Origin of the sequence: Burkholderia sp. AU31652 (assembly GCF_002223155.1) — a bacterium.
Lineage (GTDB): Bacteria > Pseudomonadota > Gammaproteobacteria > Burkholderiales > Burkholderiaceae > Burkholderia.
On the sequence record NZ_NKFG01000004.1, the window covers coordinates 902,617 to 958,387 of the forward strand.

A 55,771-nucleotide genomic window follows, 5' to 3' on the forward strand; every position below is an offset into this window, starting at 1 on the left:
GTTGAACTGCGCGGCGATCTTGGTCGTCGCGGTCGGCGCGATGTTGGTCGTCGGCGCCTGCAGCGGCACGGTCTGCGCGGTGTTGATCACGCCGCCCCCGTTGGCTGCGTAGCCCATCAGGTTACGGCCCTGCGAGTCGACGATGAAGCCGTTCTTGTCGCGCTGGAACGTGCCGTCGCGCGAGTAGGTCGTCACGCCGTTGTTCGACATCTGGAAGAAGCCGTTGCCGTTGATCGCGACGTCGAGCGACGAGCTCGTCGTGTTGATCGTGCCCTGGCCGAAGTTCTGCTGCACCGCGTTCAGCGACGTGCCGATACCGATCTGCGTGTTGGTCGACGTCGCGACCGAGTTCGCATACATGTCGGCGAACTGCGCGGTGCTCGACTTGAAGCCGACCGTGTTCGCGTTCGCGATGTTGTTGCCGATCACGTCGAGCGCGTTCGATGCACCCGCGAGGCCGCTCAGACCCTGTTGATAACCCATTTCGGTCTCCGTTTCGAGATTGCTCGATCAGTATCAGTTGGAGGTGGTGCCGCTGCCGGATGGCGACGACGCGGTGTTCGGGAAAATCGACGCGACCTGGGTCAGCCCCACGGTCGTGCCGTTCGACAGCACGAGCCCCGCCGTGCCGTCCGCCTGCTTGATCACGCTCTGCACGGTCGACGCCGCGAGCGTCGTGGCCGGCTGCGGCGTGCCGTTGCTGTCGGTGTACGACGCGCTGACGGTGTACTTGCCGTCCGGCAGGGCGTTGCCCGCCGCGTCGGTCGGCGTCCAGTTGAACGGCACGGTGCCGGCCGACTGCGCGCCCGCGTTGATCGTGTTCACCACGGTGCCCGCCGCGTTCTTCACGGTGATCGTCAGGTTCGACACCGAATTCGCGAGCGACACGCCGAACGGCGACGCCGCGCCGCTCTTCACCGCGACCGCGTTGCCCGGCGCGAGCACGTTCGTGCCGATCAGCAGCGCGGCCTGCGTCTGCTGGCCGGCCGTGAGCTGCGAAGACAGCGACGTGAGCGACGTGTTCAGCTGCGCGATGCCGCTCACCGTGTTGATCTGCGCGAGCTGCGACGTCATCTGCGAGCTGTCGACCGGGCTGGTCGGATCCTGGTTCTGCAGCTGCGTGACGAGCAGCTTCAGGAACGTCGCCTGCAGGTCGCTCGCCGACGTGCCGTTGGTCGACGACACTTTGTTGGTGTTCATCGTGTCGGTCGGCAGGTTCGACACGTTGGTGCCGTTGCTGCCGATCGTCGTGTTGGAGGAAGTCATCCTGGGTGGCCTTCTGTCGGAACTGTCGGAACTGTCGGGTCGGTAAGGTCGGTCGGCGCGGCTTACGAGCCGATCGTCAGCGTCTTGAGCATCAGCGTCTTCGCGGTGTTCAGCGTCTCGACGTTGGCCTGGTACGAGCGCGATGCCGAGATCATGTTCACCATCTCCTGCACCGGATCGACGTTCGGCATCTGCACGTAGCCGTTCGAATCGGCGGCCGGGTTCGACGGGTCGTAGGTCGACTTCATCGGCGACGGGTCGTCCATCACCTTCGTCACGCGCACGCCGCCCACGCCCTGGCCGGACGCGGTGCGCGCGCCGCCGATCGGGTCGGTCGCGAACACGACCTGCTTGGCCTTGTACGGCTTGCCGTCGGGGCCGGTCGCGCTGTCGGCGTTCGCGAGGTTCGACGCGGTGACGTTCAGGCGCTGCGACTGCGCGGACAGCGCCGAGCCGGCGACGCCGAAGATGTTCATCAACGAAGGCATGGAAGCTCCTTTTGCTCGGATTCGGCGGCGGTGCGCGCCATCACTGGTTCGACGTGATCGCGGCGATCATCGCCTTGATCTGCTGGGTCATCACGGTCATCCCGGTCTGGTAGTGCAGCGCGTTGTTCGCGAACTGCACGCGCTCGACGTCGAGATCGACCGTGTTGCCGTCGAGCGCCGGCTGCAGCGGCATCCGGTACTGCGCACGGCCGTAGTCGTCCGACGGGCCGCCCGTCGGGATCAGCTTCGCGGTGCCGGCCATGTGGCCCGCCGCCGTCGACACCATCGACATCCCGTTCGTCACGCCGGCCGGTTGCGCCATCGGCAGTTGCGCCGCGTTGCTCGGCGCGAGGCCGCCGCCCGCCTGCTTCAGCGAGCGTGCGAGCGTCGACGCGAAATCGACGTCGCGGGCCTGGTAGCCGGGCGTGTCGGAGTTCGCGATGTTCGACGACAGCAGCTCCTGCCGGTAGGCGCGCACGTCCAGCGCCTGTCGGCCGAACGCGAATTCCGCATCGAGTTTGTCCAGCATGTGTGCGTCTCTCCGTATGAAGCGCTGCACGCCCCTCGCGCCGGATGGCGACTCGAGAGGCTTTTTTCCATGACAGCGATGGTAGGCGTCGGACGCAACCGGCAATCGGGCGAATAACGCGGCAAAGGCCCCCTCTATTCATCGTTTGCGCGACCGCCCCGCTCCCTAGAATGCGAAGCGGAGCAACGGATCGGGGATACGGCGATGACTGGCAGCGCACTTCGCGGAAGGAACGGGCGGCTCACGCACGTCCGGCGTGCGTTTGCGCTCGCCGCGGCGCTGTGGATCGCCGCCCCGGCCGCGCACGCGGACGACGCGATGATCGTGATTCCGGGGCGCGGCGAGACGGCCGAAACCGCGCTCGCGCACGCCAATGCGGCGAGCGGCGGGCAGTTCGGCGGGAATGCGGCGACGGCGCCGGGTTCGGGCCTGGCGCCGGACACGGGTCGTGCCGCGAGCGGCGCGGGTGCGGGTGCCGCCGGCGCGTCCGGCGCCGGCTACGCGGCGCAACCGGCCGGCACGATGGTCGTGACGACCGTCCCGCCGCCGGCTCCTGCGCCAGCCGCAGCGCCGCGCCCTGTCTATGCAGCCGCCCGCATGAATGCCGGAACCGGATATGGCGCGCGGCGCGCCGCCGATCCGAACGCGATCGCGACGGTCGTCGCCGGCACGGCCGAACCCGCATCGAATCCCGTACGGCCGGCCCCGCAGCCGGCGATGACCGCGCGCCTGGCGGCGGCTCGCGCCGCGTCCGCCGCGCCGGCGCCGCGCGCCGTCCCGGTTTCCGCGAACCCCACCCCGGCGGCCAATGCCGCCACCGCGGCCCAGCCCGCGACACCGCCCAGCCAGCAGGATCCCGAGTCGATCCGCCGCACGGCCCTCGCCTTCCTGCAGCAGCAGGTCGCGGGCCTGCCCGGCAAGACCACCACGACGGTCACGACCGCGTTTCCGCGCGGGCTCGCCGCGTGCACGACGCTCGAGCCGTTCATGCCGACCGGCGCGCGCCTGTGGGGCCGCACGACGGTCGGCGTGCGCTGCGCGGGTGAGCGGCCGTGGACCGTCTACCTGCAGGCGAAAGTCACCGTGCAGGCCACCTACTACGTCGCCGCGCGCCAGATCGCGCCCGGCGAGCCGCTTTCCGCGGCCGACCTGGTCGCCCGCGACGGCGACCTGACGGTGCTGCCGCTCGCGGTGATCACCGATCCGGCGCAGGCGATCGGCGCGACCGCGCTCGCGCGCATCTCGGCCGGGCTGCCGCTGCGGCAGGACCTGCTGAAGAGCGCGGCGTCGGTGTCGGCCGGCCAGACGGTGCGGGTGGTCGCGGCCGGGCCCGGTTTCACGATTTCGGCCGAGGGCAGCGCGCTGGCGAATGCGGCGCCCGGCCAGTCGGTGCGGGTACGGATGGCGGCGGGGCAGATCGTCACGGCGATCGTCAAGGACGCCGGCACCGTGGAAATTCCGCTATAGGGACGGATCTCACGGCAAGAATGTAAAGAATTGTTTATTCGGAGCATTTCGGGCTCGCGATGCTAAAGTTCGGGCCGACCCGGCCGTTATCTGGGTCAAACCGAACAGGAAACCCATCGTGAAGATCGATTCCACTCCGAACCCGAGCCCCCTGGCGCCGACCGGCAACGGCGCGACCCGTGCGCAATCCGGCACGGCCTCGTCTTCGTCCGCGCAGGCGGCCGATGCGGGGTCGACCGGCGGCGACCGGAGCGTGAACCTGTCGGGTCTGTCCGGCCAGTTGCGCTCGGTATCCGCGTCCGGCAACGGCGATATCGACACGGGCCTGGTCCAGTCGATCAAGGACGCGCTGAACAACGGCACGCTGACGATCGACGCGAACAAGATCGCCGACGGCGTATTGAATACCGCCCGAGAGCTGCTGCAGCAGCAGCGCCCGGGCAACTGAAGCGGGCCTCGCGAGGCGCGCCCCCCCCGGTTTGCCGGCGCTACCCGCGCCGGCGCGACGAGCATGACGCGATGAGAGAAGAGCTGCTGGCCACGGTCAACGACGAACACGCGACGGTCGAAGCGTTCGCGTCCCTGCTTGCGTACGAGGAAAAGGCGCTGACGATGGCGCAGCCGCTCGAGATGCTGCCCGGGATCGTCGAGAAGAAAAGCGAGCTGATCGACCGGCTCGCGCAGCTCGAACGCACGCGCGACACCCAGCTTTCCGCACTCGGCTTTCCGGCCGGCAAGAAGGGGATGGACCAGGCCGCCGAGCGCGATGCCCGCCTCGCCGGCCGCTGGCAGTTGCTGCAGCAGTCCGCCGAACGCGCGCGCCAGGCCAATGCGAACAACGGGATGCTGATCCGGATCCGGATGGACTACAACGAGCGCGCGCTCGCGGTACTGCGCTCGGCGCCCGCGCCGGCCGGCATCTACGGCGCCGACGGCCGTGTGTCGGCCCTCACGCGCTGAAGCACTGACTGACTGATCGGCGGCAGCGCCGCCACCGTACTCTCCCCGCCGTTCGCGGCACGCCACGTTTCGACAGACCGGGCCCGAGCCCGGCACCCACGGTCCCTTCCGATACACGGTCGCGCAGCCGCGCGCCGTCCCGTCACAACAATCAGAAGAGGGCCGCATGCCATATTTCCGCATTCCGTTTTCATCCCGCGTCGCCGCCGTGTCCGCTGTCGCCACGCTGGGCGCCGCCTTGACGCTCCCCGTCGCACAGGCCGCCGGCCCCGCGCCGCTGCCCACGCCGACGGGCGACATGTCGCTGTCGCCGGCCGGCCCCGACGTCGTGCCGCCGTCCGCATCGAGCCCGCCAGGCGCCACGCCGCGCGCGTCCCGCCGCGGCTCCGACACCTACACGTACCTGCGCTGCTGGTACCGGATCGACGCGGACCCGCTGAAGCCGGCCGCGACCTACGAATGGGCGCGCAACCCGGCCGGCGGCGACTGGTATCGCGTGTCCGGCTACTGGTGGGCGGACGGCATCACGCAGTGGAAGAACATGTTCTACAGCACGACGCCGCAGGACACGCTCGCCGACGTGTGCCGCAAGACGCTGGCCGCGAAAGGCATCAAGACCGACCTCGTGCAGGCGGTCGCGGCGAACAACGCGCTGTCGTTCAACTACACGGTGTGGACCATCGACGCCGCGCAGCAGGACGCGCGCGTCAACAAGCTGATCGTGTTCGGCGACAGCCTGTCCGACACCCAGAACATGTTCAACGCGAGCCAGTGGAAGCTGCCGAACGGCACGAGCTGGAATGCGGGGCGCTTCAGCAACGGCCCGGTGTGGGCCGAATATCTCGCGAACGCGTTGCGGCTGCCGTTCTACAACTGGGCGATCGGTGGCGCGGCGACCGACCAGTACCTCGTCGTGCCGGGCCTCGTGCAGCAGATCGATTCGTGGCGCGAATACATGGATCGCGCGCCGGAGTACCGGCCCGCCAACACGCTGTTCGCGGTGTTCGCGGGCGGCAACGACCTGGTGAACTACGGGCGCTCGCCCGAACAGGCGGCGAATGCGGTGCGCGACAGCCTCGAGCGGCTCGCCGCGGCCGGCGCGACGCGGATCATGCTCGTCACGCTGCCGGACGTGTCGCGCGCGCCGGTGTTCGCGACCCGCACCGACACCGCGAGCGTTGCCGCGCAGGTGAAGGACTACAACCAGCGCCTCGCGGACGCGGCCGCCGCGCTGCGCGCCCGCTACGGCGCGACGTTGCGGCTCGAGGTGTTCGATGCGTATGCGTTGTTCGACGACCTGCTGAGCCACCCGGCCCAGTATGGCTTCGACGATGCGAAGCGTTCGTGCCTCGACATCCCGAAACCGTCGTCGCTCACCTACCTGGGCGCGCAGACGCCGCGTGCGGACTGCCGTGACCCGGCGCGCTTCGTGTTCTGGGACACGCTGCACCCGACCACGCGCACGCACGCGTGGCTCGCCGAGCGGATCGCGCCGTTCGTGCGGGCACGCCTGCTGAACTGACCGGCGCGGGCGGCCGTGCCTACAGCAGCGGACACGCGGTGACCTGCGTGCCGCGCTCCACGCACAGCCGCTCGTAGTCGCGCAGGTACGCGCGCTCGTCGTCGTCCAGCAGGTCGAGATCGATCAGGTCCCAGTCGTAGCCGACCGTCACGATGTTCTCGAACGTGACGGTGTCCGGCTGCGCGTCGTCTTGGCGGATGATCACGATGTTCTCGATCCGCACGCCGCCCTTGCCCGGCACATAGATGCCCGGCTCGACCGAGATCACCGCATTCGGCACGAGCCCGTACTTGGCGCCCGGCGCGAACCGCACGCCGCCCTCGTGCACGTGGATCCCGACGCCGTGCCCGGTGCCGTGGCCGAAATCGTGGCCGTGGTCGCGGCACACCTGCCGCACGAGCGCATCGACGTCGCCGCCCGTCGCGTCGCTCGGAAAGCGCGTGACGAGCCCCTTGATGCAGGCCTTCAGCGCGACCGTGTAGATCTCGCGCTGCCACGGCTGCGCGACCGTTTCCGGCCGGGTCCGGCGCAGCACCACACGGGTGCAGTCCGTCGCGAAGCCGGCTTCGTAGTACGCGCCGCTGTCGAGCAGCACGAGTTCGCCTTCCGTCAGCTCGACGTCCGCGCTCGCCGCGGTGTAATGCGCGAACGCGCTGTTCGCGCCGTTCGCCGCGATCGACGGAAACGTCAGCGCCACCGCCGAGCGTGCGCCGTACGCGTCGTTGATCGTGCGAGCCAGATCGTATTCGGTGTGGCGGGTGCCCGGCTCGCCGGCCTTCGCCCAGCGCATCGTCTCGGCGATCGCCGCGGAGCTGCGCGCGAACGCGTCGCGGAACTGGTCGAGCACCGCCGGCGTCTTGCTGGCCCGCATCGCCTCGACCGGGTTGAAGTCGGCCTGCCGCGCGTGCGGCCACACCCGCTTCACTGCGTCGACGAGCGCGCAGTTCACCGACTCGAAGCCGTAGCACACGTGCTCGACGTCGAACTGCGCGAGAAAGCGCTCGAGCGCCGCGACATCGCGCCGGATCACGTGCAGCGCCGGATACGACGCGAGCGTGACCTCGCAGCGGTCGCAGCCTTCCGGCAGGAACAACGCCACCTGGCCGCCGACCGCGAACAGGAAGCCGAGGTGCGACGACGCATTCGGGATGTGATAGCCGCGGCTGTTCAGCAGGTACGCGAGATCGTCCGACGCGCAGGTGAAGAACGCGGTCTTGCCGTCCGGCGCGCCGGTATGCGCGGCGAGCCGGCGGTTCAGCGTGTCGAGGTTCTGCGCAACGCTCAGGCCGGTCGCCGATTCCGGCACTTCGAAGATCGGCCGCTCGACGCCCCAGCCCGGCAGCGCGATCGCGCGATCGATCTCCCGGTCGACGAGGCTCGTCCAGTCGAGCGACGCGGCCTGCGTCTGTTCGAACAGACGATCGCGCTGCGCGACGCTGACCCGCCGCGCGTCGTAGCCGACCCGCGCGAGCCGGCTGCCGTGCGCGACCAGCCAGTCGGCCATCGCCTGCCAGATCGTCACGTTCATCCCGAGCTTCTCGATGCGCACGCGCGCCGGATCGCACTGCTGCTCGGCCTGCAGGTGATAGCGGCCGTCGACGAACAGCACGAACGGGGGCAGATCGAGTGCCTGCGCGGTCGCCGCGCTCAGGAAGATCCCGCAGCCGGCCGAGCCGTCGAAACCCGACACCGCATAGCGCGGATTGTTGGCGAGCGGCAGGTACTCGGTCACGTATTCGTCCTGCGACGTGACCAGCACCGCGTCGAGCCGCGCCGCATCGAGCAGGCGCGACAGGCCCGCCTGCGTGTCGACGACGGATGCGTCGTACGGGGGAAGGCCGGAGAAGCTGTATTTCAGTCGATCGATCATCGGAAGCCCGTTATGCATTGTTGTCGGCGGCCGGCGGTGACGCGGCGGGGTGCAGGCCCGAGGCAGGCCTGATGCGGCACGGCGCCGCTGCAGGTGGACGTTCGGCCCGGCGCGGCACGGCGCCGGACCGCCGTGCCGTTCCGGCAGCAGTCCTTGAAAAAATTTTCGTCCCACTTAACTTTTTTTGATACGCGCGACAGAATCTAGAGCACGCCGAAATTGAGGTCAAGCTAAAATTTTCGTAGGGCTAAAATCGGCGCGGCGCCTGCGCATCCCGGCACAACGCCACATGAATTCGCCCGGCGACACGGCGCGGTACAATGCGCCGGCATCGCCGTCCCGACGGCCGTGCTTCGTGCGAGGCGCGGAAATCACCGTCCGGCGACTGCACCGCCCGTCCGCTCGCCTCCCGACTCGTTGTCACGAAAGAGATTCATGGATTCAGACATCATGCGTATCGGCCAGCGCATTCGCCGCCTGCGCCGGGAAGCGAAGAAGACGCTGCTGGAAGTCGCGACCGAGGCGAAGCTGTCGGTCGGGTTCCTGTCCCAGGTCGAGCGCCACCTCACGGGCATCTCGCTGTCGTCGCTCGTCAACGTCGCGAAGGCACTCGGCGTGCCGCTCGGCGCGCTGATCGACCAGCCGCGTCAGGCCCAGCCCGATTCGTACGAGGGTCGCCGCAAGCCGTACGCGCTCGACGCCAGGTCGCAGTGGTACGAACGCCTCTCCACCACGTTCGACGGCAGCCAGATCAACGCGCTCAAGGTGCAGATGATGGAAGGCTACCGCTCGGAATGGGTCGCGCACGGCGGCGACGAATTCGTGTACGTGCTGGCCGGCCGGATCTGCTACACGGTCGGCAAGAAGGATTACCCGCTGTCGCCCGGCGACTCGCTGCACTTCGACGCGCGCAAGCGGCATCGGGTCGCCAACGTGGGCGACGGGCCGGCCGAGGTGATCGCGGTCGGCACGCTGCCGCTGTTCGACGACCGTGGCGCCGGGTTCGTGTCGGCGACGATGGACGTCGGTAAGCCGGCGCCCGCCGCAAGTGCGACGCCGGGCGAGCCGCGCGTGAGCCGCCGTGGGCCGGCGCCCAAGCGGGCGGAACGCGAGCGCGACGCCGGCGCGGCGGGAAAGGAAAAGAAGGCCGTGGCCAAGCCGCGCGCATCCGCCGGCAAACGCCCGGCGGCCGCGAAGCCGGCGCGCAAGAAGAAGTCGTAACGGTTGCCGGGGAGGCAGACGCAAGGCGCGCGCCCTTCCCGCCGGCCCTATTCGCCGACCCTATTCGCCGCCCCTATTCGCCGCCCCTATTCGCCGGCCCTATTCGCCGGCCCTATTCGCCGATCTCGAGCGCGTGCGCGACGGCCTCGATCCGTGCGCGATGCACGGCGTCCTTGATCTTCTCCGTATCGTTGCCGATGCCGCGCGCGATTGCGCCGGCGTCGACGCTGCGCGCGGCCGCGAGCGCAACGCGCAGCCGCTCGGCCTGCGGATACGGCTGGGTGTCGAGCCCGAGCCGCCCGCGCGCATCCGATTCGCACGCCTGCAGCATCTCGGCGAACCGCGCCGGCTTGCGCAGCGCGTCGCTGCGCTCGAACAGCCGCACCAGCGCGGCCGCGCCCATCTCCATCACGCGATGCAGGTTGCCGTGCTCGCGCGCGACGACCAGCGCGAGATCGCGGCATTCGTTCGGCACGCGCAGCCGCTCGCACAACGGCTTGAGCAGGTCGACGCTGCGCCCCTCGTGGCCGACGTGGCGCGGCAGCACGTCGGCGGGCGTCGTCGCCTTGCCGAGATCGTGCGTGAGCGCCGCGAAGCGCACCGGCAGCGAATAGCCCTGCTTCGCCGCATAGTCGACGACCATCATCACGTGCACGCCCGTGTCGACTTCCGGGTGGTAGTCGGCGCGCTGCGGCACGCCCCACAACGCATCGACCTCGGGCAGGATGCGCGCGAGCGCGCCGCACTCACGCAGCACCGCGAACATCCGCGACGGCTTCGCCTCCATCAGCCCGCGCGCGATTTCCTGCCACACGCGCTCGGGCACGAGCGCGTCGACCTCGCCCGCCTCGACCATCCGCCGCATCAGCGCGAGCGTTTCGTCCGCGACCGTGAAATCCGCGAACCGCGCGGCGAAGCGCGCGATCCGCAGGATCCGCACCGGATCCTCGACGAACGCGTCGCTCACGTGCCGGAACACGCGCGCGCGCAGGTCGGCCTGCCCGTCGAACGGATCGATCACGGGCCCGACGAGCTCGCCCTCCGGGCTCACCTCGCGCGCCATCGCGTTGATCGTCAGGTCACGCCGCGCGAGATCCTCGTCGAGCGTCACGTCCGGCGCGTAATGGAACTGGAAGCCGTGATAGCCGGCGGCCGTCTTGCGCTCGGTGCGCGCGAGCGCGTACTCCTCCTGCGTGCGCGGATGCAGGAATACCGGGAAATCCTTGCCGACCGGCCGGAACCCCTGCGCGGCCATCTGCTCGGGGGTCGCGCCCACCACCACGTAGTCGCGGTCCTGCACGGGCACGCCGAGCAGTTCGTCGCGGATGGCGCCGCCTACTGCGTAGATGTTCATGGCTGAGGCTCGTATTCGGCGATCACGTTCGTTTCGCGGCGCGCGGCATCGATCCAGCGCTGCACGGCCGGCAGCGCCGTCACGCGCGCCGCATAGCCGGCCGCTTCCGGCGACAGGCCCGGCGCGTACGTGTTGAAGCGCATCACGACGGGCGCGTACATCGCATCGGCAATGCCGAATTCGCCGAACAGGAACGGCCCGCCCGACGCCTCGAGACACGCGCTCCACAGCGCATCGATGCGCGCGACATCGGCGAGCGCGTCGGGGGTCGCGCCGCGCCCCGGCATCGACGCGCGCACGTTCATGCCCATCTGCGTGCGCAGCGCCGCGAAGCCCGAATGCATCTCGGCCGCGACGCAGCGCGCATGCGCGCGCTCGAGCGGATCGGCCGGCCACATCGGAAACTGCGGATAGCGTTCGGCGAGCGTCTCGGCGATCGCGAGCGAATCCCAGATCGCGACGCCGTGGTCGTCGACCAGGCACGGCACCTTGCCGGACGGCGAATACTCGCGAATGCGCGCGGCCGTGTCATCGTGGCGCAGCTCGATCGCGATCTCGTCGAACGGGATGCCGAAATGCGCGAGCAGCAGCCACGGGCGCATCGACCACGACGAGTAGTTCTTGTCTCCAATGACGAGTTTCATGACGGTGTTCCGGAAAACGCGAAGGTGGAAAGGAGGACGTTGCCGGCCTAGCGGCGCGAGCGGAACCAGTCGAACCGGGAGCGCTGCGCGGCCTGGCCGAGATACGCGGGCGCGATGCTTTCGAGACTCGCGGGCGAGATCCCGAGCTCCGGCGCGAGCGGCCCCGACAGCACGTTCGGCACCGACATCGTCGCGAGATTGTCGCGCGTGAGCACGGGCTCGCCGGGCAGGCATTCGAACACGCTCGCCTGCAGCCGCGCAAGCGCGTCGGGCAGCCGCACGATGCGGGCCTGGCGGCCGACCAGCGTGCCGCAATAGCGCACCAGCTGCTCGAGCGTGTAGACGGTCGGGCCGCCGAGTTCGTAGGTCTTGCCGTGTGCGGCTGCGAGATCGAGCGTGTTGACGAACGCGCGCACGACATCGCCGACGAACACCGGCTGGAAGCGCGCGTCGGGCATCGCGAGCGGCAGCACGGGCACCGAGCGCTGCAGGTTCGCGAACGTGTTGAGGAACGCATCGCCGGGGCCGAACACGACCGACGGGCGGAAGATCGTCAGCGCGAGCGAATCGGTCGCCGCGATCGCATGCAGCGCGGCCTCGCCGTCGCCCTTCGAGCGCTGGTACATGCTCGCGCCCTGCGAATCGGCGCCGAGCGCGCTCATGTGCAGCACGCGCTGCACGCCCACCTCGGTGCAGGCGGTCGCGAGCGCGGCCGGCAGCGTGACGTGCGCGCGCTCGAAGCCAGGCCCGTACGGCGTGCCGCGGCCGCCGTGCAGCACGCCGACCAGGTTGATCGCCGCGTGCGCACCGGCGACGAAGCGCGCGAGCGTGCGCGTGTCGAGCGCGTCGAGCTCGACGATTTCGACCGGCAGCATCTGCAGGTGGCGCGCGTGGTCGCGCCGGCGCGTGCCGATCCGCACCTGCTTGCCGGATTCGATCAGCGCATTGACGAGCCGGCTGCCGATGAAGCCGGTGCCGCCCAGCAGCGCGACGGTCTGGCGATCCATGTCGTGAGCCTCAAAAGAACACTGCCGCGTCTCGCGCGGCAGTGTGAAGATTGCGTATCAGGGCGAGATCATGCCTAGACGTTTCTTCAACGACTGCGGTTTGCCCTCGAAGAGCGCCGCGTAGTAGACGGTGTTCGACAGCACGTTCTTCACGTAGTCGCGCGTCTCGTTGAACGGAATCGTTTCTGCGAAGATCGCGCCTTCGACCGGCTGCGTCAACACCTGGCGCCACTGGCGCGGCCGGCCCGGGCCCGCGTTGTAGCCGGCCGTGGCGAGCACCGGCGAGCTGTCGAAGTTGTTGTAGATGTCCGCCAGATACCAGGTGCCGAGCTGGATGTTGGTATCGATGTCGTGCATCTGCGCGCGCGAGATCGTGCCCATGCCGAGCTTCTTCGCGACCATCTGCGCGGTGGCCGGCATCAGCTGCATCAGGCCGCCCGCGCCCACCGACGAACGCGCGCTGATGATGAAGCGCGATTCCTGGCGGATCAGCCCGTACGCCCATTCGGTGTCGAGGCCCGTCGATTGCGCATAGCGCTCGACGATGTTGCGGTACGGCGACGGGTAGCGCAGCGTGAAGTCGTGCTCGGCCTTCGTGCGGTCGGCCGTATTGACCGTGCGGTCGAGCAGCTCGACGCGCTTGCCGTATTCGGCCGCGGCCAGCAGCTGGCGATCGGTCATCCCGCGCAGCGGCCAGTTCCATTCGCGGTTGCCTTCGAGGCGCAGGTTCAGCGCATAGAAACGCTGCGCAAGCGCGAAGCCCGGAATCTTGCTCATCGCGTCGATCTCGGCGTCGCTCACCTTCGTGCGCGGCGGGATCGTCGTGCGCTGGCCGAGCTCTTCGCCGGCGAGTTGCCCGTAGAAGTTGAACTGGCCCGCGACCTGCTCGAATTCCTGGTTCGCCTGCAGCGTGTCGCCGCTCTGCTTGAGCGCGCGTGCATGCCAGTAGATCCACGCCGGATCGTCGCGCAGCGACGGCGGCATCTGCTCGATCGACCAGCGCACCATCGGCCAGTTGCCGGCGAGCAGCGCGGCGCGCGTGCGCCATTCGTAGCCCGGGTTCGACAGCGGCGCATTCGTCGATTTCGCGTACCAGACCGACGCGAGCGGCGAGCGCTTGATCGCGCCCTGGTAGCCGATCGCGCCCCACGCGATCGCCTGCTCCTGCTTGGTCAGCGACGGCGCGACCGTGGTCAGCATCCCGGCGGCGGCGTCCGGATCGTTGCGCGCCATGCGGCCGAGCGCGATCAGTGCGATCTGGTGCGACGTCGCGTCGGGGCCGACGCCGCGCGCGAGGTACAGCGGCGGCGCGCTCGTCGCCTGGTCGAAGCCGACCGGGCGCGGGCCGAGCGCGTCGACGATCTTGCCGCCGAGCGTCGTGTAGTTCTGCTCGTACGCGAGGCGCGCCTGCTGCCACACGTCGTCGCTCGTGAACTGCTGGTTGACCGTGAGCGCGGTGATCAGGTCGACGCACGCGTCGCCGTAATTCTTCGGCTCGACGAGCAGCGCACGCGCCGCTTCGGCGACGTTCTCGCCGCGCGCCGCGCGCGATTCGAGCGCATAGCACTTGACCTGCGTGTCGTCGTCGAGCACGAAGCGCTTGTATTGCTCGTCGAAGTTGCGCCAGTCGTGGCGCGCGCCGAGCACGAGCAGGTAGTCGTTGCGCAGGCGGTCGGCGATCGCCTGGCCGTCGTAGCGCTGCAGGAACGACTGCACGGGCGCGTCCGGCGCGTCCACGCGCGCGCGGCCCGTCGAATCGAACAACTGCGGCTTGATCTGGAAATACTCGACGTAGGACGGTACCGGATAGTTCGGGATCATCGACGCAAGCTGCGCGGCTTTCGCGGCGTCGTTGCGACGCGCGGCTTCACGAAGCTGCACGAAGGTCTGGTCATCCCCGGCGACCGTATCGTCGTTCGGTGCGGCGCACGCAGCCGTACCCGCGACGAGCGCGGCGGCCGAAAGTGTGAGCGCGACCGCGCGATATACTCGGAAAAGGCTGTTCGACATCGTTTTGAATGGAGCACGAAGTGAGCGAAAGCATAGCACGCAACCCTGTGCCGAACCCGAAGGTTGCGCTACGCAAAACGCTGTCCGGCGCGCGTCGCGACGCCGCGTCGCAACCCGCCGCGAACGCCGCGCTCGATGCGCGGCTGCGCACGCTGCTCGACCGGCTCGCGCCGCGCACGGTCGGGTTCTACTGGCCGCTGCCGGGCGAATTCGATGCGCGCGAGGCGGTGCTCGCGTGGTGCGCGGCCGGTGCCGGCAGGCAGGCTGCGCTACCCGTGATCGACGAGCGGCACACGCCGCTCGAGTTCCATGCGTGGGACACGCACACGCCGATGCGCGAAGGTCATCACCGGATTCCGGAACCGGCGTCGGGAATCGTCGTCGTGCCCGACCTGTTGCTGATTCCCTGTGTGGGATTCGATCTGCAGCGCTACCGGCTCGGCTACGGCGGCGGCTACTACGACCGTACGCTCGCCGCATGGCCGGGCAGCGAACTGCCCGTGACGGTCGGCATCGCGTACGAAGCGTGCCGCGTCGATGCGCTGCCGGCCGAAGCGCACGATCTCGCGCTGCACTGGATCGTGACCGACGGCGCGCTGTACCCGGCCGCCGGATGAGGCGGCGGGCGGCGCCGCATCCGTCGTCGCACGCCCGTCAGCGCACCGCGGCGCGCCAGCCGCGGCGCAACCGTTTACAGCGACGACGCCGCGCGCGCGGCCGTGTCGTACAGGCCCGATGCGTTGCGCAGCAACTGCGCCGCGTCGCCGATCTGCTCGTTGGTGAGCCCGCTGTCCTTCAGCGTCTCGATCAGGCAGTGCTCGCGCACCTCGCGGTACTTCAGGCACAGGTCGCGGCCCGCGTCGGTCGCGAAGAAGAACACTTCCTTGCCGTTCTTCTCGCTCTTCACATAGCCGCGGGCGATCAGTTTTTTCAGCGCATAGGTCGCGACGTGCGTATCCTCGATATTGAGCACGAAACAGATGTCGGCGAGCTTCTTCTTGCGTTCGCGATGGCTGACGTGATGCAGCAGCGACACCTCGACCGCCGTCATGTCCTTCGCGCCGGCCGCCGACATGCAGCGCACCATCCACCGATTGAAAGCATTGCCTGCCATGATGAGGCCGTATTCGAGTTCCGACAGCTCCGCGCTCGAATCGGAAACGAGGTGTTCGGATGACACGATCTTGGTCGCAGGACGCTTCATGGAAAGGCGGAGCAAGCCGGATGACAGGGTGTGCCGAGTGTACGCCAGAAGCCCCGACATACGGGCTAGGCGAAAACGCTTATTGGGAAGTTGTCGATATTTTATTGACAATGTGCGCTAACATTGCCGTCCGAACCGTGCCAGTCCGATGACGCAACCCCGCTTTTATCCGCTCGGCGATGCCGCCCTCGTCTGCGAGGTGCCGCCGCCCGCCACGCTCGATTGCCAGCGCCGCGTCTGGGCCGTTGCCGAGGCCGCGCGCGCGTGGCCCGACGTGATCGACGTCGTGCCCGGCATGAATAACCTGACGATCGTATTCGACGCGCTCGCCACGACGGCCGAGTCGCTCACGCCCGCGCTGCGCGACGCGTGGGAGACGGCCGACGTCGAGCACGCGGACGGCCGCGAGGTCGAGATCCCGGTCGAATACGGCGGCGCCGCCGGCCCCGATCTGCCTGCCGTCGCCGCGCATACCGGCCTGTCGGCCGACGAAGTCGTCGCGCGCCACGCGGCCGGCGCCTACGTCGTGTTCTTCGTCGGCTTCCAGCCGGGCTTCGCGTATCTCGGCGGGCTCGACGCCGCGCTGCACATGCCGCGCCGCGCGGCGCCGCGCCTCGAGGTGCCGGCCGGCTCGGTCGGCATCGGCGGCGCGCAGACGGGCATCTACCCGGCCACGTCGCCCGGCGGCTGGCAACTGATCGGCCGTACGTCGCACGTGCTGTTCGACCCGGCGCGGCCGCAGCCGACGCTGCTGCTGCCCGGCGACCGCGTGCGCTTCACCATTGCCGGAGTCGACGCACGATGACCCAGAGCACCGTACCGGGCACCATCGAAGTGGTGCGGGCCGGCCCGCTGTCCACCGTGCAGGATCTCGGGCGCCGCGGCGCGCGCCATCTCGGCGTCGCGCAGGGCGGCGCGCTCGACGGCCTCGCGCTCGAAGTCGGCAACCGGCTGGTCGGCAACCGCGCCGATGCGGCGGCCGTCGAGATCACGATCGGCCCGGCCGCGTTCCGCTTCACGCGCGCGACCCGCATCGCGATCACCGGCACCGAGTTCGGTGCGACGCTCGACGGCCAGCGCGTATATTCATGGTGGAGCCTGCCGGTCGAGGCCGGGCAGACGCTCGTGCTGCCCGCCGCGAAACGCGGGATGCGCGGCTACCTGTGCATCGCCGGCGGCATCGACGTACTGCCGATGCTCGGCTCGCGCAGCACCGATCTCGCGTCGCGCTTCGGCGGCCTCGGCGGCCGCGCGCTGCGCGACGGCGATCGCCTCCCGGTCGGCGTGCTTCCGGTCGGGATGGGTTGCCTCGCGGCCGACGCGCCCGAATTCGGCGTGAAGGCGCCGGCGTGGTGCGCGTTCGTGCGCGTCGACGAGCCGCCGCGCCGTCACCGCCCCGCGCATGCGCCGTGGGCGATGCCGGTGCGCGTGCTGCCGGGCCCCGACTACGCGTCGTTCGCCGCCGATTCGCAGCAGGCGTTCTGGGATGAGGAATGGCTGGTCACGGCGAACAGCAACCGCATGGGCTACCGGCTGGCCGGTGTCGAACTCGTGCGCGAGCGGCCGGCCGAGCTGCTGTCGCACGCGGTGCTGCCCGGCACGATCCAGGTGCCGCCGAACGGCCAGCCGATCGTGCTGATGCACGACGCGCAGACCACCGGCGGCTACCCGAAGATCGGCACGGTGATCCGGGCGGACCTGTGGAAACTCGCGCAGGCGCGGCTCAACCTGCCGATCCGCTTCGTGCGCACGACACCCGACGCCGCGCGCGCCGCGCTGGCCGCGGAACGTGCGTATCTGCGGCAGATCGACGTGGCGATCGACATGCGCGAGGAAGCGCGCCGCCGCGCCGAGTCGCGCGCGGCGTGACAATGGCGGTAGCGGTACCGAAGGCAGTCGCAGTAGAGAAAACGGGCCACGCAATCAGTGGACGAGGAACATCATGCAAATCGATCTGAATGCCGATCTCGGCGAAGGATGCGGTTCGGACGAGGCGCTGCTCGACCTCGTGACGTCCGCGAACATCGCATGCGGGTGGCATGCGGGCGGTGCGAACGCGATGCGCGACTGCGTACGCTGGGCCGTGCAGAAAGGCGTGGCGATCGGCGCGCACCCGAGCTTTCACGATCCGGAGAATTTCGGCCGCAAGGAAATGCAGCTGCCGGCCAGCGACATCTACGCGGGCGTGCTGTACCAGCTCGGCGCGCTGTCGGCGATCGCGCAGGCCGAGGGCGGGCGCATCGCGCACGTGAAACCGCACGGCGCGCTGTACAACCAGGCCGCGCGCGACCCGCTGATCGCCGATGCGGTGGTGTCCGCGATCCGCGATTTCGACCCGTCGCTCGCGGTGTTCGGGCTCGCGAACAGCGTGTTCGTCGCGGCCGCGCGGCACGCGGGGCTCGCCGCGGTGGAGGAAGTGTTCGCCGATCGCGGCTACCGCGCGGACGGCTCGCTCGTGCCGCGCAACCAGCCCGGCGCGCTGATCGACGACGAGGACACGATGATCGCGCGCACGCTGGACATGGTGCGCAGCCGGCAGGTGCGGGCGATCGGCGGCGAATGGGTGATGCTCAATGCGCAGACCGTCTGCCTGCACGGCGACGGGCCGCACGCGCTGGCATTCGCGAAACGGATTCGCGCCGCGCTCGAGGCGGTGGGCGTCGACGTGGTCGCGCCCGGGATGCTGCAGGCCGACGAACGCGCCTGATCCGGCCGATCGCGCCGGCGGACGCACGATCCGTCGCACAAAAGAAAAAAGCGCCCTCGTGGCGCTTTTCCGTTGGCACAATCGCTGCGGCTTCGCCGTCTGTCGATTCGCCCCCCGAAACCGTCTTGCGACGGTGACCGGAAAACTATTCCGGATTAAAAAACGTCCGCCGCCGCCCGATTACTGCCTTTCCCCGGTGGGACGACGGAACGTCGCTTATCCCGCAAGTCGGCCTGCATGCATTGTTGTTGTCCGACGATGATTGGCCCCGCCGTACATGCAGACACTTCCGCGGCCGGCACGTGCACCACGTGCCGGCAACGCGCTAACCCCGCGCTTTATTTTCTGCTACCCCGTAGAACTTTTTCTATTCTTTTCATTTTTTCAACTTGTGGATCGAAGAATAGATATTGGCAGATCGGGATGTCAATCGTTTGAAACGCTATTTTCTGATGATTCGAGGGTTTTCCTTATCGAATCGCGTGCCCAACCAGGCGTTTGAGCCGCTCGCACGGCGTCGATCAAACAGGGGAGGATCGGTTCGGGCGCGGTGACGGCGATCAGTTCGCGTCGACGCTGTAACCTTGTTGACGCAACAATTCGAGCACGCCGCGCGGGCCGCCCAGGTGCAGCGCGCCGATCGCGACGAACAGCGGCCGGTTCGGTGCGGCGATTGCCGTCATCCGTGCAACGAAGCGCCGGTTGCGCTCGTACACGATCTTGTTGTCGATCGCGTCCGACAACGCCTTCGAACGCGCGAGCCGTTCGCTCTTCGCGACCGCCCATGCCGAGATCGCATCGGCGTCGCCAATTCGCCACAGTCGATGCAGCGCCTTGATGTCGTCGGCGTTCTGCGCGGGCGTCTGCACCATGTCCTGCGCGAGCATCTCGCGCTGCTCGGCGAGCGTCAGCCCGGTGAACGCGCGCATTTGTTCGGCGAGCGTCTCGAGCCCGATCACGCGGCCGCCCTTCTTCTTCAGGAACACGTTCTGCAGCTGCGCCTCGGTGCCGTATTCCGTCTGCAGGCCGGCCGACAGCGAATCGTAGGTCTCGACGACGAGCGCCGCGAGCCACGGCCGCATCTTGCGGATCTCGACGAGCGCGGCCGGGTTGCCGCGCAGGCGCGCCGCGAGCCGCTGCCACAGCGGCTCGGGCAGCAGGCGCTGCAGGCACGGGTAGCGGCAGACGCCGTACTTCGACACGTCGTCCTGCGATTCGAGCAGGTCGTCGGGCGACAGCTCGAGCGCCAGGGTGGGCGACGCGGCGAGCGCCGCGAGGATGCGCGGCCGGAACGGCTGCACGCTCGGGTAGTCGGACGGGTCGCCGGTGTGCAGCGTGCCGAGCACGTAGAGCGTGACCTTGCCCTTGGTTGCAACGTAGAACGGCATGCGGGCGGGCTGCACGCGCACGGAGCCGCTTGAAACCGTGCCGTTCGACACGGCAGGCGCGTGGAAGCCCGGCAGGCTCATGCCGGGCGGCGGGACTTGCGATGGATGGATCGGTGAAGTGGCCGGCGCGCGCCCTTCGGCGCGCGCGGATTCGACGGGAACCACGAGGCTGGCCGCCACGCACGCGCCGGCCAGCGCCGCGCCCGTGACGGTACGCACGCTCCAGCGCCGCGCGTAGCGGCACGCGCGCATCACGCGCGCGCTGCTTGCCCCCGCACGGCGCACGCCGGACGCGCGCGCCGCCAACACCTCAGGCATTCTCCTCCCCGACTTCCTCGGCCCGATGGCAGGCCACGCGCCGGCCGTCGACCTCGCGCAGCTGCGGCTCCTCCAGCCGGCAGCGCTCGACCGCATACGGGCAGCGCTGATGGAACGCGCAGCCCGACGGCGGATTGAGCGGCGACGGCAGTTCGCCCTGCAGCTTGATCTGCACGCGGCGGTCTTCCTCGAAGATCGCCGGCGTCGCCGACATCAGCGCGCGCGTGTACGGATGGCGCGGCCGTGCGTAGATCGTCGCCTTGTCGCCCAGCTCCGCGACGCTGCCGAAGTACATCACCATCACGTCGTCCGCGACGTGCTCGACCACCGACAGGTTGTGCGAGATGAACACGTAGCTGGTCTTGAACTGCTCCTGCAGATCCATGAACAGGTTCAGGATCTGCGCCTGGATCGACACGTCGAGCGCGGACACCGGCTCGTCGGCGACGACGATGCGCGGATCGAGAATCATCGCGCGCGCGATCGCGACACGCTGGCGCTGGCCGCCCGAGAACATGTGCGGATAACGCTTCGCGTGCTCGGGCCGCAGGCCGACCGTGCGCATGATCTGCGCGATGCGCTGCGCGCGTTCGGCGGCGGTCAGGTTCGCGTTGATCTCGAGCGGCTCGGAAAGCGTCTGCTCGACGGTCTTGCGCGGATTCAGCGACGCGAACGGGTTCTGGAACACCATCTGCACGCGGCGGCGCAGGTCGGCCACCGTCTCGCGGCTGGCGCCGGCGACGTTCTTGCCGTCGATCGTCAGGCTGCCCGAGGTGGGCGTCTCGATCATCGTCAGCTGGCGGGCGAGCGTCGACTTCCCGCAGCCCGATTCGCCGACGACGGCGAGCGTCTTGCCGCGCTTCAGCGAGAACGACACGCCGTTCAGTGCCTTCACCGTGCCCTGCCCGAACATCCCGCGCTTCACCGAATAGTGTTTCGCGAGGCCGTCGGCCACCAGCACGGCTTCCTCGTCGTGCGACACGCGAGGCGTTTGATTGACTGCATTCATCGTGCACCTCCCGTCAGGTCGAGGTTGGAAACGTTGAGCGGCTTGATGCAGCGCGCGCGCATCGCATCGTTGGCCGGCACCAGCGTGTCGAGCGCCGGCCGCGCCTTGCGGCAATCGTCGACGACGTACTTGCAGCGCGGCGCGAACAGGCACCCGGACGGGCGATCATCGCGGCCCGGCACCATGCCGGGCAATGCGGCAAGGCGACGCGCCCCCTGATTGTGCTCGGGAATCGCCGCGAGCAGCGCTTCGGTGTACGGATGATGCGGCGCACGGAAGATGTCGGGCACGCGATTGGTCTCGATCACCTCGCCCGCGTACATCACCGCCACGCGCTGCGCGACTTCCGACACCACGGCCAGGTCGTGCGAGATCAGCACGAGCGCCATCCCGCGCTCCTTCTGCAGCTTCACGAGCAGGTCCATGATCTGCGCCTGGATCGTCACGTCGAGCGCGGTGGTCGGCTCGTCGGCGATCAGCAGCTTCGGGTTGCACGCCACCGCCATCGCGATCATCACGCGCTGGTTCATCCCGCCCGACATCTGGTGCGGGAACGACGCGATGCGGTTCTTCGCATCGGGAATGCCGACCTGGTCGAGCAGTTCGAGCGCGCGCCGGTGCAGCGCGTCGCCGCGCAAGCCCTCGTGCAGCTTCAGCACTTCCTTGATCTGGTAGCCGACCGTATAGCTCGGGTTCAGGCTCGTCAGCGCGTCCTGGAACACCATCGCGATGTCCTTGCCGACGATCTTGCGGCGCGCCTTCGGCGACGCCTTCAGCAGGTCGACGCCGTTGAACGTGACTTCGTCCGCCGTCACCTTGCCCGGCGCGTCGATCAGGCCCATCAGCGCCATCATCGTCACGCTCTTGCCCGAGCCCGATTCGCCGACGACGCCCACCACCTCGCCCGGCGCGATCGACAGGTTGATCCGGTCGACCGCAGGCAGGCCGTTGAAGTTCACCGCGAGATTGCGGATGGTCAGAAGATCTTGGCTCATGTTCACGCCATCCGTTTCAGTTTGGGATCGAGCGCGTCGCGCAGCCCGTCGCCGAGCAGGTTGATCGCGAGCACCGAAATCAGGATCGACAGGCCCGGCATCGTCACGATCCACCACGCATTGTCGATGTAGTCGCGCGCGGAGGCCAGCATCGCGCCCCACTCGGCGGTCGGCGGTTGCACGCCGAGGCCGAGGAAGCCGAGCGCGGCCGCGTCGAGGATGGCCGACGAGAAGCCGAGCGTCGCCTGCACGATCAGCGGCGCCGTACAGTTCGGCAGCACCTGCGAGAACATCAGGCGCAGCGTGCCGGCACCGGCCACGCGCGACGCCGTCACGTACTCCTTCTGCAGCTCGCCGAGCGCCGATGCGCGCGTGAGACGCACATAGGCAGGCAGCGCGACGATCGCGATCGCGAACATCGTGTTGGTGAGGCCCGGGCCGATGATCGCGACGACCGCGACCGCGAGCAGCAGCGACGGCAGCGCGAGCAGCACGTCCATGATGCGCATCACGGGCGTGTCCGCCCACTTCTGGAAGAACGCGGCGACGAGCCCGAGCACGATGCCGGGGATCAGCGCGAGCACGACCGACACGAAGCCGATCCAGAACGACATCCGTGCGCCGAACATCAGCCGCGAAAGAATGTCGCGGCCTGCTTCGTCGGTGCCGAGGATGAATTTCCAGTTGCCGCCTTCGAGCCATGCGGGCGGGATCTTCACGAAGTCGCGGTATTGCTCGACCGGGCTGTGCGGCGCGAGCAGCGGCGCGAGCAGCGCGACCAGGATCAGCACGATCACGACGATGCCGGCGCCGACGGCGCCCCGGTTGCGCGAGAAGTTGGCCCAGAACTCGCGCAGCGCGAGCGCACGGCCGCCGGCCGGCGCGGATTCGGTCGGCAGGGTATTTTGCAGATTGCTCATGGGATTACCTCGTGTGGCGGATGCGCGGATTCAGCACGCCGTACAGCAGGTCGACGACCAGGTTCACGACGATCACGAGCGTCGCGATCAGCAGGATGCCGCCCTGGACGACCGGATAGTCGCGGCGGCCGATCGCATCGATCAGCCACTTGCCGACACCGGGCCACGAAAAGAGCGTCTCGGTCAGCACGGCGCCCGCGAGCAGCGTGCCGATCTGTAGGCCGATCACGGTGACGACCGGGATCAGCGCATTGCGCAGCGCATGCACGACGACCACGCGCGCGGGCGACAGCCCCTTCGCGCGGGCGGTGCGGATGTAGTCCTCGCGCAGCACTTCGAGCATCGACGAGCGCGTCATCCGCGCGATCACCGCGAGCGGGATCGTGCCGAGCACGATCGCGGGCAGGATCAGGTGGCTGACCGCCGACTTGAACGCGCCTTCATCCGGCGCGAGCAGCGCGTCGATCAGCATGAAGCCCGTCGGGTGCGGGAAATCGTATTCGACGGCGATGCGCCCCGACACCGGCGTCCAGCCGAGATATGACGAAAACACCATGATGAGGATCAGCCCCCACCAGAAGATCGGCATCGAGTAGCCGGTAAGCGCGGTGCCCATCACGCCATGGTCGACGACCGAGCCGCGCCGCAATGCGGCGATCACGCCGGCCGGCAGCCCGACCGCGAGCGCGAACACGAGTGCGCACAGCGACAGCTCGACGGTCGCCGGGAAGCGCGCGAAGAACTCGCCCGCGACGCTCGTGTTGGTGATGATCGACATGCCCAGGTCGCCATGCAGCGCCCGGCCGATGTAGTGGATGTACTGCATGGGCAGCGGCTGGTCGAGCCCGAGGCGTTTCATCGCCTCCGCATGCATCGCGGGATCGACGCCGCGCTCGCCCATCATCACTTCGATGGGGTCGCCCGGTATCAGGTGAATCAGCGCAAACGCCAGGATGGTGATGCCGATGAAAGTCGGGATCACCATGCCCACGCGGCGCAACACGAATGTGAACATGATGCGTCTCGTATTTTCTTGTGGGAAATGTGCGACCGGCGACGGGAAGCTTTTGGCCTCCCGCCGCCGGATGAATTAGCCGGTCTCGGTCTTCGTAGACAGCTTACGCCGGGTGCGTTACTTCACGCTCACACCGTCGAAGCGGGCATAGCCGAGCGGCTCGATACGCATGTCGACCACGGTCTTGCGCACCGGCTGATAGACCGTCGAGTTCGCGATCGGCGAGAACGGCAGCTGTTGCGCGAAGATCTGCTGAGCCTGCATGTAGAGCTTCGTCCGCGCGTCCTGGCCCGTCGTCGTGCGGCCCTTCTGGACCAGCTCGTCGAACGGCTTGTAGCACCAGTGCGAGAAGTTGTTGCCCTTGATCGCTTCGCAGCCGAGCAGCGTGCCGAGCCAGTTGTCCGGATCGCCGTTGTCGCCCGTCCAGCCGATCAGCATCGTGTCCTGCTCACCCGAGTGCGCGCGCTTGATGTACTCGCCCCACTCGTACGTGACGATCTTCGCCTTCACGCCGATCTTCGCCCAGTCGGCCTGGATCATCTCGGCCATCAGGCGGGCGTTCGGGTTGTATGCGCGCTGCACCGGCATCGCCCACAGCGTGATCTCGAAACCGTTCGGGAAGCCGGCCTTCGCGAGCAGCGCCTTCGCCTTCGCGGTGTCGTTCGGCGCCATCTTCAGGTTCTTGTCGTACGACCATTGGGTCGGCGGCATCGGCGCGGTCGCCGCCTGGCCTGCGCCCTGGTAGACGGACTCGAGGATCGCCTTCTTGTTGATCGCCATGTCGAGTGCCTGACGCACCTCGAGCTTGTCGACCGGCTTGTGCTCGACGTTGTACGCGAGATAGCCGAGGTTGAAGCCTGCCTGCGACGGCATGTCGACGCCCGAATCGGCCTTCAGCGTCGCGATGTCGGCCGGACGCGGATAGCTCATCACCTGGCATTCGTTGCGCTTGATCTTCTGCACGCGCACGCCCGGATCCGGCGTGATCGAGAAGATCAGCTTCGAGATCTTCACTTCGCCCTTCTTCCAGTAATCAGGATTGCCGTCGAATCGGATCGTCGCGTCCTTCGTGTAGCTGCGGAAGATGAACGGGCCCGTGCCGACCGGCTTCTGGTTGATGTCGGCGGCCTTGCCTGCCTTCATCAGCTGGTCGCCGTATTCGGCCGACAGGATCGACGCGAATTCCATCGCCATGTTCTGGATGAACGGCGCATTCGGCTCGGCGAGCGTGAACTTCACGGTGTACGGATCGACCTTCTCGACCTTCGTGATCAGCTTGTCGAGACCCATGTCGGTGAAGTACGGGAACGACACCGGGTACGCCTTGCGGAACGCCTGGTTCGGGTCGAGCATGCGCTGGAACGTGAACAGCACGTCGTCCGCGTTGAATTCACGCGTCGGCTTGAAGAAGTCGGTCGTGTGGAACTTCACGCCGTGGCGCAGATGGAACGTGTACACCTTGCCGTCCGGCGACACGTCCCACTTCTCTGCGAGGCCCGGCTCGACCTTCGTGCCGCCGCGCTCGAATTCGACGAGGCGGTTGTAGACGGTGAACGTGGCGGCGGTGAAATCGACGCCGGTCGTAAATTGCGCGGAATCGAAACCCGCCGGGCTGCCTTCTGAGCAGTAGACGAGCGTTTTGTTCGGAATCTGTGCGAATGCAGAGCCCGCGACGCCGAGCGATGCCGCTGCCACGCCTGCAATGGCGGTAACACGCAGGGTGTGCAACAGACGGTTGTATTCCATGTTTCCTCCAGGTCTCCAGATCGGAACCGGCCCGCCAGGGGCCGGCGTACGCGGATATTACTTGAGCTAACGATGTGGCAACAAGCTGGAGAAAAAACTCTTCTAGATGTCCCGCCGGGTTTTTGCCGATGTTTAGTGGGAGTAAAAAATGCGACAACGCGCGCGAGCGCCCATTTCGTTCATTTCGCGCAAGTTTCGTTCGACGACTAAACAATTCGGGCGCGAACACGAAGGCCCGGCGCACCGCTTTCCCGTGTTCCGCAGCACATCATTGCGTTTTGCGAAACGATCCGGTGATCGTCGTCAAATCGTCATGTTGTCGCGTCGCCGCGTCGTCACGCCGGCGCGTCGAGGTCGGCGCTGCGCGCGGGCACGAACGCGACCGCGACGATCGACAGCGCGATCCCGGCCATCACGTAGTAGGTCGGCGCGAGCGGCGTGCCCGTGACCTTGATCAGCCATGTGACGATGAACTGCCCGAAGCCGCCGAACAGCATCACCGCGACGTTGTACGCGATCGACAGCCCGGTCGAGCGCACGTTGGCCGGGAACAGCTCGGCGATCATCGCGCCGAACGGCCCGTAGTAGCCCGCGAGCGTGACCGACAGCACGGCCTGCACCGCGATCAGCCGCGCGATGCTCGGCGCCGCGTCGAGCCAGGCGAACAGCGGATACAGCAGCACGAGCGTGAGCGCGAGCGACCACAGCGACAGCCCCTTGCGGCCGATGCGATCCGACCATGCGCCCGCGATCGGCGACAGCACCATCAGCAGCAGGTTGCCGACGATCACCGCATAGAAGGATTCCGCGTAGGGCAGCTTCAGCTGCTTCACCGCGAAGGTCGGCAGATAGCTGATCAGCACGTAGATCGTCACCGTCAGCGCGATCACCGAGCCGAGCCCGCACAGCACCTCGCGCGGGTAGCGCGTGAACACTTCGCCGAGCGTCACGCGGCGCGCGCTTTGCTGCGCATGCAGGAACGCCTCGGAATCGGCGAGATGGCGGCGGATGTAGAAGCCGATCGGGCCGATCACGAGCCCGAGGATGAACGGCACGCGCCAGCCCCAGCTGCGCAGCGCCTCGTGCGACAGCCCGCGCGTGACGGCCGCGCCGACGAGCGCGCCGATCAGCAGCGCGGCCGCCTGGCTCGCCATCTGCCAGCTGCCGTAGAAGCCGCGTTTCGAGAATGGCGCGGCTTCGATCAGCAGCGCCGTCGCGCTGCCGAATTCGCCGCCCGCAGAGAAGCCCTGCAGCAGACGGCCGAGCACGATCAGGAGCGGGCCGCCGATGCCGATCGCCGCATACGGCGGCGCGACCGCGAGCAGGAAGATGCCGGCCGTCATCAGGAGGATCACGAGCGACAGCGCGGCCTTGCGGCCCGCGCGATCCGCGTACAGCCCGAACACGATGCCGCCGATCGGACGCATGAAGAACGCGACGCCGAACGTCGCGGTGGTCAGCAGCAGCGACGAGTATTCGCTGGAGGTCGGGAAGAACAGCTCGGCGATCACGACCGTCATGAAGCCGAACACCGTGAAGTCGTACCACTCGAGCGCATTGCCGATCACGGCGGCCGCGACCGCACGCCGGTTCAGTGCACGCTCGGGCCGGCTCGTTTTCGTTGAATTCGCAATCGTCGCCATGCGTGCCTCGTCCTCGTCGGTTCGCCGTGTCGGGCTGCGCGGCGCGCGGGGTGCCCGCGGCGCGCCGGTGTGCAGCGAGTGTAGAAAGCGACGGAACCGTTTTCAAGCAATAAAAAACGCCCGCCATCTTTCGACGGCGGGCGTTGTGCGGTTTTCGCCACAATGCGGCATCGCACGATGCCGCACGGGCCTCAACCCATCTTCGAGAAGGCGCTGCACCAGCCCTTCGCCGACACCTGCTTGCCGGGGAAGGCGCCGCACGGGCCCGAGGCCGAGCCCTTCTTGCCCTGGTACAGCATGCAGGCCGCGCAATCCTGGCCTGCCGCGTATTTCGGGTACTTCGTCTTGTCGACCTTCGTCGCATCGGCCTTGTAGCCGAGTGCCGTCGCGGTCGGGTCGCTTTCCGCGAGCATCGGCGCATCGGCCAGCGCTTCACGCGACAGCGCCAGCGCGGACACGGCACCAATGCTCGTAATCAGGAAACTCCGACGGGATGTTTTCATGGGGGACTCGCTCCAACGTTATCGGTTTGAAAGCTGTTCTGGCGACAGCCGTTCGACAGAATAACGCTCAAGCGAATAAATGTGCGCGCCGAAATTCCAGAGATAAGGAATTTCACACGGCCGATACGCATTCGCGACCTCCCCGCCACGCGCGCGCCGCGTCAGCGGTAAGCCGTCATGTCGCCCACCCGCTGCGCGAGCGCAAGCGACGCGGTGAGCCCCGGCGATTCGATGCCGAACAGGTTCACGAGCCCGCGCACGCCATGCTGCGCGGCGCCCTGCACGATGAAGTCTGCCGGCGGCTCGCCGGGGCCCGCGAGCTTGGGCCGGATGCCCGCGTACGCCGGCTGCAGCGCGTCGTCGGGCAGGCCCGGCCAGAACGCGCGGATCGACGCGTAGAACGCGGTCGCGCGCGCCGGATCGACTTCGTAGCGCAGCGCATCGATCCATTCGACGTCCGGGCCGAAGCGCGCCTGCCCGCCGAGATCGAGCGTCAGGTGCACGCCGAGCCCCGCGCGGTCGGGCATCGGATAGATCAGGTGGGAAAACGGTGCGCGCCCCGACAGGCTGAAGTAGTTGCCGCGCGCGAGATAGAGCGGCGGCACCCAGCGCGGGTCGAGGCCGCGCGTGCGGCGCGCCAGCGCCTGGGCGCCGAGGCCCGCGCTGTTGATCACGCAGGCGGCCTCGATCTCGGTCGGCGCGTCGCCGCCCGTGCGCACGACGAAGCGCCCGCCGCGCAGCACGTCGATCGATTCGACCGGGGATTTCAGCGCGCACACGGCGCCGTCGCGCTCCGCGTCGCCGAGCAGCGCGAGCATCAGCTGGTGGCTGTCGACGATGCCGGTGGACGGCGAGAACAGCGCCTCGACGCATTCGAGCGCGGGCTCGAGCGTCTGCGCCTCGGCGCGCGTGAGCGGCATCAGGTCGAGCACGCCGTTTTCGGTCGCGCGTGCGGCGATCGCCCTCAACTGCTTCACCTGCGCGGCGCTCGTGGCGACGAGCAGCTTGCCGGCGCGCCGGTGCGGCACGTGATGGGTCTCGCAGAATTCGTACAGCAGGTCGCGCCCGTGCACGCACGACGTCGCCTTCAGCGACCCGCGCGGATAGTAGAGCCCCGCGTGGATCACTTCGCTGTTGCGCGAACTCGTACCCGTGCCGATCGCATCGGCGGCCTCGAGCACGAGCGTTTCACGCCCGCGCGCGGCCAGTTCGCGCGCAATCGCCAGACCGACGACGCCCGCGCCGATCACGACACAATCCATCTGCTCCATGACGTTTCGCGCCGCTAGCGCGTCGAGGGGAGAGAAGAGAATTGTACGTCCCGGTTCATTCGCTTGCCGAAGGTCGTGCAGCGTCTCGCGACGCCGCCGTGCATGATGCGCGCCGCACGGCACGACTCGCGGCACTGCGCGGCGCGCACGCCGCCAGGGCCGGGGCCGTGCGCGCGCCGCGCGTTCAGAAGCCGATCGGCCGGCGCTTTGCCGCGCCTTCGTCGGCCCGGATGTCGCGCGGCCCGATCGCGTCGCGCCCGTCGAGCCGTGCGGCGCCGAACGCGTGCAGCAGCGCGCGGCGCATCGTGCGCGGCGGGGTCGCGGCCAGCACGTCGAGCGCGTCGTCGCCGAGGGTGTCCGGGAAGCGCCGCCCCCACGCATGCGACGTGCGGATCTCGTCGTAGATCGTCTGCGCGATCCGGCGCGCGCCGGCCGCGTCGGGCGGCTCGATCTCGTACACGTTCATCCGGTTGAGCAGCGGCTCCGGGATCGCGTGCGCCTCGTTCGCGGTCGCGATCCAGATCACGTTGCCCGCATCGATCGGCACTTCCGCGAATTCGTCGATGAATGCGCGCGCGGTGTCGTGCTCGAGCAACGCATACAGCGCGCCGAGCGGATCGTATTGCGCATCGCTGCCGGCCTTGTCGATCTCGTCGACCGCGATCACCGGGTTCGCATAGCTGCCGTTCACGAGCGCATCGAACACCTTGCCGGGCTTCGCGTTCTTCCATTGCGACGACGCACCCGACAGGATCCAGCCGGCCGTCAGCGAGCTCATCGGCACGTAGTGGTAAGCGGTGCCGAGCAGTTGCGCGAGCGCCTTCGCGAAGTGCGTCTTGCCGATGCCCGGGGGCCCGAGCAGCAGGATCGGCATCAGTTCGAGCCGGTCCTCCGTTTCGAGGCACAGCGCGACCTGCTTGCGCACGTCTTCGAGCGGCTCGGCGAAATTCGGCAATGCCTCGCCGAGCGCGTCGAACGACGGCATCCGGTTCGGCTTCACGCAGAAGCGCAGATTGCCCGTCTTGAGCATCCTCTCGTAGGTGGCGCGCAGTGCGTCGCTCGCGCTCTCGTTCAGGTCACTCAGCGCCGTCTCGACCTGCTCGAGGTCGTACACCGTGCTGAAGGATGCCACCGCCAGTTCCTGTTTCACCATCGCCGTCGTCATACCAACCTCGCTGCCGCTTACCGTTACACGATCATCAGACCCTTACGATTTCAGTGTAGCGATCCCGCATCCCCGCGCAAGCAAGCAGCCGCGCGAGTCTGCTGCTAACACCCGCGCGCGCTGCACGCCGGCGCGCCGCGGCGTATGATCGTCGATTCACCCACCTGCCGCACCGGCCCGTCCGACCGCGCCCGCGCGGCGCGTCGGCCCCCGCCCCAAAGGTATGCCGATGTCCGTCCCCCCTGCTTTTCCGCGCGTCGATGCCGATACGATCGGTGCCGTCGACGCGGCGCTCACGTCGCGCCGTGCGGTCCGCGCGTTCCTGCCGACGCCGGTGCCGCGCGACACGCTCGAGGCGATCCTCGAAGCCGCGAGCCGTGCGCCGTCGGGCACCAACATCCAGCCGTGGCGCGTGTACGTCGCGACGGGCGCCACGCGCGATGCGCTCGCCGCCGCACTCACCGCGGCCCACGACGATCCCGCGCGCGACGAGAAATACGTCGCCGAGTACGACTACTACCCGCGCGAATGGGTGTCGCCGTACATCGACCGGCGCCGCAAGGTCGGCTGGGACCTGTACGGCCTGTTGAACATCGGCCGCGACGAGAAGGCGCGCATGCATGCGCAGCACGCCCGCAACTTCCGTTTCTTCGATGCGCCGGTCGCATTGTTCTTCACGCTCGACCGCGTGATGACCTACGGCGCCTGGCTCGACTGCGGGATGTTCCTGCAGGGCGTGATGACGGCCGCGCGTGCACGCGGGCTCGATACCTGCCCGCAGGCCGCGTTCGTGCCGTTTCACCGGATCGTCACCGAACACCTCGGCATTCCCGCCAACGAACAGCTGGTGTGCGGGATGTCGCTCGGCCATGCGGACCCCGACGCGATCGAGAACCGCCTCGTCACCGAGCGCGCGCCGGTCGCCGAGTTCACGCGCTTTTTCGCTTGAAAACGCATGACGCGGCCCTACCTTTCGAACAGGCATGCATCGTGCGGCGAACCTGCCGCGACGCATCCTGTCACATCGCGATCGAAATCGATCGGGCGTAAGATGTGCGTCCGTTCCCCGCTATTCCGCGTTTCCGGAGACGTTTCATGCTGAAACACGGCCTGGCCGTCCTGCTCGCGAGCATCGCGCTCGCCGCCCATGCGCAGAGCCCCGCACCGGCCTCCGTCGCGTGGGAGATCCAGGTGGTACGCGACGGTCAGACCATCGACACGTTCCAGCAGCGCACCACCGTGGGTCAGACCCGTACCGATACCCATCGCTATCCGTCCGCCGTGCCGGTCGGCTGCGGCAATGCCGCGCGCGTCGTGCCGACCGAGCGTTCGCGCGCGGTAACGGTCGCGCCGGTCACCGTCGATGCCGGCGCGAACACGGTGTCGCTCGCGCTCGACGTGCAGGAAACGATCGACGACGAAGGCGCGAAGCCGGCCGATCCGTGCGTGCCAGCGTCGCCGCGGCAAATCGTCGCGAGCCACCCCGGCCTGACGGTCGGCGCCGACGCGTGGACCGACTGGACGCTCGTCGAGCAACATCCGCACCTCGTGTACCGCGTGCGTGCGCACGTCGCGAAGGATTGAGCGTCATGTCCGCCGACGCCCTGTCCCTGCCGTTCGCCGAACCGCACGCCGCACCCGACGAACTCACCGCCGTGAGCTGGAACCTGCACAAGGGCCGCTCGCCGCTCGGCTTCACCGCGTGGAACGCGATGCGCAACTGGATGCAGTCGACGCACGCCGACGTGTATTTCCTGCAGGAAGCGATGGCGCGCCGCATGCCGCGCCCCGTGCTCGCGCCCGGCTTCGGCGCACCGATGGACGACGCGGTCGACGACGTCTGGCACTGCCAGGCCACCGAGATCGCGCATGCGCTCGACTGGCAGATCGCGCTCGGGCCGAACGTGTTCAAGCCGTCGTGGCGGCATGGCAATGCGATCCTGTCACCGCATCCGCTCGACCTCGGCGGCCGCTGGGACATCTCCGCGCACCGTTTCGAGCGGCGCGGCCTGCTGGTCGCGCGCGCGACGCTCGCGGGCGCCCGCCCGGTCACGCTGCTGTGCGCGCACCTCGCGCTCACGCGCGCCGCACGGCTGCGCCAGATGCACTGGATCGCGCACTGGATCGTGCGCAACGCAGGCGACGGCCCGCTGATGCTCGCCGGCGACTTCAACGACTGGCGCAACGATTCGGTCGCGCTGTTCGGCGAGATCGGGCTGTCCGAGGTCGCGACGCTGCTCGGCGAATCGGGCCGCACGTTCCCCGCGTTCTCGCCGGCGCTCGCGCTCGACAAGATGTTCGTGCGCGGGCTGACGCCGCTCGAATGGCGCGCGCCGTCCGGCGAGGCCGCGTGGCTGTCGGACCACCTGCCGTACATCGCGCGCCTGCGCCTCGACCCGCAATAGCGCTCCCGACCTCGGCCCGATCGCAGCCGGATTGCGCGGCGCGCGCTACATTAACGCCTTGCCCATTCCGCTACGCCCCGCCGCCGGGCCGCGCCGCCATGACCTACCTGCCGATCCTGCTGCAAATCGCCGTCGTCTATCTCGTCGCGGCAATCACCCCCGGCCCGAATTTCTTCATGATTTCACAACTGTCGCTCGCGGGCCGGCGCAGCCTCGGCGCCGCGTCGGCGCTCGGCGTCGGCACCGCGTCGATCGCCTGGGCGACGCTCGCGATGCTCGGCCTCGCGGCCGTGCTGCACCAGGTCGAATGGCTGTATGAGGCAATCCGGATCGGCGGCGCCGTCTACCTCGTGTATTTCGGCTTCAAGCTGCTGCGCGCGGGCGTGCGCCGCGATACGACGCCGGCCGACGCGCCCGACGAACGCGCGCCGCTGGCCGCGCCGCACGCGCGCGACTATCTGCGTGCGTATCGCAGCGGCCTGTTCACGTGCCTGACGAACCCGAAATCGTGCGCGTTCTGGACCAGCGTGTTCGCGGCGATGCTGCCCGCGCACGTGCCGCTGTGGTTCAACGGCGCGGTGCTGGTGACGATCGGCGTGCTGTCGGCCGGCTGGTATTCGTGCGTCGCGTACCTGTTCGCGAGCCCGCGCGCGCAGCGCGGCTACCGGCGCGTGCGGCGCCCGCTCGACGCGCTGTGCGGCGTGGCGCTCGTCGGCCTCGGTGCAAAACTCGCGGCCGAGCGCTGAAAAAACTGAAAGGGGATTGAAATAATTCGTTGCGCCAAATCCGCGCGGCCACGGGGGTCAAGCCCGCGATCCGCGTCAACAGGGTAAAATAACGAGTTCCTCAATCGTCTGTCATCGAGAAGGCGCGTGTCCGACGCGCCGGCCGGCCGATCCGTGATCGGGCCGTCGCACTCGGTTTTTTGCCCGTTTTTGGGCCCGTTACTCGCGTTCGCTACGCGCGTCCGTTTTCAAAGCCATGAGCAAATACGACACCGCCACCGTCCAATCCGTCCATCACTGGACCGACACGCTGTTCAGCTTCACCTGCACCCGTGAGGCGAGCCTGCGCTTCAACAACGGCGAATTCACGATGGTCGGCCTCGAGGTCGACGGCAAGCCGCTCGCGCGCGCCTACTCGATCGTCAGCCCGAACTACGAAGAGCATCTCGAATTCTTCAGCATCAAGGTGCAGAACGGCCCGCTGACGTCGCGCCTGCAGCACCTGAAGGTGGGCGACACCGTGCTGATCGGCAAGAAGCCGACGGGCACGCTGGTCGCCGACAACCTGCTGCCGGGCAAGACGCTGTGGATGCTGTCGACGGGCACGGGCCTCGCGCCGTTCATGTCGATCATCCGCGACCCGGACATCTACGACCGCTTCGACAAGGTGATCCTGACGCACACGTGCCGCCTGAAGGGCGAGCTCGCGTACATGGACTACATCAAGCACGACCTGCCGGGCCACGAGTACCTGGGCGACATCATCAAGGAAAAGCTCGTCTACTACCCGACGGTCACGCGCGAAGCGTTCGACAACGAAGGCCGGATCACCGACCTGATCGCGACGGGCAAGCTGTTCACGGATCTCGACGTCCCGCCGTTCTCGCCGGAAAACGACCGCGTGATGCTGTGCGGCAGCACCGCGATGCTGAAGGACACGACCGAGCTGCTGAAGCAGGCCGGCCTCGTCGAAGGCAAGAACAGCGCACCGGGCCACTACGTGATCGAGCGCGCGTTCGTGGACTGATCGATCCCCAAATTTTGCGCAGCATCAAGGACCGGAGCGAAAGCTCCGGTTTTTTTTCGTCCCTACTTGGCGAATTCGTAACAAATTGGGATCATCCCATCTCAAATAGTTACATTTGGATACGTCATCGTCCGGCGCTTGGGTGTCAGTGTTTTTCCTACAACACCTTCATTCCGATTATTCACATTTACCCTTAAATGTCCGCCTGACATGACCTTTTCGGAAATTTTGAGATATTATTCGCCGCGCGCGGTTGCCGTTCGGATGAGAGTGGAAGGGTCGGATGCAAGTGTTACAAGACGTAACTTTTGTTACCTCGGCAGGGGGCGATTCTCTGGCGGCGACCGTCATCGAAACGGCAGCCGATCCACGCAGCCAGCCGGTGTCTGAACCGCTTTCTGACAGCAGGGAGAGTCATGGATACGTCGCTTAACGCGCCTTTGGGCGCCCACGCCCCGTTCCCGTCGCAACAGCTCGTGCCGGGCTGCGTCGCGACTCCGCCCATTGCCGACGCCGCGCCGAAACGTGGCGCCTCCGCCGCGCGGATCGCAGCGCTGTCTGCCCAGTTGCTCGCCGCCGATGAAGCGGCCCGCCGCCACCTGGCCGGCGAGCTGCATGACGGGCTCGGTGCCGAACTGACCGCTGCGCGTTTCGCGCTCGCAAACGTTCAAACGTGGCTGCCGGCCGATGCGCCGGAGGGTTGCCTGCGCGCACTGGCGCTGGCGCAGCAGGCGCTCGAGGCCGCGACCGACGCGAATCGCCGGCTGATCGACGAGCGCGACACGCCGGCGCTCGACGCGGGCCTGGTCGGCGCGCTGTCGTCGTGGGCCGACACCCATGCGGCCCGCACGGGCCTGCGCACCAGCTTCGTCTGTGCGGCCGACGCGCGCCTGACGCAGCTCGCCGGGGCCAGCGCGCTCGCGGTGTTCCGCGTCGCGCAGGAAGCGTTGTCGAACGTCGCGAAGCACGCACGCGCGACGTCGGTCGACGTGCGAATCGCCACCGACGGCACGCACCTGTCACTGATCGTCTCCGACGATGGGACCGGTTTCTCGCGGAGCCGCCGCACCGGCTACGGACTGGCCGGCATGCGCGCCCGCTGCGAGGCGTTCGGCGGCAGCTTCGAGACGGCCACGCCGGCCACCGGCCACGGCACGCGCGTCACCGCGCGCTTCGCTTGGGATTCGCTGCTCGCGGTGCCCGTCGCGGCCCGCCGCGCGTCGCTTTCGTGAGGTCGTCATGAGCCTGAACATCCTGCTGGTGGACGATCACGCGATCGTCCGGCAAGGGATCCGCCAGTTGCTGATCGACCGTGGCGTCGCGCGCGACGTCACCGAGGCCGAAACCGGCAGCGACGCGGTGGCGGCCGTCGACAAACAGGAATTCGACGTGATCCTGCTCGACATTTCGCTGCCGGACACGAACGGCATCGAGGTGCTCAAGCGCCTCAAGCGCAAGCTGTCGCGCACGCCGGTGCTGATGTTCTCGATGTATCGCGAGGACCAGTACGCGGTGCGCGCGCTGAAGGCCGGCGCGGCCGGCTACCTGTCGAAGACGGTCAACGCCGCGCAGATGATCGGCGCGATCCAGCAGGTCGCGGCCGGCCGCAAGTACGTGAGCCCCGCGATGGCCGAGGCGCTCGCCGAATACGTGTCGTTCGAGAACGAACCGCTGCCGCACGAGAAGCTGTCCGACCGCGAATACCAGACGCTCTGCATGCTCGCGTCGGGCAAGCGGCTCACCGACATCGCGAACACGCTGTCGCTGTCCGTGAAGACGGTGAGCGTGTACCGCTCGCGGCTGCTCGAGAAGATGCGGCTGTCGAACAACGCGGAGCTCACGTTCTACGTGATGAGCAACCGGCTCGTCGACATGGCGCCCACGGCCGGCGCCTGATTCCCCCGCTTCACCCGATTCGTCCGGCCCAGCGACGCGGCACCTGCCGCGCCGCCGCCCGCTGTCGCCCGCCCGAAGCGCAAGCGCTTGTTTTATCGGACGATTTTGTGACTTACCGCTGCGCTGCAGCGGGTCTTGCGCGCCAAATCGGCTAAAATTGCGGGTTTTCACTCAGTCAGCGCTACCGCGCCCGCGCGCGCTGGCGATTCATCCGCAATGTCTCTCTTCCGCAAGAAAAACGTCGATCGCATGATCGCCGGCGCGCATGCCGCCGGGCTCAAGAAAGCGCTCGGCGCGATCGACCTCACCTTCCTCGGCATCGGCGCGATCATCGGCACCGGCATCTTCGTGCTGACCGGTACCGGCGCCGTGCAGGCCGGCCCCGCCCTGATGCTGTCGTTCGTGATCGCCGCGATCGCGTGCGGCCTCGCCGCGCTGTCGTACGCGGAGTTCGCGTCGACGATCCCCGTCGCCGGCTCGATCTACACGTACTCGTACGCCACCCTCGGCGAGCTCGTCGCGTGGATCATCGGCTGGGACCTGATGCTCGAATACGGCCTCGCGTCGTCGGCCGTGTCGGTCGGCTGGTCGGGCTACCTGCAGTCGCTGCTGCAGGGCTTCGGGCTCACGCTGCCCACCGTGCTGACGGCCGCGCCCGGTGCGGTGCCGGGCGTCGTCACGTGGTTCAACCTGCCCGCGTTCCTCGTGATGATCGTGATCACGACGCTGCTGTCGATCGGCATCCGCGAGTCGACCCGCATCAACAACATCATGGTGTTCATCAAGGTGTCGGTCGTGCTGCTCGTGATCGCGGTCGGCGTGTTCCACGTGACGCCCGCGAACTGGAAGCCGTTCATGCCGCACGGCTGGAACGGCGTATTCGGCGCGGCGGCGGTGATGTTCTTCGCGTTCATCGGCTTCGACGCGGTGTCGTCGGCGGCCGAGGAAGTGAAGAACCCGAAACGCGACCTGCCGATCGGCATCATCGCGTCGCTCGCGGTGTGCGCGGTGCTGTACGTGACGGTCGCCGCGGTCGCGACCGGCATCGTGCCGTCGGCCCAGTACGCGAACATCTCGCACCCGATCTCGTACGCGCTGCAGAAGGCCGGCGAGACGTGGGTCGCAGGCTTCATCGATCTCGGCGCCGTGCTCGGCATGCTGACCGTGATCCTCGTGATGAGCTACGGCCAGACGCGCGTGATCTTCGCGATGTCGCGCGACGGGTTGCTGCCGGCAGCGCTGTCGCGCGTGCACCCGCGCTACGCGACGCCGTTCCTGACGACCTGGCTCGTCGGCCTGTTCTTCGGCCTGATCGCCGCGCTCGTGCCGCTCAACGTGCTCGCCGAGCTGATCAACATCGGCACGCTCGCCGCGTTCTCGATGGTGTCGATCGCCGTGCTCGTGCTGCGCCGCACGCACCCCGACCTGCCGCGTGCGTTCCGCTGCCCCGGCGTGCCGGTGGTGCCGATCCTCGCGGTCGCGTCATGCCTGTTCCTGATGCTGAACCTGCAGCCCATCACGTGGGCCGCGTTCGGCATCTGGCTCGTGATCGGCCTCGCGATCTACTTCCTGTACTCGCGCCATCACTCGAAGCTCGCGCACGGTCACCACGACGCGCACTGAGCGCCGCCGTGCCGCTCGCGGCACGGTGCGCACCCGCGGAGCCGGACGCCGGCTCCGCGCCCTCCCCGCCCTGCCTTCACCCGTCCCGCCGCCACGTTGCCTTTCCTGCAACGATCCTCGCGTCAATTCCCGTTTCCACTGGTTATTTTTCGAATGCCGATATATTCGATTCGGATCGGCATTTTTATCGATTGGAAATGTAATTCGACTGAATTGAATATGAATAGAAGAAAATAATCACGCGCCCGACATTGAACTCTTGCATTCGCCAACCTAGTATTCAGGTCGGCCGGTCGCATACCCGCCCCACCCAGACCAGACGGGGCCTAGGCCGCAGCATGAGCGCGGCGGGAAGCCATCGATTTCATCGAAGCGCCTTTTTATAAAACCCAAATTCATCGCGCATTCAAAAACGAATTTTCAGCATATTTTTAATTAAAAATCACGGCCCGATAATCCGGTCGACGGTATTTTATTGCCTCCGTCCGGAGGCATGTCGCTGTACCTGTTCGAAGTTCAACAAGAACCAGAGAGGTCTGTCATGAGCAATACATTGGTCAACGTCACGGCGAAGGTCGAAATCAGCGCGGCCAACCAGACGATCGCGGGGCTCAAGGATTATCAAAGCAAGAACTGGGCGATCGGGCTGAACGGGGATACGCTGGCGCCGGACGGTTTCCTGACGTTCTTCACCGAGCGCAACCTGCCGTTCAGCTACTACGTCCGCGCGCGCGGCGTCTCGGTCGGCGAACCGAGCGCCTACCAGGCGAACATCGAGACGCTGACGCAGCACATCGCCGCGATTCGCGCGTCGGAGACGAATCAGGTCCAGGCAACCATCCGCGAGCTCGAGCTGTACAAGTCGCGGAACTGGGCGATCGGCCTGAACGGCACGACGTTGCAACCGGACAATTTCCTGCCGTTCTTCGGCACCCGCTCCGTGCCGTTCGAGTACTACGTGCGCAGCGGCGGCGTCGAGCTCGGCTCGCCGAACGCGTACGACAACAACATCCGCAACCTGACGCAGTACCTGGGCTCGCTCTGACGGAGCGACCCGCCGGGCGGATGCGTCCGCCCGGCGACCTGCCGGCGGCCCGCCTCGGGCCGCCCTGCCCGCCTTCCTCGCTGCCGCGCTTCTCCCTTCCCTGTTTTGCGCGTTCCCCCGTCGCCTGCACGCTTGCCGCGGCCGGTTCATAATCGCGCCATCGAACGGCGGCCCGCATCGGCGGCGTCGCCCGGCAACAGGAAGAAGATGATGGAAAGCGTCGATCTCGATGTATTGAAATCCAGCGCGCGCTGGCTCGAAGAAGGGCGCCGCGTGCTGCTCGTGACGGTCGTGAAGACGTGGGGCTCGTCGCCCCGCCCCGAAGGCGCGATGCTCGCGGTGCGCGAGGACGGGCTCGTGGTCGGCTCCGTGTCCGGCGGGTGTATCGAGGACGACCTGATCGCCCGGGTGCACGCAAGCGGGATCGCGGCCGACGCGCGCCCGGAAGCGCTCAAGTACGGCGTGACGGCCGAGGAAGCGCACCGCTTCGGGCTGCCGTGCGGCGGCACGATCCAGCTCGTGCTCGAGCCGCTCACGCGCGACAGCGGGATTGCCGCGCTGTGCGCGGAAGTCGAGGCCGGCCGCCTCGTCACGCGCACGATGACGCTCGCGACCGGCCGCGCATCGCTGTCGCCCGCGCAGGCGGCCGACGGGCTCGCGTTCGACGGCGAGCGGCTCGTGACGATCCACGGGCCGCGCTACCGGATGCTCGTGATCGGCGCCGGCCAGTTGTCGCGCTATCTGTGCCAGATCGCGGTCGGACTCGACTACCAGGTGACGGTGTGCGATCCGCGCGAGGAATACACGGATGCGTGGGACGTGCCGGGTACGCGCGTCGTGCACACGATGCCCGACGATACGGTGCTCGACATGAATCTCGATGCGCGTTCGGCGGTGATCGCGCTCACGCACGACCCGAAGCTCGACGATCTCGCGCTGATGGAGGCGCTGAAGACGCCCGCGTTCTACGTGGGCGCGCTCGGCTCGCGGCGCAACAATGCGGCACGGCGCGAGCGGCTGCGCGAATTCGACCTGAACGAAGCGGAACTGGCCCGGCTGCACGGGCCGGCCGGCATCTACATCGGCAGCCGGACGCCGCCGGAAATCGCGATCTCGATCCTCGCCGAGATCACCGCCGCGAAGAACAACGTATCGCTGCCGACGATCCTGCAGGTCGAGGGCGCGAAGGCCGCGCGCGAGATCGCGGCGAACAGCGGCGCGGCCTGCGGCCTCTGATCACTGGTGACGCCGGCGCGCGGTCGCGCCCGGCGGGCGTCCGCGACGGGCGAAGCGGACGAAACAGGCGAAAGCGCACGCGCCGGCGCCAGGCCGGCGCGAGCCGCCGATCAGGTCAGGCCGGCGGCCAGCGCCGCGGCGACCGAACCGACCACCAGCACGACGCCGACCGTGCGGCGCTTGTTCAGCTCGGTCCACAGCAGCACGCCGGTCAGCGACAGCAGGATCAGCGAGCCCGCGATCGTGTCCATCAACAGCACCCAGCCGAGATTCATCCCGACGCCGCGATGCAGGTTGTTCAGCGTCGTCAGGAACGTGTTGCCCGTGCGTTTCACCGCGACGTAGCCGTTGCCGACCCAGTATTCGGCCTGCAGGTTCTGGTGCGGGCCGAACAGGCCCATCTGCCAGTGCTCCGGCTGCATCACGCGCTTGTCGCCCCACGCGACGGGCTGCGCCGGCTCCTTGCGCATGCGGCCCGGCTTGCCGTCGAAATGCAGTTCGTGCTGCAGCCACTTCGTCATCGCGGCGGGCGTCTTCGGCGCCGGATCCGGCAGCGCGATCTGCATCTCCTCGACCTGCGGCTCGCCGGTCGAAATCTTCAGCGGCGGCGCGCGGTGGTTGAGCAGCACGCCCGTCACGCCGAACAGCAGCCCGAGCACCGCGCCCCACAGCCCGACCCAGCCATGCACCTTGCGCAGCCACTTGATGAAGGTCGCGCGGCGCGAACGCTGGCGGCGCGCGGCCAGTTCGTCGTCGCTCAGCGGGCGGGCCGTCGGGTGCAGCACGGTGACGCCGGCGCGGGAAGCACCGGTGCGGGGCGGATTGATCGTTTCGGGCGCGTTCACGCGAGAGATTCCATTCGTTCAAAACAACGGGCGGCGCGCAAAGCGTGCGCGCCGCCCGGGCAGCATGAAAATGAGAATGGATATCATTACACAAATCTATTGCACGCTCAATCCGGCCGGATACGGGGCGGCAAGCCCGTCGAGCGAGGAAATACCGGCGAAGCGCGACCGTTGCGGCACGATGCCGCCCGATAGGCGAAAAATACCGACAGAATGACCTTGCAAGGTCAAGGCGGCATTTCGTAAGAAATCGCGCGGCGCAGCACCGTTCAGCGCAGCGGCGGCAGCGGAAAGCGCGATGCGGCGGCATCCGGCGCGGGTTCGGTACGGTCGAGCGAGTACAGCCACGCGAGCAGATCGGCGACCGCCTGGTAGAGCTGCGGCGGAATCCGGTCGTCGAGATCGACCTGCATCAGCAGCGACACCATCTCCGGCGCCGTATGCACGTACAACCCGGCGTCATGCGCGCGCGCGACGATCATCTCGGCGAGCGCGCCGTAGCCCTTTGCGACCACGCGCGGCGCGGCATCGCCGCCCTTCGGATCGTAGACGAGCGCGGCCGCGCGCTTGCGGGACGTCATGCTCATGACAGCGCCTCGTCGTCGGTATCCGGCGCACGCGTCGCCGGGCCGCTGGCCGAAGTCGAGGCTGAGCCGCGCGCATACGCGGTGGCCGCCGCCTGGGCCGCGAACAGGTCGAAGCCGTCCGGGCCGTCGTCGACCGCACGGATCGACAGCCCGCTCACCTTGAGCCCCGACACTTCGAGCCGCTGCCGCAGCGCCGCCTCGTGCCGCGTGAGGCGGTCGGCACCCGCCTGGTTCGCACGCAGCCGCGCGACGAGCTGCGTGCCGTTCAGCACCAGCTCCGCGTCGACCGTGCCAAGCGACGACAACGTCAGCGTGAGGCGCGTGCGCCAGGCAATACCGTCGCCCGTGTCGCCGTCACCGCGCGGCGCACGGTTGCCCGGATCGTCGGGCTCGATCGTCCAGTCGAGCCGCGCGCCGGGCCACGCCTCGCCCGCCCAGCGGAACTGGTCGGTTGCGAGCGCGTCGAGCTGCTGCCTGACGAGCGGCACGGCGGCCGGATGCACGGTCGCGAGCGTCTGCGCCTGCGAATCGGACGACGCGGTGGCCAGCTCGGCCCGCGCGGGCGTCCAGCGCGCATCGGGCCGGTCGCCGAGCAGATCGGCCGTATCGTGCGGCAGCGACGCCGCTTGCCGCGCGCCTGCCGGCACGGCCGGTGCGGGGTCCCGAGCCGGCGCACCGCCCTGGGCCGGCGCGCCCGGCTGCGCGGTTGCGCGAGCGGGCGCAGGCAATGGCGGGCGCTGCGCGAGCAGCTCGTCGAGCAGGTCGGTCGCGCCATGCTGGGCGACATCCGGATCGGCCGGCGCGAGCGCGGCCGCGAGGCGCGCCTGCGGCTCGCGCATCAGCGCCGCGAGCGGACGCTGGCCGGCCAGCCACTGCGCGAGATGGGATTCGTAGAAAAGGCCGCTTTCGCTCACGGCCTGCACGAGCGCCGCGCGCAGCGCAGCAACAGGCAACGTCGCAGCCGCGTCGCGCGTCGCCGCAGCCGACGACGCTGCGGCTGAAGCCGGCGCGGAGGATGCCGCCGGATCGGCGGCGGCTGGCGCGCGGGCCGGCGCAGCCGTGTCGGTCAGCAGCACGGTGGGGTCAGCCAGCAGCGGCGCGCGCCCGACAATGGCCGGCGTCGCGTCGCCGCCCGCGCGCGAGATCGCGTCGAGCACGCGCCCGACATCGGACAGGGCAGTCTGGGTGGAAGCCGGCGGCGCGGCAGGCGGACTGCCGGCAGACAGCGCGGACGACGCGCCGTTGCCCGGCGTGCCGACCTGCGAGGTCGCACCGCCGCTGGCGGGCGCCGACACGGTGCCGGTCAGCAGGCTGTCGAGGCGGCTCGCCAGCAGGGCCGCCGCAACGGAGTCGATACCGGTCATGATGGGAGCCTGCTCATCTCAGCCATATCGTTGCGAATCCGGTAACGGCACGCCGGTGCCGTCCGCGGGAACTGCGCGCCTGCCGCAACGGGCTTGTGCGCCCCCGCGCCCGTTTCCCCGGAAACGGGCCCTACCCGCGCGCGCGGTAGAGATCGGTCAATACCTTGGTCGAGCGCCGCGCCTCGAACAACGCGGACAGCCGCGCAAGATCCGGGCTCGCGAGATCGCGAATCGCGGCGTCGTCGGCCAGGATGCGGCGGATCAGGTCGAGCTTGCGGCCGAGATCCGATTCGTCGAGCACGACGCCCGGATCGGCCTCCTTCAACCCGTCGACCAGCTGCATGAATTCGGCCTGCAACTCCGGCAACGCGCTCCAGTCGGCACTGCGGGCAGCGCCCAGCATCCGGCCCGACACGGCGGCGAGCGCCTCGTAACGTTCGAAGTATTCGGCCTTGCGATTCATCGTGATGCTTCCACTGCCTGTTGTGCGGCCATCCGCGCGACTTCCGGGGCGATCCCCGTCCATGCTTCCTCGAGCGTCGCGAGCAGCCCGTCGACTTCGACCAGCATCGCGTCGCTCGCCTGCGCATTGGCTTCGAGCAGACGCCGGGTGATATACGCATACAGCGCATCCAGCCGCGCCGCGATCTCGCCGCCCGCATCGAGATTCAGCGACGCCTTCAGCCCGCTGTCGACGATCCGGATCGCCTTGCCGATCGCTTCGCCGCGCGCGGACACATTGCCTTGCTGCAAATGCATGCGCGCGAGCGCAACCGCCTGCCGCGCACCCTGGTACAGCATCGCGATCAACCGGTGCGGGGAAGCGCCCATCACCCCGGTCTCGACGCCGACACGCGCGTATGCACTGGCTCCAGCGTGTCCTGGGGAAAACATGCGCTTCTCCTTGTTGTGCCTTGGCTATACGGGAACCGCCGCCGTGCATCGCACGACGCGGCCTTCACCGGAGTTATCGGAAGGGATTTGGAAAGCTTTAGGCAAGCGGCGCGTGCCGCCTGGCGCAGCAAGGCCGGCCCGCAGCCCAGGCCGGATGGCCGTCCACGGATCGCTGTCCCTGAATAGCCGCCGAGTCAAACCGCCATCTGCATGATGTCGTTGTAAGCGCTCACTAGCTTGTTGCGGACCTGGAGCCCGAACTGGAAGCCGATGTTGGCTTTCTGCATGTCGACCATCACGTCGTTCAGCGACACGTTCGGCGCGCCGACCTCGAACGCCTGCGCCTCGCCGAGCGCGTGCTGCTGGTCGCCGCTGATCTTGTCGAGCGACGCCTTCATCGCGCTGGCGAACGTGCTGGCCGTCGCCGCGCCCGAGCCGGCCAGTGCCGCCGTCGGGCTCGCGACGCCGCCTGACGCCTGCGCGGCCATCGACTGCATCTGTTGCAACACCGAACCGATTCCGCTGACGTTCGCAGTCATGCTGTCCCCAAAACTGAGAGAGAGACCCGGACGCACCGGGAGATCCGCCGGCGCCGCACCACGCGCGCCATGCCGGATTCCGAAAAAGGATAGCAGCGCGCCGCGCGTCAAAGCCGCGAAAGTACGGGGGAAACCCCGCTCTTTTCGGTCGATCGGAGTGCGGCCCGGGTCACGATAATCGCATCGTGTCATTGTCCGCCCGCTCGTCCGAGCGAGCTCAGTCGTCCCGCTCCGGAGAAACTCGACGCATGGATTCGCAGGCCAACTCGCTGATCAACCCAGACGCCCGCGCGGGCCTCGCCAGCCCGGCGCCAGGCGCCGCCGCGGCCGCCGCGTTGCCAGGCGTGGGTGGCGCAGGCGCGGACTTCGGGCTTGGCGGCTTCGCGGAACGCATCCCCGGCATCTCGCGGATGAAGGGCAACCCGAAGCTGCCGTTCCTGATCGCCGTCGCATTCGCGGTCGCCGTCATCACCGCGCTCGTGCTGTGGAGCCGCGCGCCCGACTACCGCGTGCTGTACAGCAACCTGTCGGATCGCGACGGCGGTGCGATCATTGCCGCGCTCCAGCAGGCAAACGTTCCCTACAAGTTCGCCGATGCCGGCGGCGCGATCCTCGTGCCGTCGAACCAGGTGCATGAAACGCGCCTGAAGCTCGCCGCGATGGGGCTGCCGAAGGGCGGCTCGGTCGGCTTCGAGCTGATGGACAACCAGAAATTCGGCATCAGCCAGTTCGCCGAGCAGATCAACTACCAGCGCGCGCTCGAAGGCGAGCTGCAGCGCACCATCGAATCGATCAACGCGGTGCGCGGCGCGCGCGTGCATCTCGCGATCCCGAAGCCGTCGGTGTTCGTGCGCGACAAGGAAGCGCCGAGCGCGTCGGTGTTCATCGACCTCTACCCGGGCCGCGTGCTCGACGAGGGCCAGGTCCAGGCCATCACGCGGATGGTGTCGTCCGGCGTGCCCGACATGCCCGCGAAGAACGTGACGATCGTCGACCAGGACGGCAACCTGCTGACCCAGACCGCTTCGGCATCGGGCCTCGACGCGAGCCAGCTCAAGTACGTGCAGCAGGTCGAGCACAACACGCAGAAGCGCATCGACGCGATCCTCGCGCCGATCTTCGGCGCAGGCAACGCGCGCTCGCAGGTCAGCGCGGATCTCGATTTCTCGAAGCTCGAGCAGACGTCGGAAAGCTACGGCCCGAACGGCAATCCGCAGCAATCCGCGATCCGCAGCCAGCAGACCAGCAGCTCGACCGAACTCGCGCAGGGCGGCGCGTCGGGCGTGCCCGGCGCGCTGTCGAACACGCCGCCGCAGCCGGCTTCCGCGCCGATCGTCGCCGGCAACGGCGCGAACGCGCCGCAGACGACGCCGGTGAGCGACCGCAAGGACCAGACGACCAACTACGAAGTCGACAAGACGATCCGCCATCTCGAGCAGCCGATGGGCAGCGTGAAGCGGCTGTCGGTCGCGGTCGTCGTCAACTACCAGCCGGTCGCCGATGCGAAGGGCCACGTGACGATGCAGCCGCTGCCGCCCGCGAAGCTCGCGCAGGTCGAACAGCTCGTGAAGGATGCGATGGGCTACGACGCGAAGCGCGGCGACTCGGTGAACGTCGTGAACAGCGCGTTCTCGACCGCGAGCGACCCGTACGCCGACCTGCCGTGGTGGCGCCAGCCGGACATGATCGCGATGGCGAAGGAAGCGGCGAAGTGGCTCGGCATCGCGGCAGCCGCCGCGGCGCTCTACTTCATGTTCGTGCGCCCGGCGATGCGCCGTGCGTTCCCGCCGCCCGAGCCGGCCGCGCCGGCGCTCGCCGCGCCGGAAGATCCGGTCGCGCTCGACGGCCTGCCGGCGCCGGAGAAGGCCGAGGAACCCGATTCGCTGCTGCTCGGGTTCGAGAGCGAGAAGAACCGTTACGAACGCAACCTCGACTACGCGCGCACGATCGCCCGCCAGGATCCGAAGATCGTCGCCACCGTCGTGAAGAACTGGGTGTCCGATGAACGCTGAAGGCTTGACCAAGAGCGCGCTCCTGCTGATGTCGATCGGCGAGGAAGAGGCCGCGCAGGTATTCAAGTTCCTCGCGCCGCGCGAGGTCCAGAAGATCGGCGCCGCGATGGCCGCGCTGAAGAACGTCACGCGCGAGCAGGTCGAGGACGTGCTGCACGAATTCGCGAAGGAAGCGGAGCAGCACACCGCGCTGTCGCTCGATTCGAGCGACTACATCCGCTCGGTGCTGACCAAGGCGCTCGGCGAGGACAAGGCCGGCGTGCTGATCGACCGCATCCTGCAGGGCAGCGACACGAGCGGCATCGAGGGCCTGAAGTGGATGGACTCGGCCGCCGTGGCCGAACTGATCAAGAACGAGCATCCGCAGATCATCGCGACGATCCTCGTGCACCTCGACCGCGACCAGGCATCGGAAATCGCGTCGTGCTTCACCGAGCGGCTGCGTAACGACGTGATCCTGCGGATCGCGACGCTCGACGGCATCCAGCCGGCCGCGCTGCGCGAGCTTGACGACGTGCTGACGGGCCTGCTGTCCGGCAGCGACAACCTGAAGCGCAGCCCGATGGGCGGCATCCGCACCGCGGCCGAGATCCTGAACTTCATGACGAGCGTGCATGAGGAAGGCGTGCTCGAGAGCGTGCGCCAGTACGACGCCGAACTCGCGCAGAAGATCATCGACCAGATGTTCGTGTTCGAGAACCTGCTCGACCTCGAGGATCGCGCGATCCAGATGGTGCTCAAGGAAGTCGAGTCGGAAACGCTGATCATTGCGCTGAAGGGCGCGCCGCCGGCACTGCGCCAGAAGTTCCTCGCGAACATGTCGCAGCGCGCGGCCGAACTGCTCGCCGAGGATCTCGACGCGCGCGGCCCGGTGCGCGTGTCCGACGTCGAGACGCAGCAGCGCCGCATCCTGCAGATCGTGCGCAACCTGGCCGAGAGCGGCGCGATCGCGATCGGCGGCAAGGCGGAAGACGCGTATGTCTGATTCGGCGAGCGATCGCGCGGGCACCCTCACCGCCTACCAGCGGTGGGAGATGGCGTCGTTCGACCCGCCGCCGCCCCCGCCGCCGCCCGACGACGCGGCAGCGGCCGCCGCCGCGCTCGCCGAGGAACTGCAGCGCGTGCGCGACGCCGCGCACGCCGAAGGCCATGCGGCCGGCCACGTCGAAGGCCAGGCGCTCGGCTACCAGGCCGGTTTCGAGCAGGGCCGCGAACAGGGTTTCGAAGCCGGTCAGGCCGACGCGCGCGAACAGGCCGCGCAACTCGCGGCGCTCGCCGCGTCGTTCCGCGAGGCCGTGTCGACCATCGAGCACGATCTGGCCGCCGACATCGCGCAGCTCGCGCTCGACATCGCGCAGCAGGTCGTGCGCCAGCACGTGAAGCACGATCCGGCCGCGCTGGTTGCCGCCGTGCGCGACGTGCTCGCGGCCGAACCCGCGCTGTCCGGCGCGCCGCATCTCGCGGTGAATCCGGCCGACCTGCCCGTCGTCGAAGCCTATCTGCAGGACGATCTCGATGCGCTCGGCTGGAACGTGCGCACCGACGCGTCGATCGAGCGCGGCGGCTGCCGTGCGCACGCCGCGACCGGCGAGGTCGACGCGACGCTGCCCACGCGCTGGCAGCGCGTCGCCGCCGCGATCGGCAAGGTGAGCACGTGGTGACGCGGCCGCCCGAGGCGCTCGCGCACGACGGCATGACGCCGCTGGAGCGCGAACTCGCGCTCGCGTCGTTCGGCCCGGACGCGCACAACGCCGCGCTGGACACCGCACCCACCACCCCGCACGGCACCGCTGCAGCGGCCGATACGTCCGACGCCGCGCCGCGCGCCCCGCACAACCCGCATCTCGCACACTGGCGCACCCATTTGAACGGGCTCGCCGCGCGCAGCCAGCGCGCGCTGCCGCTGCGGCCGTGCGGGCGCCTGACGCGCGCAGCCGGCCTCGTGCTGGAAGCGATCGGGCTGCGCCTGTCGGTCGGCGCCGAATGCACGATCGAACTGCCGCCCGGCAGCACGCTGCCGCACGCGGAAGCGGAAGTCGTCGGCTTCGCCGGCGACCGCCTGTTCCTGATGCCGACCACCGACGTCGCGGGCGTGCTGCCCGGCGCACGCGTGTGGCCGCGCGAAAGCGCGCCCGTCGCCGATCCGCTCGCGGGCGCGAAGCGGCTGCCGGTCGGCTGGGAAATGCTCGGGCGCGTCGTCGACGCGTCGGGCCGCCCGCTCGACGGCCTCGGCCCGCTCGCGTCGAAGGTCGACGCGCCGCTGTCGGCGCCGTCGATCAACCCGCTCGAGCGCGAACCGATCCACCACGTGCTCGACGTCGGCGTGCGCGCGATCAACGCGCTGCTCACCGTCGGCCGCGGGCAGCGGATGGGCCTGTTCGCAGGCTCCGGCGTCGGCAAGTCGGTGCTGCTCGGCACGATGGCGCGCTATACGAGCGCGGAAGTGATCGTGATCGGGCTGATCGGCGAACGCGGCCGCGAAGTGAAGGAATTCATCGAACAGATCCTCGGCGAGGACGGGCTCGCGCGCTCGGTCGTCGTCGCGGCGCCGGCCGACGTGTCGCCGCTGCTGCGGATGCAGGGCGCGGCCTACGCGACGTCGCTCGCCGAGTATTTCCGCGACCAGGGCAAGCACGTGCTGCTGCTGATGGATTCGCTCACGCGCTATGCGATGGCGCAGCGCGAGATCGCGCTGGCGATCGGCGAGCCGCCCGCGACGAAGGGCTACCCGCCGTCGGTGTTCGCGAAGCTGCCCGCGCTCGTCGAGCGCACCGGCAACGGGCCGGAGGGCGGCGGCTCGATCACCGCGTTCTACACGGTGCTGACCGAAGGCGACGACCAGCAGGATCCGATCGCCGATTCGGCGCGCGCGATCCTCGACGGCCACGTCGTGCTGTCACGCGCGCTCGCCGAGGCCGGCCACTATCCGGCGATCGACATCGAGGCGTCGATCAGCCGCGCAATGACCGCACTGATCGACGAAACGCATCTCGACCACGTCCGGCAGTTCAAGCAGATGCTGTCGCGCTACCAGCGCAATCGCGACCTGATCGCGGTCGGCGCATACGCGCCCGGCCGCGACGCGCAGCTCGACCGCGCGATCGCGCTCTATCCGCGCATCGAGGCGTTCCTGCAGCAGGGCTTTCGCGAATGCGCGCCGTTCGCGTCGAGCCTAGCCGGCCTCGATGCACTGTTCGACGCTTACGGAGGCTGATCCCGATGGCACACGGCTTTCCCCTTCAGTTGCTGCTCGACCGCGCGCAGGAAGATCTCGACTCCGCCACGAAGCAGCTCGGCACCGCGCAGCGCGACCGCACCGCGGCCGCCGAGCAGCTCGACGCGCTGCTGCGCTACCGCGACGAATACCACGCGCGCTTCTCGCAATCCGCGCAGCACGGGATGCCGGCCGGCAACTGGCGCAATTTCCAGGCGTTCATCGATACGCTCGACGCCGCGATCGCGCAGCAGCGCAGCGTGCTGGCCGCGGCCGAAGTCCGTATCGACGAAGCCCGCCCGAACTGGCAAAACAAGAAACGCACCGTCGGCTCGTTCGAAATCCTGCAGGCGCGCGGCGTCGCGCAGGAAGCGAAGCGCGACGCCCGGCGCGAACAGCGCGACGCCGACGAACACGCCGCGAAGATCCTGCGCATGCGGGCCGACGCGGCCCGTTCGTCGTAACCGACCACCGCATTCGAACGAGAGAACCGACATGCCTCCCCTGCCCCTGCTCGGCGCGCTGCTCGACACCGCCGGCACCGCACTCAAGGCCGCCCGCGGCGCGGGTTCGTCCAGCGCCGCCGGCACCGATGCCGCGACCGCGACGACCGCCGTGCCGTTCGCGCAGACGCTGAAGCAAAGTGTTACCACGCGTCGCGATGCGTCGAATGCCGGCGTGCCGGATGCGTCGACGCAACAGGCTTCGTCGAAGCCGGGCGCCGGCACGAAGCCGTCCGCCGCCGAAGACGACGACACGACCGACGATACGACCACGAACGCCGCCACCAACCCCGACGCCGCCGCGCTCGCGGCGGCTGCGGCCGTGCAGGCGCAACTGCAGGCGCGCACGGACAACGCGATGCCGGCCGATGCGGCTGCCGCCGCGGCCGCTGCGCAAAAGACGGCCGTGTCCGGCCAACCCGATGCCACGGCCACGCTGGCGGATCACTCGGCCAAGGACGTTACCGCGGCCACCCAGGCCGCACCGGCGACGAGCCGCGACGTGCTGCAGGAGGCCCTCGCCAAGCTGACGGGCGGCGCGGGCGCGATCGCGATGCCCGCAGCCGGTACGACGGCGTCCGCCCCCGCCTCGACCGCGGCGACCGGCACCGCCGCGCCATTGACACCGAAGGTGCCGACCTTCGACCGCACGCTCGCCGACGCGAAGGGCGCGCTCGCCACCCAGCAAGCGCCGGTGCAAGCGACCGCGCAGGCGCTGCAGGCCAACGCGAACGCGCAGTCGGGCGAGCAGCACGCGCTCGCGGCAGCCAGCGACGCGGCGGACCCGGCCGCCAGCGCGACACTCGCGGCCGGCGCCACGGCGGCGGCCGCGGCCCAGGCGAACCTGCAGCTGTCGCCGGCCGCGGGGGCGATCGCCGCCGCGAACGCGCACGTGCTCGCGCCGCACATCAGCACGCCGGACTGGACGGACGCGCTGAGCCAGAAGGTCGTGTTCCTGTCGAATGCACACCAGCAGAGCGCCGAACTGACGCTCAATCCGGCCGATCTCGGGCCGCTGCAGGTCGTGCTGCGCGTCGCGGACAACAACGCGCACGCGCTGTTCGTGTCGCAGCACGCGCAGGTGCGCGAAGCGGTCGAAGCCGCGCTGCCGAAGCTGCGCGAGGCGATGGAAGCGGGCGGGCTCGGGCTCGGCAGCGCGACCGTCAGCGACGGCGGCTTCGCCTCGCAACAGCAAAACCAGCAGCAGACCTTCGCCGGCGGCCAGCCGTCGCGGCGCGGCAGCGGCGGATCGTCAGCCGGCGATGCACCGGTCGGCGCTGCGCAATCCGCACCGGCCGCCGCGAGCGTGAGCCGCGCCGGCCTCGTCGATACGTTTGCCTGAGCATGGCCGCCGCCGTGCGCGCGCCGCTCAGCGGCCGTGCACCGCCGCGGCTGCCTCGCCGCGCGGCGCCGCGCCCTTGCGCGTGGCGACGATGAAATCCGCCGCGCGTTCGCCGATCATCACCGACGGCGCATTCGTATTCCCGCCGACCAGCGTCGGCATCACCGACGCATCCACCACGCGCAACCCGTCGACGCCGCGCACCCGCAGTTGCGGATCGACGACCGCGCGCGCGTCCGAGCCCATCCGGCAGGTGCCGACCGGGTGGTAGATCGTGTCGGCATGCTCGACGATCGTCTTGCGCAGTTCCGCTTCGCTCTGGTCGGCCCGCGTGTACAGCTCGCGCCCGCCCTGCGACGCGAGCGGCGCCTGCGACAGGATCCTGCGCATCGCCTGCGTGCCGCGCACGAGCAGGTCGAGATCGCGCGCATCGCTGAAGAAGCGCGGATCGATCAACGGTGCGTCGCGCGCATCGCCGCTCGCGAGCGCCACCGTGCCGCGGCTGAACGGCCGCAGTGCGCACACGTGCAGCGAATAGCCGAAGCCCCAGTGCATCTTGCGGTTGTGGTCGTCCACGAGCGCCGTGCAGAAGTGCAGTTGCAGGTCGGGACGCTCGAGCGACGGATCGCTCTTGATGAAGCCGCCGGCCTCCGCGACGTTGCTCGTCATCATCCCGGTGCGGCTCGAGAAATAGCGCGCGAGCGCGGGCGTCATCTTCGCGATCCCGCGCAGGCACACGCCGACCAGTTCCGATGAATTCACGCGCGTATTGATGATGAAATCGATATGGTCGATCAGGTTCGTGCCGACGTCCGGCGCATCCTGCACGACCGCGATCCCGTGCCGGCGCAGCTGCTCCGCCGGGCCGATCCCCGAGCACATCAGCAGTTGCGGCGAATTGAACGCGCCGGCCGACACGATTACTTCCGCACGCGCGTCGAGCGTCTCGACACGCCCGTTGCGCGCGAGCGCGACGCCGGCCGCGCGCTTGCCGTCGAACGTGACGCGCAGCACCGTCGCATCGGTGATCACATGCAGGTTCGGCCGGTTGCGGCCGTAGATATACGCGCGGGCGACGCTGCAGCGCGAGCCGTCGCGGTGCGTGACCTGGTAGAAGCCGACGCCTTCCTGCGTCGCGCCGTTGAAGTCGTCGTTCAGCGGATAGCCGGCCGCGTGCGCGGCCTGGATGAATCGTTCGGAGAACGGATTGCGAAAGCGCAGATCCGACACCGTGAGCGGGCCGTCCGCGCCGTGCCACGCATCGGCGCCGCGCGCGTTGCCTTCCGCGCGGCGGAAATACGGCAGCACGTCCTGCCAGCCCCAGCCGGTCGCGCCGAGCTGCGCCCATTCGTCGTAGTCGCCCGGGTGGCCGCGCGTGTAGATCATCGCGTTGATCGCGCTCGAGCCACCCATCCCGCGCCCGCGCGGCTGGTAGCCGCGCCGCCCGCCGAGGCCCGGCTGCGGCACCGTCTCGTAGCCGTAGTTCGTGCCGAGCTTGAACGGCACCAGCGCCGCGATGCCGACGGGCATGTTGACGAGCAGGTTGCGCTCCGTATGCGAGCCGGCCTCGATCAGCGCGATCGTCGCGTCGGGGCAGGCATCGGCGAGACGGCCTGCCAGGCTCGACCCGCCCGAACCGCCGCCGACGATGATGTAGTCGTATTGCATGTCACGTCTCCGTCGTGTCATGGAATGGCCGCCACGCGACCGCGTCCCCTCTTGTAATGTTCGGGCATTGTAGGAATGGCCGTCGCGCGCGCGGCGCGCCGATTCAAGAGCGATTCCTCTAAACGCTCGCGTGAACTAAATTTAAGATGTATCGATTCGCTTGGTGCGACGCGCCGGCCACGAGAAGCCGATCCGTCGCGCAACGGGAGTGACGACGATGCAGCGCCAGGTTCTGCAGGCCGCGTGGCGACCGGGTGATCCGGATGCGATGCGCGCAGCCCGTATTTCATTTCAAACGGCTGCCCGCGCGGGGATGCTTAACGTCATGCGCGCAGTCGGTCGAAATCGAACGGCACGTGTCGTCGCCGACCGTTTGGATGGTTTGCCGCCGCAGCGGCACGGTGCACTGCGGCACGATTCGACTGACCTGTCGCGCTGCCCCGCTTCGGTGCGCCGGCAGGCGCTCACGGCGCAGCGACGCGTGCCTGTCGGCAGTCACATCGCGCCGCACATGCATGTGCCACAAAGCAGTTTCCGGATGCACACACCGTCGCGCGGATGCGACGCCCGCTGCACGCTTCAACCGGTTTTCGAGCACACGTCGCATCCGGCCCCGTGCCGCGCGACCCGCACCACCCCGATCCGCGTCGCCGCGCTCGCCGAGCGTGCGCATGCGGCGTGACGGCCGGCCGACCCGCCTGGCCCAACTGGAGGAGACGACATGAAGAACGACTTGCCCGAACTGGCCCCGCAAGCCCTGCCGTCGGTCGATGCGCTGACGGCGCTGCTGCGCGACCAGCGCGCGGCCTACCTGCGCGCGCCGTATCCGGCATGGGAAACGCGCGTGCAGCACCTGCGCGCGCTGCGCACGATGCTGATCGACCATGCGGATGCCCTCGCCGAAGCGATCAGCGCCGATTTCGGTCATCGCGCGAAGCAGGAAGTGCTGCTGTCGGAAATCTGGATGGCGAAGGAAGAGATCGACGACGCGCTCAAGCACGGCAAGCGCTGGATGAAGCCGATGCGCAAGCCGATGAACAAGTGGCTGCGCCCGGCGCGCGCGAAGGTGATGCCGCAGCCGCTCGGCGTGGTCGGCATCGTCGTGCCGTGGAACTACCCGGTGCTGCTCGCTGCCGGCCCGCTGATCTGCGCGCTTGCGGCCGGCAACCGCGCGATCATCAAGATGTCCGAACTGACGCCGCGCACGTCGGCGCTGTTCGAGCAGCTCATTGCCAAGACCTTCACGCGCGACCACGTCGCGGTCGTGAACGGCGATGCGGAAGTGGGCGCCGCGTTCAGCGGGCTGCCGTTCGATCACCTGCTGTTCACCGGCTCGACGCACGTCGGCCGCCACGTGATGCGCGCAGCCGCCGACAACCTCACGCCCGTCACGCTCGAACTCGGCGGCAAGTCGCCGGCGATCGTCGGCCCGAACGCGCGCTTCGATGCAGCGGTCGACGCGATCGTCGCGGGCAAGACGCTGAACGCGGGCCAGACCTGCATCGCGCCCGACTACGTGCTGCTGCCGCGCGGCATGGAAGCCGCGTTCATCGAGCGCGCACGCGCCCGGTTCGCGAAGCTGTATCCGGACCTGTCGGCCAACGGCGACTACACGACGATCGTGTCGCCGCGCCACTACGCGCGGCTGCAGCAGCTCGCGAGCGACGCGCAGGCGGCCGGCGCGCAACTGCATCCGCTGTCCGACGCGCAGTCCGATCCCGCATCGCGCCGCTTCGTGCCGTGCGCGGTCACGCAGGTGCCGGCCGCGTCGCAACTGATGCAGGAGGAAATCTTCGGGCCGCTGCTGCCGCTCGTGCCGTACGAACGGCTCGACGAAGCGATCGCCTACGTGAATGCACGCCCGCGTCCGCTCGCGCTCTACCTGTTCGACGAGGACGGCGGCACGATCGACCGCATGATGCGCGAAACGATCTCGGGCGGCGTGTCGATCAACGAAACGCTGATGCACATCGCGTGCGGCAGTTTGCCGTTCGGTGGTGTCGGGGCGAGCGGCATGGGCGCCTATCACGGCTACGACGGCTTCGTGACGTTCTCGAAGATGAAGCCGGTGCTCACGCAGGCGCGCCTGAACACGCGCAACCTGCTCGCGCCGCCGTACGGCAAGCGCTTCGCCGCGCTGATCAAGCTGATGTTGAGGTTCTAGGCGAAACGGGAAACGGGCCGCGCGCAGCGCGCCGCGGCCCGCACATGCATGCCGCGCGGCGACGGTGCCGCGCGCGCCGTCACACGGGCCAGAGCGGCCCTTCCTGCATCGCGCCGATCTGCTCGCGCAACTCGAGCACGCGCGCTTCCCAGTAACGATGCGTGTTGAACCACGGGAACGCGGCCGGAAACGCGGGATCGTCCCAGCGCCGCGCGAGCCATGCGGCGTAGTGGATCAACCGCAGCGTGCGCAGCGCTTCGACGAGATGCAGTTCGCGCGGCTCGAATTCGCAGAAATCCTCGTAGCCGGCCAGCAGGTCCGCCAGCGCGCGCGACGCGCCTTCGCGATCGCCCGGCAGCAGCAGCCACAGATCCTGGATCGCGGGCGCCATCCGGCTGTCGTCGAAGTCGACGAAGTGCGGGCCGGCATCGGTCCACAGCACGTTGCTCGGATGACAGTC

56 protein-coding genes (2 of these 56 running past the window's edge) are annotated in these 55,771 nt (G+C 68.6%); 27 read left to right on the forward strand and 29 right to left on the reverse strand.

Annotation, left to right across the window (positions count from 1 at the left end; translation table 11 throughout):
• From flgE to flgB, 4 genes are all read right to left on the reverse strand, one after another.
• Positions 1–483, reverse strand: partial view of a flagellar hook protein FlgE gene (gene flgE / locus CFB40_RS16600; RefSeq protein WP_089426516.1) — the 5' end (the start) only. 759 nt of this gene lie to the left of the window's left edge; the window shows 483 of its 1,242 coding nt (coding positions 1–483); its start codon is at positions 481–483; its stop codon lies beyond the left edge, outside the window.
• 33 nt (positions 484–516) lie between these two features.
• A complete protein-coding gene (locus CFB40_RS16605; protein ID WP_089431817.1) occupies positions 517–1,266 on the reverse strand; it encodes a flagellar hook assembly protein FlgD in 750 nt (249 codons plus the stop codon).
• A 62-nt stretch (positions 1,267–1,328) separates the two neighbouring features.
• Positions 1,329–1,754 (reverse strand): flagellar basal body rod protein FlgC, encoded by a 426-nt coding sequence (gene flgC / locus CFB40_RS16610; protein WP_011353470.1) that lies wholly within the window; start codon positions 1,752–1,754, stop codon positions 1,329–1,331.
• A gap of 40 nt (positions 1,755–1,794) precedes the next feature.
• Positions 1,795–2,283, reverse strand: coding sequence for a flagellar basal body rod protein FlgB (flgB, locus tag CFB40_RS16615; RefSeq protein ID WP_039369170.1), 489 nt, complete (start codon positions 2,281–2,283; stop codon positions 1,795–1,797).
• Between the two features lie 204 nt (positions 2,284–2,487).
• Here flgB and flgA point away from each other — a divergent pair, with 204 nt between their 5' ends.
• The 4 genes from flgA to CFB40_RS16635 all read left to right on the forward strand — a co-directional run bounded on the left by flgA (position 2,488) and on the right by CFB40_RS16635 (position 6,232).
• Complete coding sequence (gene flgA, locus CFB40_RS16620) at positions 2,488–3,750, forward strand: flagellar basal body P-ring formation chaperone FlgA (protein ID WP_089431818.1); 1,263 nt, start codon at positions 2,488–2,490, stop codon at positions 3,748–3,750.
• A 118-nt stretch (positions 3,751–3,868) separates the two neighbouring features.
• The gene (gene flgM / locus CFB40_RS16625; protein WP_089426519.1) at positions 3,869–4,198 is read left to right on the forward strand and encodes a flagellar biosynthesis anti-sigma factor FlgM; all 330 of its coding nucleotides are present in this window, start codon (positions 3,869–3,871) and stop codon (positions 4,196–4,198) included.
• Positions 4,199–4,269: 71 nt separating this feature from the next.
• Entirely contained in the window at positions 4,270–4,710 is a 441-nt protein-coding gene (locus CFB40_RS16630; RefSeq protein WP_089431819.1) for a flagella synthesis protein FlgN, read from the forward strand.
• A gap of 166 nt (positions 4,711–4,876) precedes the next feature.
• Positions 4,877–6,232: an SGNH/GDSL hydrolase family protein gene (locus CFB40_RS16635; protein WP_089431820.1), complete on the forward strand. Its 1,356-nt coding sequence runs from the start codon at positions 4,877–4,879 to the stop codon at positions 6,230–6,232.
• A gap of 19 nt (positions 6,233–6,251) precedes the next feature.
• Here CFB40_RS16635 and CFB40_RS16640 read toward each other — a convergent pair whose 3' ends face one another.
• Entirely contained in the window at positions 6,252–8,102 is a 1,851-nt protein-coding gene (locus CFB40_RS16640; protein ID WP_089431821.1) for a M24 family metallopeptidase, read from the reverse strand.
• Between the two features lie 435 nt (positions 8,103–8,537).
• Between CFB40_RS16640 and CFB40_RS16645 the strand changes: the two genes are divergently transcribed.
• Complete coding sequence (locus CFB40_RS16645; protein ID WP_089431822.1) at positions 8,538–9,323, forward strand: helix-turn-helix domain-containing protein; 786 nt, start codon at positions 8,538–8,540, stop codon at positions 9,321–9,323.
• Positions 9,324–9,435: 112 nt separating this feature from the next.
• Here the strand turns inward: CFB40_RS16645 and CFB40_RS16650 are convergent, their stop codons facing one another.
• The 4 genes from CFB40_RS16650 to CFB40_RS16665 are packed head-to-tail and all read right to left on the reverse strand — an operon-like array spanning position 9,436 to position 14,338.
• Positions 9,436–10,677 (reverse strand): multifunctional CCA addition/repair protein, encoded by a 1,242-nt coding sequence (locus CFB40_RS16650; protein WP_089426524.1) that lies wholly within the window; start codon positions 10,675–10,677, stop codon positions 9,436–9,438.
• Positions 10,674–11,321: a glutathione S-transferase family protein gene (locus CFB40_RS16655; RefSeq protein WP_089426525.1), complete on the reverse strand. Its 648-nt coding sequence runs from the start codon at positions 11,319–11,321 to the stop codon at positions 10,674–10,676. The genes CFB40_RS16650 and CFB40_RS16655 overlap by 4 nt, the downstream gene beginning before the upstream one ends.
• Positions 11,322–11,368: 47 nt before the next feature.
• Positions 11,369–12,328: a complex I NDUFA9 subunit family protein gene (locus tag CFB40_RS16660; RefSeq protein WP_089431823.1), complete on the reverse strand. Its 960-nt coding sequence runs from the start codon at positions 12,326–12,328 to the stop codon at positions 11,369–11,371.
• 57 nt (positions 12,329–12,385) lie between these two features.
• Positions 12,386–14,338, reverse strand: a complete 1,953-nt coding sequence (locus CFB40_RS16665) for a lytic transglycosylase domain-containing protein (RefSeq protein WP_089431824.1) — start codon at positions 14,336–14,338, stop codon at positions 12,386–12,388.
• An 8-nt stretch (positions 14,339–14,346) separates the two neighbouring features.
• Here CFB40_RS16665 and CFB40_RS16670 point away from each other — a divergent pair, with 8 nt between their 5' ends.
• Complete coding sequence (locus CFB40_RS16670; RefSeq protein WP_089426528.1) at positions 14,347–14,955, forward strand: 5-formyltetrahydrofolate cyclo-ligase; 609 nt, start codon at positions 14,347–14,349, stop codon at positions 14,953–14,955.
• 74 nt (positions 14,956–15,029) lie between these two features.
• Here CFB40_RS16670 and CFB40_RS16675 read toward each other — a convergent pair whose 3' ends face one another.
• The gene (locus tag CFB40_RS16675; RefSeq protein ID WP_089431825.1) at positions 15,030–15,542 is read right to left on the reverse strand and encodes a winged helix DNA-binding protein; all 513 of its coding nucleotides are present in this window, start codon (positions 15,540–15,542) and stop codon (positions 15,030–15,032) included.
• Between the two features lie 148 nt (positions 15,543–15,690).
• Here CFB40_RS16675 and pxpB point away from each other — a divergent pair, with 148 nt between their 5' ends.
• From pxpB to pxpA, 3 genes are all read left to right on the forward strand, one after another.
• On the forward strand, positions 15,691–16,347 hold the full coding sequence (gene pxpB / locus CFB40_RS16680; RefSeq protein WP_089426529.1) for a 5-oxoprolinase subunit PxpB: 657 nt from the start codon (positions 15,691–15,693) through the stop codon (positions 16,345–16,347).
• Entirely contained in the window at positions 16,344–17,411 is a 1,068-nt protein-coding gene (locus tag CFB40_RS16685) for a biotin-dependent carboxyltransferase family protein (RefSeq protein WP_089431826.1), read from the forward strand. The genes pxpB and CFB40_RS16685 overlap by 4 nt, the downstream gene beginning before the upstream one ends.
• Before the next feature lie 73 nt (positions 17,412–17,484).
• Complete coding sequence (gene pxpA, locus CFB40_RS16690) at positions 17,485–18,249, forward strand: 5-oxoprolinase subunit PxpA (RefSeq protein ID WP_089426531.1); 765 nt, start codon at positions 17,485–17,487, stop codon at positions 18,247–18,249.
• A 560-nt stretch (positions 18,250–18,809) separates the two neighbouring features.
• Here pxpA and CFB40_RS16695 read toward each other — a convergent pair.
• From CFB40_RS16695 to CFB40_RS16740, 10 genes are all read right to left on the reverse strand, one after another.
• On the reverse strand, positions 18,810–19,955 hold the full coding sequence (locus tag CFB40_RS16695) for a TraB/GumN family protein (protein WP_089431827.1): 1,146 nt from the start codon (positions 19,953–19,955) through the stop codon (positions 18,810–18,812).
• A complete protein-coding gene (locus CFB40_RS16700) occupies positions 19,948–20,964 on the reverse strand; it encodes a peptide ABC transporter ATP-binding protein (RefSeq protein ID WP_089431828.1) in 1,017 nt (338 codons plus the stop codon). Before CFB40_RS16700 ends, CFB40_RS16695 begins: the two co-directional genes overlap by 8 nt.
• A complete protein-coding gene (locus tag CFB40_RS16705) occupies positions 20,961–21,959 on the reverse strand; it encodes an ABC transporter ATP-binding protein (RefSeq protein WP_089426533.1) in 999 nt (332 codons plus the stop codon). The genes CFB40_RS16700 and CFB40_RS16705 overlap by 4 nt, the downstream gene beginning before the upstream one ends.
• A gap of 2 nt (positions 21,960–21,961) precedes the next feature.
• Positions 21,962–22,879 carry an ABC transporter permease subunit gene (locus tag CFB40_RS16710; protein ID WP_089426534.1) on the reverse strand — a complete coding sequence of 306 codons (918 nt, stop codon included), beginning with the start codon at positions 22,877–22,879 and terminating at the stop codon, positions 21,962–21,964.
• Positions 22,880–22,883: 4 nt separating this feature from the next.
• Positions 22,884–23,894: an ABC transporter permease subunit gene (locus CFB40_RS16715; RefSeq protein WP_089426535.1), complete on the reverse strand. Its 1,011-nt coding sequence runs from the start codon at positions 23,892–23,894 to the stop codon at positions 22,884–22,886.
• A 117-nt stretch (positions 23,895–24,011) separates the two neighbouring features.
• A complete protein-coding gene (locus CFB40_RS16720; protein ID WP_089426536.1) occupies positions 24,012–25,640 on the reverse strand; it encodes an ABC transporter substrate-binding protein in 1,629 nt (542 codons plus the stop codon).
• Between the two features lie 335 nt (positions 25,641–25,975).
• On the reverse strand, positions 25,976–27,283 hold the full coding sequence (locus CFB40_RS16725; RefSeq protein WP_089426537.1) for an MFS transporter: 1,308 nt from the start codon (positions 27,281–27,283) through the stop codon (positions 25,976–25,978).
• Between the two features lie 191 nt (positions 27,284–27,474).
• The gene (locus tag CFB40_RS16730) at positions 27,475–27,786 is read right to left on the reverse strand and encodes a high-potential iron-sulfur protein (protein WP_039354792.1); all 312 of its coding nucleotides are present in this window, start codon (positions 27,784–27,786) and stop codon (positions 27,475–27,477) included.
• Between the two features lie 161 nt (positions 27,787–27,947).
• Complete coding sequence (locus CFB40_RS16735; RefSeq protein ID WP_089426538.1) at positions 27,948–29,057, reverse strand: NAD(P)/FAD-dependent oxidoreductase; 1,110 nt, start codon at positions 29,055–29,057, stop codon at positions 27,948–27,950.
• Between the two features lie 184 nt (positions 29,058–29,241).
• On the reverse strand, positions 29,242–30,222 hold the full coding sequence (locus CFB40_RS16740) for an AAA family ATPase (protein ID WP_089426539.1): 981 nt from the start codon (positions 30,220–30,222) through the stop codon (positions 29,242–29,244).
• A gap of 229 nt (positions 30,223–30,451) precedes the next feature.
• Between CFB40_RS16740 and CFB40_RS16745 the strand changes: the two genes are divergently transcribed.
• From CFB40_RS16745 to CFB40_RS16790, 10 genes are all read left to right on the forward strand, one after another.
• Positions 30,452–31,171, forward strand: a complete 720-nt coding sequence (locus tag CFB40_RS16745; RefSeq protein ID WP_089426672.1) for a nitroreductase — start codon at positions 30,452–30,454, stop codon at positions 31,169–31,171.
• Between the two features lie 146 nt (positions 31,172–31,317).
• Positions 31,318–31,806 carry a hypothetical protein gene (locus CFB40_RS16750; protein ID WP_089426540.1) on the forward strand — a complete coding sequence of 163 codons (489 nt, stop codon included), beginning with the start codon at positions 31,318–31,320 and terminating at the stop codon, positions 31,804–31,806.
• A gap of 5 nt (positions 31,807–31,811) precedes the next feature.
• On the forward strand, positions 31,812–32,627 hold the full coding sequence (locus CFB40_RS16755) for an endonuclease/exonuclease/phosphatase family protein (RefSeq protein WP_011353499.1): 816 nt from the start codon (positions 31,812–31,814) through the stop codon (positions 32,625–32,627).
• Between the two features lie 98 nt (positions 32,628–32,725).
• Positions 32,726–33,373: a LysE family translocator gene (locus CFB40_RS16760; RefSeq protein WP_089431829.1), complete on the forward strand. Its 648-nt coding sequence runs from the start codon at positions 32,726–32,728 to the stop codon at positions 33,371–33,373.
• Between the two features lie 235 nt (positions 33,374–33,608).
• Positions 33,609–34,379, forward strand: a complete 771-nt coding sequence (locus tag CFB40_RS16765; protein ID WP_089426542.1) for a ferredoxin--NADP reductase — start codon at positions 33,609–33,611, stop codon at positions 34,377–34,379.
• 416 nt (positions 34,380–34,795) lie between these two features.
• Positions 34,796–35,611 (forward strand): quorum system sensor histidine kinase RqpS, encoded by an 816-nt coding sequence (gene rqpS, locus CFB40_RS16770; protein WP_089426543.1) that lies wholly within the window; start codon positions 34,796–34,798, stop codon positions 35,609–35,611.
• Positions 35,612–35,618: 7 nt separating this feature from the next.
• A complete protein-coding gene (gene rqpR, locus CFB40_RS16775; RefSeq protein WP_089426544.1) occupies positions 35,619–36,275 on the forward strand; it encodes a response regulator transcription factor RqpR in 657 nt (218 codons plus the stop codon).
• 216 nt (positions 36,276–36,491) lie between these two features.
• Positions 36,492–37,898, forward strand: a complete 1,407-nt coding sequence (locus CFB40_RS16780) for an amino acid permease (RefSeq protein ID WP_089426545.1) — start codon at positions 36,492–36,494, stop codon at positions 37,896–37,898.
• Between the two features lie 541 nt (positions 37,899–38,439).
• The gene (locus tag CFB40_RS16785) at positions 38,440–38,943 is read left to right on the forward strand and encodes a hypothetical protein (protein ID WP_089426546.1); all 504 of its coding nucleotides are present in this window, start codon (positions 38,440–38,442) and stop codon (positions 38,941–38,943) included.
• A 210-nt stretch (positions 38,944–39,153) separates the two neighbouring features.
• Positions 39,154–40,179 carry an XdhC family protein gene (locus tag CFB40_RS16790; protein WP_039354764.1) on the forward strand — a complete coding sequence of 342 codons (1,026 nt, stop codon included), beginning with the start codon at positions 39,154–39,156 and terminating at the stop codon, positions 40,177–40,179.
• A 110-nt stretch (positions 40,180–40,289) separates the two neighbouring features.
• Here the strand turns inward: CFB40_RS16790 and CFB40_RS16795 are convergent, their stop codons facing one another.
• From CFB40_RS16795 to fliE, 7 genes are all read right to left on the reverse strand, one after another.
• The gene (locus CFB40_RS16795) at positions 40,290–41,024 is read right to left on the reverse strand and encodes a PepSY-associated TM helix domain-containing protein (RefSeq protein ID WP_089426547.1); all 735 of its coding nucleotides are present in this window, start codon (positions 41,022–41,024) and stop codon (positions 40,290–40,292) included.
• 96 nt (positions 41,025–41,120) lie between these two features.
• On the reverse strand, positions 41,121–41,255 hold the full coding sequence (locus CFB40_RS39090) for a hypothetical protein (protein ID WP_256976757.1): 135 nt from the start codon (positions 41,253–41,255) through the stop codon (positions 41,121–41,123).
• Positions 41,256–41,293: 38 nt separating this feature from the next.
• Positions 41,294–41,611 (reverse strand): EscU/YscU/HrcU family type III secretion system export apparatus switch protein, encoded by a 318-nt coding sequence (locus CFB40_RS16800; protein WP_089431830.1) that lies wholly within the window; start codon positions 41,609–41,611, stop codon positions 41,294–41,296.
• The gene (gene fliK, locus CFB40_RS16805; protein WP_089431831.1) at positions 41,608–42,975 is read right to left on the reverse strand and encodes a flagellar hook-length control protein FliK; all 1,368 of its coding nucleotides are present in this window, start codon (positions 42,973–42,975) and stop codon (positions 41,608–41,610) included. The genes CFB40_RS16800 and fliK overlap by 4 nt, the downstream gene beginning before the upstream one ends.
• Positions 42,976–43,105: 130 nt before the next feature.
• Complete coding sequence (locus CFB40_RS16810; protein WP_089426550.1) at positions 43,106–43,438, reverse strand: flagellar protein FliT; 333 nt, start codon at positions 43,436–43,438, stop codon at positions 43,106–43,108.
• Positions 43,435–43,869 (reverse strand): flagellar export chaperone FliS, encoded by a 435-nt coding sequence (fliS, locus tag CFB40_RS16815; protein ID WP_089426551.1) that lies wholly within the window; start codon positions 43,867–43,869, stop codon positions 43,435–43,437. The genes CFB40_RS16810 and fliS overlap by 4 nt, the downstream gene beginning before the upstream one ends.
• A 194-nt stretch (positions 43,870–44,063) precedes the next feature.
• Entirely contained in the window at positions 44,064–44,408 is a 345-nt protein-coding gene (fliE, locus tag CFB40_RS16820; protein ID WP_046544213.1) for a flagellar hook-basal body complex protein FliE, read from the reverse strand.
• Positions 44,409–44,656: 248 nt separating this feature from the next.
• On the opposite strand from fliE, the gene fliF reads away from it, so the two are divergent.
• From fliF to CFB40_RS16855, 6 genes are read left to right on the forward strand one after another with little or no spacing between them, the layout of a single operon-like run.
• A complete protein-coding gene (fliF, locus tag CFB40_RS16830) occupies positions 44,657–46,420 on the forward strand; it encodes a flagellar basal-body MS-ring/collar protein FliF (RefSeq protein ID WP_089426552.1) in 1,764 nt (587 codons plus the stop codon).
• Entirely contained in the window at positions 46,410–47,405 is a 996-nt protein-coding gene (fliG, locus tag CFB40_RS16835) for a flagellar motor switch protein FliG (RefSeq protein ID WP_069249110.1), read from the forward strand. The genes fliF and fliG overlap by 11 nt, the downstream gene beginning before the upstream one ends.
• Positions 47,398–48,081, forward strand: coding sequence for a flagellar assembly protein FliH (gene fliH, locus CFB40_RS16840; protein WP_089426553.1), 684 nt, complete (start codon positions 47,398–47,400; stop codon positions 48,079–48,081). The genes fliG and fliH overlap by 8 nt, the downstream gene beginning before the upstream one ends.
• 32 nt (positions 48,082–48,113) lie before the next feature.
• Entirely contained in the window at positions 48,114–49,634 is a 1,521-nt protein-coding gene (gene fliI, locus CFB40_RS16845; RefSeq protein WP_373452681.1) for a flagellar protein export ATPase FliI, read from the forward strand.
• A 5-nt stretch (positions 49,635–49,639) separates the two neighbouring features.
• Positions 49,640–50,098, forward strand: coding sequence for a flagellar export protein FliJ (gene fliJ / locus CFB40_RS16850; RefSeq protein ID WP_039353905.1), 459 nt, complete (start codon positions 49,640–49,642; stop codon positions 50,096–50,098).
• A gap of 31 nt (positions 50,099–50,129) precedes the next feature.
• The gene (locus tag CFB40_RS16855) at positions 50,130–51,479 is read left to right on the forward strand and encodes a flagellar hook-length control protein FliK (RefSeq protein WP_089431833.1); all 1,350 of its coding nucleotides are present in this window, start codon (positions 50,130–50,132) and stop codon (positions 51,477–51,479) included.
• A 27-nt stretch (positions 51,480–51,506) separates the two neighbouring features.
• On the opposite strand, the gene CFB40_RS16860 is transcribed toward CFB40_RS16855, so the two are convergent.
• Positions 51,507–53,147, reverse strand: a complete 1,641-nt coding sequence (locus CFB40_RS16860; RefSeq protein WP_089431834.1) for a GMC family oxidoreductase — start codon at positions 53,145–53,147, stop codon at positions 51,507–51,509.
• 217 nt (positions 53,148–53,364) lie between these two features.
• On the opposite strand from CFB40_RS16860, the gene CFB40_RS38025 reads away from it, so the two are divergent.
• On the forward strand, positions 53,365–53,829 hold the full coding sequence (locus CFB40_RS38025) for a hypothetical protein (RefSeq protein WP_143329853.1): 465 nt from the start codon (positions 53,365–53,367) through the stop codon (positions 53,827–53,829).
• 39 nt (positions 53,830–53,868) lie between these two features.
• On the forward strand, positions 53,869–55,311 hold the full coding sequence (locus tag CFB40_RS16875; protein ID WP_089431835.1) for a coniferyl aldehyde dehydrogenase: 1,443 nt from the start codon (positions 53,869–53,871) through the stop codon (positions 55,309–55,311).
• A gap of 79 nt (positions 55,312–55,390) precedes the next feature.
• On the opposite strand, the gene CFB40_RS16880 is transcribed toward CFB40_RS16875, so the two are convergent.
• A protein-coding gene (locus CFB40_RS16880) for a serine/threonine protein kinase (protein WP_373452679.1) crosses the window boundary here: on the reverse strand, positions 55,391–55,771 show its final stretch. 642 nt of this gene lie beyond the right edge of the window; only the last 381 of its 1,023 coding nucleotides appear in the window; its start codon lies beyond the right edge, outside the window; it ends in the stop codon at positions 55,391–55,393.

Bases quoted from the DNA above. Each gene is read 5' to 3' on its own strand.
- CFB40_RS16635 (WP_089431820.1), top strand. From the start codon at position 4,877: ATGCCATATTTCCGCATTCCGTTTTCATCCCGCGTCGCCGCCGTGTCC.
- CFB40_RS16695 (WP_089431827.1), bottom strand. From the start codon at position 19,955: ATGCCTGAGGTGTTGGCGGCGCGCGCGTCCGGCGTGCGCCGTGCGGGG.
- CFB40_RS16700 (WP_089431828.1), bottom strand. From the start codon at position 20,964: ATGAATGCAGTCAATCAAACGCCTCGCGTGTCGCACGACGAGGAAGCC.
- fliH (WP_089426553.1), top strand. From the start codon at position 47,398: ATGTCTGATTCGGCGAGCGATCGCGCGGGCACCCTCACCGCCTACCAG.
- CFB40_RS16670 (WP_089426528.1), top strand. From the start codon at position 14,347: ATGGAGCACGAAGTGAGCGAAAGCATAGCACGCAACCCTGTGCCGAAC.
- CFB40_RS16725 (WP_089426537.1), bottom strand. From the start codon at position 27,283: ATGGCGACGATTGCGAATTCAACGAAAACGAGCCGGCCCGAGCGTGCA.
- CFB40_RS16760 (WP_089431829.1), top strand. From the start codon at position 32,726: ATGACCTACCTGCCGATCCTGCTGCAAATCGCCGTCGTCTATCTCGTC.
- fliE (WP_046544213.1), bottom strand. From the start codon at position 44,408: ATGACTGCGAACGTCAGCGGAATCGGTTCGGTGTTGCAACAGATGCAG.
- CFB40_RS16800 (WP_089431830.1), bottom strand. From the start codon at position 41,611: ATGAGCATGACGTCCCGCAAGCGCGCGGCCGCGCTCGTCTACGATCCG.
- CFB40_RS16755 (WP_011353499.1), top strand. From the start codon at position 31,812: ATGTCCGCCGACGCCCTGTCCCTGCCGTTCGCCGAACCGCACGCCGCA.
- flgC (WP_011353470.1), bottom strand. From the start codon at position 1,754: ATGCCTTCGTTGATGAACATCTTCGGCGTCGCCGGCTCGGCGCTGTCC.
- CFB40_RS16685 (WP_089431826.1), top strand. From the start codon at position 16,344: ATGACCCAGAGCACCGTACCGGGCACCATCGAAGTGGTGCGGGCCGGC.
- CFB40_RS16720 (WP_089426536.1), bottom strand. From the start codon at position 25,640: ATGGAATACAACCGTCTGTTGCACACCCTGCGTGTTACCGCCATTGCA.
- CFB40_RS16740 (WP_089426539.1), bottom strand. From the start codon at position 30,222: ATGACGACGGCGATGGTGAAACAGGAACTGGCGGTGGCATCCTTCAGC.
- flgA (WP_089431818.1), top strand. From the start codon at position 2,488: ATGACTGGCAGCGCACTTCGCGGAAGGAACGGGCGGCTCACGCACGTC.
- CFB40_RS16750 (WP_089426540.1), top strand. From the start codon at position 31,318: ATGCTGAAACACGGCCTGGCCGTCCTGCTCGCGAGCATCGCGCTCGCC.
- pxpB (WP_089426529.1), top strand. From the start codon at position 15,691: ATGACGCAACCCCGCTTTTATCCGCTCGGCGATGCCGCCCTCGTCTGC.
- CFB40_RS16705 (WP_089426533.1), bottom strand. From the start codon at position 21,959: ATGAGCCAAGATCTTCTGACCATCCGCAATCTCGCGGTGAACTTCAAC.
- fliS (WP_089426551.1), bottom strand. From the start codon at position 43,869: ATGTTTTCCCCAGGACACGCTGGAGCCAGTGCATACGCGCGTGTCGGC.
- CFB40_RS16875 (WP_089431835.1), top strand. From the start codon at position 53,869: ATGAAGAACGACTTGCCCGAACTGGCCCCGCAAGCCCTGCCGTCGGTC.
- CFB40_RS38025 (WP_143329853.1), top strand. From the start codon at position 53,365: ATGCAGCGCCAGGTTCTGCAGGCCGCGTGGCGACCGGGTGATCCGGAT.
- CFB40_RS16665 (WP_089431824.1), bottom strand. From the start codon at position 14,338: ATGTCGAACAGCCTTTTCCGAGTATATCGCGCGGTCGCGCTCACACTT.
- rqpS (WP_089426543.1), top strand. From the start codon at position 34,796: ATGGATACGTCGCTTAACGCGCCTTTGGGCGCCCACGCCCCGTTCCCG.
- CFB40_RS16645 (WP_089431822.1), top strand. From the start codon at position 8,538: ATGGATTCAGACATCATGCGTATCGGCCAGCGCATTCGCCGCCTGCGC.
- CFB40_RS16640 (WP_089431821.1), bottom strand. From the start codon at position 8,102: ATGATCGATCGACTGAAATACAGCTTCTCCGGCCTTCCCCCGTACGAC.
- CFB40_RS16650 (WP_089426524.1), bottom strand. From the start codon at position 10,677: ATGAACATCTACGCAGTAGGCGGCGCCATCCGCGACGAACTGCTCGGC.
- pxpA (WP_089426531.1), top strand. From the start codon at position 17,485: ATGCAAATCGATCTGAATGCCGATCTCGGCGAAGGATGCGGTTCGGAC.
- CFB40_RS16605 (WP_089431817.1), bottom strand. From the start codon at position 1,266: ATGACTTCCTCCAACACGACGATCGGCAGCAACGGCACCAACGTGTCG.
- CFB40_RS16785 (WP_089426546.1), top strand. From the start codon at position 38,440: ATGAGCAATACATTGGTCAACGTCACGGCGAAGGTCGAAATCAGCGCG.
- CFB40_RS16810 (WP_089426550.1), bottom strand. From the start codon at position 43,438: ATGAATCGCAAGGCCGAATACTTCGAACGTTACGAGGCGCTCGCCGCC.
- fliG (WP_069249110.1), top strand. From the start codon at position 46,410: ATGAACGCTGAAGGCTTGACCAAGAGCGCGCTCCTGCTGATGTCGATC.
- rqpR (WP_089426544.1), top strand. From the start codon at position 35,619: ATGAGCCTGAACATCCTGCTGGTGGACGATCACGCGATCGTCCGGCAA.
- CFB40_RS16790 (WP_039354764.1), top strand. From the start codon at position 39,154: ATGGAAAGCGTCGATCTCGATGTATTGAAATCCAGCGCGCGCTGGCTC.
- CFB40_RS16765 (WP_089426542.1), top strand. From the start codon at position 33,609: ATGAGCAAATACGACACCGCCACCGTCCAATCCGTCCATCACTGGACC.
- CFB40_RS16735 (WP_089426538.1), bottom strand. From the start codon at position 29,057: ATGGAGCAGATGGATTGTGTCGTGATCGGCGCGGGCGTCGTCGGTCTG.
- CFB40_RS16655 (WP_089426525.1), bottom strand. From the start codon at position 11,321: ATGAAACTCGTCATTGGAGACAAGAACTACTCGTCGTGGTCGATGCGC.
- CFB40_RS16730 (WP_039354792.1), bottom strand. From the start codon at position 27,786: ATGAAAACATCCCGTCGGAGTTTCCTGATTACGAGCATTGGTGCCGTG.
- CFB40_RS16860 (WP_089431834.1), bottom strand. From the start codon at position 53,147: ATGCAATACGACTACATCATCGTCGGCGGCGGTTCGGGCGGGTCGAGC.
- CFB40_RS16660 (WP_089431823.1), bottom strand. From the start codon at position 12,328: ATGGATCGCCAGACCGTCGCGCTGCTGGGCGGCACCGGCTTCATCGGC.
- CFB40_RS16675 (WP_089431825.1), bottom strand. From the start codon at position 15,542: ATGAAGCGTCCTGCGACCAAGATCGTGTCATCCGAACACCTCGTTTCC.
- CFB40_RS16630 (WP_089431819.1), top strand. From the start codon at position 4,270: ATGAGAGAAGAGCTGCTGGCCACGGTCAACGACGAACACGCGACGGTC.
- CFB40_RS16715 (WP_089426535.1), bottom strand. From the start codon at position 23,894: ATGTTCACATTCGTGTTGCGCCGCGTGGGCATGGTGATCCCGACTTTC.
- fliF (WP_089426552.1), top strand. From the start codon at position 44,657: ATGGATTCGCAGGCCAACTCGCTGATCAACCCAGACGCCCGCGCGGGC.
- CFB40_RS16745 (WP_089426672.1), top strand. From the start codon at position 30,452: ATGTCCGTCCCCCCTGCTTTTCCGCGCGTCGATGCCGATACGATCGGT.
- CFB40_RS16855 (WP_089431833.1), top strand. From the start codon at position 50,130: ATGCCTCCCCTGCCCCTGCTCGGCGCGCTGCTCGACACCGCCGGCACC.
- fliJ (WP_039353905.1), top strand. From the start codon at position 49,640: ATGGCACACGGCTTTCCCCTTCAGTTGCTGCTCGACCGCGCGCAGGAA.
- flgB (WP_039369170.1), bottom strand. From the start codon at position 2,283: ATGCTGGACAAACTCGATGCGGAATTCGCGTTCGGCCGACAGGCGCTG.
- fliI (WP_373452681.1), top strand. From the start codon at position 48,114: ATGACGCCGCTGGAGCGCGAACTCGCGCTCGCGTCGTTCGGCCCGGAC.
- CFB40_RS16780 (WP_089426545.1), top strand. From the start codon at position 36,492: ATGTCTCTCTTCCGCAAGAAAAACGTCGATCGCATGATCGCCGGCGCG.
- fliK (WP_089431831.1), bottom strand. From the start codon at position 42,975: ATGACCGGTATCGACTCCGTTGCGGCGGCCCTGCTGGCGAGCCGCCTC.
- CFB40_RS16710 (WP_089426534.1), bottom strand. From the start codon at position 22,879: ATGAGCAATCTGCAAAATACCCTGCCGACCGAATCCGCGCCGGCCGGC.